This is a genomic window from Rhizobium esperanzae (assembly GCF_002204185.1).
Taxonomy (GTDB): Bacteria; Pseudomonadota; Alphaproteobacteria; order Rhizobiales; family Rhizobiaceae; genus Rhizobium; species Rhizobium esperanzae.
In genome coordinates this window covers 341331-397467 of sequence record NZ_MXPU01000004.1, presented here as the reverse complement: position 1 = coordinate 397467, position 56137 = coordinate 341331, and the positions used below count along the sequence as shown (strand labels likewise).

General features: G+C 60.8%; 55 protein-coding genes and 1 pseudogene (2 of these 56 only partly in view). 27 read left to right on the top strand and 29 right to left on the bottom strand.

All coding sequences use genetic code 11. The features are described 5' to 3' along the window. The 5 genes from B5E41_RS08355 to B5E41_RS08335 all read right to left on the bottom strand — a co-directional run. Positions 1-453 carry the 5' portion of an ABC transporter permease gene (locus tag B5E41_RS08355; RefSeq protein WP_088392628.1) on the bottom strand. 405 nt of this gene lie to the left of the window's left edge, so the window shows 453 of its 858 coding nt (coding positions 1-453); it begins with the start codon at positions 451-453; its stop codon lies off the left edge, out of view. Positions 454-456: 3 nt separating this feature from the next. Next, positions 457-1461, bottom strand: a complete 1005-nt coding sequence (locus B5E41_RS08350) for an ABC transporter permease (protein WP_088392626.1) — start codon at positions 1459-1461, stop codon at positions 457-459. A 106-nt stretch (positions 1462-1567) separates the two neighbouring features. Continuing rightward, a complete protein-coding gene (locus B5E41_RS08345; protein ID WP_088392624.1) occupies positions 1568-3472 on the bottom strand; it encodes an ABC transporter substrate-binding protein in 1905 nt (634 codons plus the stop codon). A gap of 177 nt (positions 3473-3649) precedes the next feature. Beyond that, positions 3650-5158, bottom strand: a complete 1509-nt coding sequence (gene arfA / locus B5E41_RS08340; protein WP_088392622.1) for an arabinosylfuranosidase ArfA — start codon at positions 5156-5158, stop codon at positions 3650-3652. Positions 5159-5369: 211 nt separating this feature from the next. Then, entirely contained in the window at positions 5370-6293 is a 924-nt protein-coding gene (locus tag B5E41_RS08335; RefSeq protein ID WP_064808837.1) for an ArsR/SmtB family transcription factor, read from the bottom strand. Between the two features lie 313 nt (positions 6294-6606). Between B5E41_RS08335 and B5E41_RS08330 the strand changes: the two genes are divergently transcribed. From B5E41_RS08330 to B5E41_RS08320, 3 genes are all read left to right on the top strand, one after another. Beyond that, positions 6607-7689 (top strand): polysaccharide pyruvyl transferase family protein, encoded by a 1083-nt coding sequence (locus B5E41_RS08330; protein WP_088392620.1) that lies wholly within the window; start codon positions 6607-6609, stop codon positions 7687-7689. Positions 7690-7708: 19 nt separating this feature from the next. Further along, positions 7709-9223 (top strand): lipopolysaccharide biosynthesis protein, encoded by a 1515-nt coding sequence (locus B5E41_RS08325; RefSeq protein ID WP_088392618.1) that lies wholly within the window; start codon positions 7709-7711, stop codon positions 9221-9223. An 86-nt stretch (positions 9224-9309) separates the two neighbouring features. After that, positions 9310-10407, top strand: a complete 1098-nt coding sequence (locus B5E41_RS08320; RefSeq protein WP_088392616.1) for an acyltransferase family protein — start codon at positions 9310-9312, stop codon at positions 10405-10407. Positions 10408-10495: 88 nt separating this feature from the next. On the opposite strand, the gene B5E41_RS08315 is transcribed toward B5E41_RS08320, so the two are convergent. Then, the gene (locus B5E41_RS08315; protein WP_088392614.1) at positions 10496-11254 is read right to left on the bottom strand and encodes an IclR family transcriptional regulator domain-containing protein; all 759 of its coding nucleotides are present in this window, start codon (positions 11252-11254) and stop codon (positions 10496-10498) included. Between the two features lie 147 nt (positions 11255-11401). Here B5E41_RS08315 and B5E41_RS08310 point away from each other — a divergent pair, with 147 nt between their 5' ends. Genes B5E41_RS08310 through pcaF form a run of 3 tightly spaced genes read left to right on the top strand, consistent with a single transcriptional unit; the run spans position 11402 to position 14011 of the window. Continuing rightward, positions 11402-12109, top strand: a complete 708-nt coding sequence (locus B5E41_RS08310) for a 3-oxoacid CoA-transferase subunit A (protein ID WP_088392612.1) — start codon at positions 11402-11404, stop codon at positions 12107-12109. Then, a complete protein-coding gene (locus B5E41_RS08305; RefSeq protein WP_088392610.1) occupies positions 12106-12795 on the top strand; it encodes a CoA transferase subunit B in 690 nt (229 codons plus the stop codon). The genes B5E41_RS08310 and B5E41_RS08305 overlap by 4 nt, the downstream gene beginning before the upstream one ends. A 10-nt stretch (positions 12796-12805) precedes the next feature. Next, on the top strand, positions 12806-14011 hold the full coding sequence (gene pcaF / locus B5E41_RS08300) for a 3-oxoadipyl-CoA thiolase (RefSeq protein ID WP_088392608.1): 1206 nt from the start codon (positions 12806-12808) through the stop codon (positions 14009-14011). 171 nt (positions 14012-14182) lie between these two features. Here pcaF and B5E41_RS08295 read toward each other — a convergent pair whose 3' ends face one another. Further along, on the bottom strand, positions 14183-15121 hold the full coding sequence (locus B5E41_RS08295) for a transglutaminase domain-containing protein (protein WP_088392607.1): 939 nt from the start codon (positions 15119-15121) through the stop codon (positions 14183-14185). A gap of 325 nt (positions 15122-15446) precedes the next feature. Between B5E41_RS08295 and B5E41_RS08290 the strand changes: the two genes are divergently transcribed. The 5 genes from B5E41_RS08290 to B5E41_RS08270 all read left to right on the top strand — a co-directional run bounded on the left by B5E41_RS08290 (position 15447) and on the right by B5E41_RS08270 (position 21568). After that, entirely contained in the window at positions 15447-15929 is a 483-nt protein-coding gene (locus B5E41_RS08290; protein ID WP_011428059.1) for a GNAT family N-acetyltransferase, read from the top strand. A 136-nt stretch (positions 15930-16065) separates the two neighbouring features. Continuing rightward, the gene (locus tag B5E41_RS08285) at positions 16066-17280 is read left to right on the top strand and encodes an MFS transporter (RefSeq protein ID WP_088392605.1); all 1215 of its coding nucleotides are present in this window, start codon (positions 16066-16068) and stop codon (positions 17278-17280) included. A 192-nt stretch (positions 17281-17472) separates the two neighbouring features. After that, a complete protein-coding gene (locus B5E41_RS08280) occupies positions 17473-18267 on the top strand; it encodes an SDR family NAD(P)-dependent oxidoreductase (protein WP_088392603.1) in 795 nt (264 codons plus the stop codon). Between the two features lie 100 nt (positions 18268-18367). Then, positions 18368-20524 carry a glycogen debranching protein GlgX gene (glgX, locus tag B5E41_RS08275; RefSeq protein ID WP_088392601.1) on the top strand — a complete coding sequence of 719 codons (2157 nt, stop codon included), beginning with the start codon at positions 18368-18370 and terminating at the stop codon, positions 20522-20524. 15 nt (positions 20525-20539) lie between these two features. Then, entirely contained in the window at positions 20540-21568 is a 1029-nt protein-coding gene (locus tag B5E41_RS08270) for a DNA topoisomerase IB (protein ID WP_088392599.1), read from the top strand. Here the strand turns inward: B5E41_RS08270 and B5E41_RS08265 are convergent. From B5E41_RS08265 to B5E41_RS08230, 8 genes are all read right to left on the bottom strand, one after another. Then, positions 21551-22276 (bottom strand): glutathione S-transferase, encoded by a 726-nt coding sequence (locus tag B5E41_RS08265; RefSeq protein ID WP_088392597.1) that lies wholly within the window; start codon positions 22274-22276, stop codon positions 21551-21553. The genes B5E41_RS08270 and B5E41_RS08265 overlap by 18 nt on opposite strands. Positions 22277-22278: 2 nt before the next feature. Beyond that, positions 22279-22569: a DUF3175 domain-containing protein gene (locus B5E41_RS08260; protein ID WP_088392595.1), complete on the bottom strand. Its 291-nt coding sequence runs from the start codon at positions 22567-22569 to the stop codon at positions 22279-22281. Between the two features lie 117 nt (positions 22570-22686). Continuing rightward, positions 22687-23001, bottom strand: a complete 315-nt coding sequence (locus B5E41_RS08255) for a plasmid stabilization protein (protein ID WP_085861563.1) — start codon at positions 22999-23001, stop codon at positions 22687-22689. A gap of 164 nt (positions 23002-23165) precedes the next feature. After that, positions 23166-25901, bottom strand: a complete 2736-nt coding sequence (locus B5E41_RS08250) for a hybrid sensor histidine kinase/response regulator (RefSeq protein ID WP_088392593.1) — start codon at positions 25899-25901, stop codon at positions 23166-23168. A 310-nt stretch (positions 25902-26211) separates the two neighbouring features. Beyond that, on the bottom strand, positions 26212-27045 hold the full coding sequence (locus B5E41_RS08245) for a hypothetical protein (protein WP_245303064.1): 834 nt from the start codon (positions 27043-27045) through the stop codon (positions 26212-26214). Positions 27046-27071: 26 nt separating this feature from the next. Continuing rightward, complete coding sequence (locus tag B5E41_RS08240; RefSeq protein ID WP_088392591.1) at positions 27072-27851, bottom strand: sulfite exporter TauE/SafE family protein; 780 nt, start codon at positions 27849-27851, stop codon at positions 27072-27074. Positions 27852-27915: 64 nt separating this feature from the next. Further along, complete coding sequence (locus B5E41_RS08235; protein ID WP_088392589.1) at positions 27916-28794, bottom strand: MBL fold metallo-hydrolase; 879 nt, start codon at positions 28792-28794, stop codon at positions 27916-27918. Continuing rightward, entirely contained in the window at positions 28787-30286 is a 1500-nt protein-coding gene (locus B5E41_RS08230; protein WP_088392587.1) for an aminotransferase class V-fold PLP-dependent enzyme, read from the bottom strand. Before B5E41_RS08230 ends, B5E41_RS08235 begins: the two co-directional genes overlap by 8 nt. Before the next feature lie 96 nt (positions 30287-30382). Here B5E41_RS08230 and B5E41_RS08225 point away from each other — a divergent pair, with 96 nt between their 5' ends. Further along, positions 30383-30865 carry an Lrp/AsnC family transcriptional regulator gene (locus B5E41_RS08225; protein ID WP_088392694.1) on the top strand — a complete coding sequence of 161 codons (483 nt, stop codon included), beginning with the start codon at positions 30383-30385 and terminating at the stop codon, positions 30863-30865. A gap of 47 nt (positions 30866-30912) precedes the next feature. On the opposite strand, the gene B5E41_RS08220 is transcribed toward B5E41_RS08225, so the two are convergent. Next, positions 30913-31488 carry a peroxidase-related enzyme gene (locus tag B5E41_RS08220; RefSeq protein WP_088392585.1) on the bottom strand — a complete coding sequence of 192 codons (576 nt, stop codon included), beginning with the start codon at positions 31486-31488 and terminating at the stop codon, positions 30913-30915. After that, entirely contained in the window at positions 31485-31967 is a 483-nt protein-coding gene (locus B5E41_RS08215) for a CMD domain-containing protein (RefSeq protein WP_088392583.1), read from the bottom strand. Before B5E41_RS08215 ends, B5E41_RS08220 begins: the two co-directional genes overlap by 4 nt. A 160-nt stretch (positions 31968-32127) precedes the next feature. Here B5E41_RS08215 and B5E41_RS08210 point away from each other — a divergent pair, with 160 nt between their 5' ends. Genes B5E41_RS08210 through B5E41_RS08185 form a run of 6 tightly spaced genes read left to right on the top strand, consistent with a single transcriptional unit; the run spans position 32128 to position 37644 of the window. Next, complete coding sequence (locus B5E41_RS08210) at positions 32128-33117, top strand: LysR family transcriptional regulator (RefSeq protein WP_088392581.1); 990 nt, start codon at positions 32128-32130, stop codon at positions 33115-33117. After that, on the top strand, positions 33114-34589 hold the full coding sequence (locus tag B5E41_RS08205; RefSeq protein ID WP_088392579.1) for an NAD(P)-binding domain-containing protein: 1476 nt from the start codon (positions 33114-33116) through the stop codon (positions 34587-34589). The genes B5E41_RS08210 and B5E41_RS08205 overlap by 4 nt, the downstream gene beginning before the upstream one ends. Before the next feature lie 8 nt (positions 34590-34597). Beyond that, positions 34598-35338, top strand: coding sequence for an amino acid ABC transporter ATP-binding protein (locus B5E41_RS08200; RefSeq protein WP_088392577.1), 741 nt, complete (start codon positions 34598-34600; stop codon positions 35336-35338). A gap of 15 nt (positions 35339-35353) precedes the next feature. Then, on the top strand, positions 35354-36172 hold the full coding sequence (locus B5E41_RS08195) for an amino acid ABC transporter substrate-binding protein (protein WP_064808395.1): 819 nt from the start codon (positions 35354-35356) through the stop codon (positions 36170-36172). Positions 36173-36224: 52 nt separating this feature from the next. Then, positions 36225-36932 carry an amino acid ABC transporter permease gene (locus tag B5E41_RS08190; protein WP_088392575.1) on the top strand — a complete coding sequence of 236 codons (708 nt, stop codon included), beginning with the start codon at positions 36225-36227 and terminating at the stop codon, positions 36930-36932. A 19-nt stretch (positions 36933-36951) separates the two neighbouring features. Then, positions 36952-37644, top strand: coding sequence for an amino acid ABC transporter permease (locus B5E41_RS08185; RefSeq protein ID WP_088392573.1), 693 nt, complete (start codon positions 36952-36954; stop codon positions 37642-37644). A 58-nt stretch (positions 37645-37702) separates the two neighbouring features. On the opposite strand, the gene B5E41_RS08180 is transcribed toward B5E41_RS08185, so the two are convergent. From B5E41_RS08180 to B5E41_RS08165, 4 genes are all read right to left on the bottom strand, one after another. Continuing rightward, complete coding sequence (locus B5E41_RS08180; protein WP_088392571.1) at positions 37703-38908, bottom strand: MFS transporter; 1206 nt, start codon at positions 38906-38908, stop codon at positions 37703-37705. Positions 38909-39091: 183 nt separating this feature from the next. After that, positions 39092-39271, bottom strand: a complete 180-nt coding sequence (locus B5E41_RS08175) for a hypothetical protein (protein WP_020923103.1) — start codon at positions 39269-39271, stop codon at positions 39092-39094. Between the two features lie 312 nt (positions 39272-39583). Next, positions 39584-39856, bottom strand: a complete 273-nt coding sequence (locus B5E41_RS08170; protein ID WP_088392569.1) for a DUF2934 domain-containing protein — start codon at positions 39854-39856, stop codon at positions 39584-39586. A gap of 142 nt (positions 39857-39998) precedes the next feature. Further along, positions 39999-40640: a UdgX family uracil-DNA binding protein gene (locus tag B5E41_RS08165; RefSeq protein WP_088392690.1), complete on the bottom strand. Its 642-nt coding sequence runs from the start codon at positions 40638-40640 to the stop codon at positions 39999-40001. Between the two features lie 162 nt (positions 40641-40802). Between B5E41_RS08165 and B5E41_RS08160 the strand changes: the two genes are divergently transcribed. Both B5E41_RS08160 and B5E41_RS08155 read left to right on the top strand, forming a co-directional pair. Further along, a complete protein-coding gene (locus B5E41_RS08160; protein WP_088392692.1) occupies positions 40803-42266 on the top strand; it encodes a phospholipase D-like domain-containing protein in 1464 nt (487 codons plus the stop codon). An 89-nt stretch (positions 42267-42355) separates the two neighbouring features. Then, positions 42356-43171: an endonuclease/exonuclease/phosphatase family protein gene (locus B5E41_RS08155; protein ID WP_088392567.1), complete on the top strand. Its 816-nt coding sequence runs from the start codon at positions 42356-42358 to the stop codon at positions 43169-43171. Positions 43172-43347: 176 nt separating this feature from the next. On the opposite strand, the gene copD is transcribed toward B5E41_RS08155, so the two are convergent. From copD to B5E41_RS08120, 7 genes are all read right to left on the bottom strand, one after another. After that, a complete protein-coding gene (gene copD / locus B5E41_RS08150) occupies positions 43348-44226 on the bottom strand; it encodes a copper homeostasis membrane protein CopD (protein WP_245303063.1) in 879 nt (292 codons plus the stop codon). Next, positions 44223-44588 carry a copper homeostasis periplasmic binding protein CopC gene (gene copC / locus B5E41_RS08145; RefSeq protein ID WP_088392565.1) on the bottom strand — a complete coding sequence of 122 codons (366 nt, stop codon included), beginning with the start codon at positions 44586-44588 and terminating at the stop codon, positions 44223-44225. Before copC ends, copD begins: the two co-directional genes overlap by 4 nt. A 147-nt stretch (positions 44589-44735) precedes the next feature. Further along, positions 44736-45338: an SCO family protein gene (locus B5E41_RS08140; protein WP_088392563.1), complete on the bottom strand. Its 603-nt coding sequence runs from the start codon at positions 45336-45338 to the stop codon at positions 44736-44738. Next, positions 45335-46243 carry a copper uptake system-associated protein gene (locus B5E41_RS32655; RefSeq protein ID WP_088392561.1) on the bottom strand — a complete coding sequence of 303 codons (909 nt, stop codon included), beginning with the start codon at positions 46241-46243 and terminating at the stop codon, positions 45335-45337. Before B5E41_RS32655 ends, B5E41_RS08140 begins: the two co-directional genes overlap by 4 nt. 11 nt (positions 46244-46254) lie before the next feature. Further along, positions 46255-47628: a PepSY-associated TM helix domain-containing protein gene (locus B5E41_RS08130; RefSeq protein WP_088392559.1), complete on the bottom strand. Its 1374-nt coding sequence runs from the start codon at positions 47626-47628 to the stop codon at positions 46255-46257. Between the two features lie 88 nt (positions 47629-47716). Next, a complete protein-coding gene (locus B5E41_RS08125) occupies positions 47717-48112 on the bottom strand; it encodes a hypothetical protein (protein WP_425350120.1) in 396 nt (131 codons plus the stop codon). A gap of 245 nt (positions 48113-48357) precedes the next feature. Beyond that, a complete protein-coding gene (locus B5E41_RS08120; protein ID WP_088392555.1) occupies positions 48358-48933 on the bottom strand; it encodes a hypothetical protein in 576 nt (191 codons plus the stop codon). 202 nt (positions 48934-49135) lie between these two features. Between B5E41_RS08120 and B5E41_RS08115 the strand changes: the two genes are divergently transcribed. Genes B5E41_RS08115 through B5E41_RS08105 form a run of 3 tightly spaced genes read left to right on the top strand, consistent with a single transcriptional unit; the run spans position 49136 to position 52320 of the window. Then, on the top strand, positions 49136-49858 hold the full coding sequence (locus tag B5E41_RS08115; protein ID WP_088392553.1) for a FadR/GntR family transcriptional regulator: 723 nt from the start codon (positions 49136-49138) through the stop codon (positions 49856-49858). Continuing rightward, a complete protein-coding gene (locus B5E41_RS08110; protein ID WP_088392551.1) occupies positions 49855-51027 on the top strand; it encodes a PLP-dependent transferase in 1173 nt (390 codons plus the stop codon). The genes B5E41_RS08115 and B5E41_RS08110 overlap by 4 nt, the downstream gene beginning before the upstream one ends. Positions 51028-51060: 33 nt before the next feature. Further along, entirely contained in the window at positions 51061-52320 is a 1260-nt protein-coding gene (locus tag B5E41_RS08105) for an ABC transporter substrate-binding protein (protein WP_088392549.1), read from the top strand. A 24-nt stretch (positions 52321-52344) separates the two neighbouring features. On the opposite strand, the pseudogene B5E41_RS32760 reads toward B5E41_RS08105, so the two are convergent. Then, positions 52345-52460: pseudogene (locus tag B5E41_RS32760) on the bottom strand (endonuclease domain-containing protein); the annotation flags it as partial. A 74-nt stretch (positions 52461-52534) separates the two neighbouring features. Here B5E41_RS32760 and B5E41_RS08100 point away from each other — a divergent pair. The 4 genes from B5E41_RS08100 to ku all read left to right on the top strand — a co-directional run. After that, entirely contained in the window at positions 52535-53470 is a 936-nt protein-coding gene (locus B5E41_RS08100) for a carbohydrate ABC transporter permease (protein ID WP_088392547.1), read from the top strand. 4 nt (positions 53471-53474) lie between these two features. After that, positions 53475-54305 (top strand): carbohydrate ABC transporter permease, encoded by an 831-nt coding sequence (locus B5E41_RS08095; RefSeq protein WP_011428101.1) that lies wholly within the window; start codon positions 53475-53477, stop codon positions 54303-54305. Between the two features lie 4 nt (positions 54306-54309). Beyond that, positions 54310-55368, top strand: coding sequence for an ABC transporter ATP-binding protein (locus B5E41_RS08090; protein WP_088392545.1), 1059 nt, complete (start codon positions 54310-54312; stop codon positions 55366-55368). Between the two features lie 228 nt (positions 55369-55596). Further along, a protein-coding gene (ku, locus tag B5E41_RS08085; protein ID WP_088392543.1) for a non-homologous end joining protein Ku crosses the window boundary here: on the top strand, positions 55597-56137 show its 5' portion. Its footprint extends 359 nt past the window's final position; the window shows 541 of its 900 coding nt (coding positions 1-541); the start codon lies at positions 55597-55599; its stop codon lies beyond the right edge, outside the window.

The window sequence follows — 56137 nt, the reverse complement described above, 5'->3', positions numbered from 1 at the left end:
CCAGCCGAGCGAGGCCATGATGACGATCAGCACGGCCCAGGTCATATTGTCCTTCAGCACGAAGTAAAACAGGATCAGCAGCGGAAATTGCGGGATGACCATGACGCTGTCGTTGATCGCCATCAGCACCCGGTCGACCGCCCCGCCGGCATAACCGGCCACCAGCCCGACAACAAGCGAGATGATGCGCGAGAGAAAGGCGACGCCGATGCCGAAGAACAGGGTGTTGCGAAGCGCAATCGTCAGCTGCCAGAACACGTCCTGGCCGCGCGAGGTGGTGCCGAGCCAGTATTCACTACCCGGCGGCATGTCGGGCGGCAGGAGATAGATGTCGGTCGCGCCATAGGGCGAGAAATAGGAGAGGATGACGGCGGCGACGATGACGGCAAAGAGCAGCAGGCCGCAGAGGAATTCCGTATTCTGGCGCGCGAGGTCGCGGATGATCGTAAACATGGCCTATTCCACCTTGATGCGCGGATCGATCAGCGGGCTGAGCACGTCGATGATGAAGACAGCGGCGGCAACGCCGACGATCGACAAGGCGCCGAGGCCGAGCACCAGGCTGTAGTCGCCGGCATGCACCGCCGAGATCAGAAGGTTGCCGATGCCGGGATAACCGAAGACGATTTCGGTGATGACGGTGCCGTTGAAGATCGCGCCGAGCGACATGGCAAGCCCGGTGAATTGCGGCACCATGGCGTTGCGGGCGATGTAGGAGCGCAGGATCTTTCCCTTCGGCACGCCGCCGAGCTCGGCGAAGACGACGTAATCGTCGGTGATGATGTTGGAAACCAGCGCCCGCATGCCGATCAGCCAGCTGCCGGCGCCGACCAGGATCAGCGACAAGGCGGGCAGGATCGAATGTTTGAGGATATCGAGGACCAGGGCGAAGGAAAGGTTGAGATTGGCGTTCATCTCGTAGCCGCCATTGATCGGCAGCACCGGCCAGATGTAGCCGAAGACGATGAGCAGCACGAAGGCGAGGATATAATAAGGAATGGGCAGCAGGGCGATGAAGACGAGGCTGACGGCCTTCAGCACCGTGGCCTTCCGGTAATAGCCGGCGAGCGCGCCGATCGCGTTGCCGAGCACGAAGGTGATCAGCGTCGACACCGTCATCAGCCCGATCGTCCAGGGCAGTGAGCGCAGAATGATGGTGGTGACAGGCGTCGGGAAGGCCGAAAGCGAGGGACCGAGATCGCCGGTCGCCAGCCGCAGCCAGAAATGCAGATATTGCTGCCAGATCGAACCCTGCATGCCGTAGAGCTCACGCAGCGACTGGCGCATCAGCTCGATCGCGTTCGGATCGGACTGACCCATCTGCGTGATGGCGCCTATGCTTTCTTCGACCGGATCGATCGGGGTCAGGTGGGTGACGAAGAAGGTGATCGTCACGCCGAGAAAAACGACGAGCAGAAACTGACCGAACCGTTTCAGGACAAAGATCAGATAGGGCGTCATAAGGCAGTGGTTCCTCTCTGGTTCCCTTTCACCGAAGGAAAGGATCGGCGGGCATCGCCCGCCGATAAGGGGCCGGCGCGATGGCTACGCGCCGGCGTTGGGAGGATTATTTCGCTTGGGCCGGCTTCAGCTTGACCATCATCAGCCTGGAGTTTGCCCAGTTCGGCACCGGATCGGTATAGGGATCCTTGATCGTCGGGTAGCCGGTCCAATAGGTCGTATCCATCGAGGTGAAGACGTTATAGGACATCAGCGGGATCGTCGGCATTTCACGGGCGACGAGCTTCAGATAATCCTTGCCGAGCTCGAGGCCCTTCGGATCGTCGGCGCTGATGCCGCGGATGCTCTCGATGATCTTGTCGAGCTCCGGATTGGACCAGCGCTGCCAGTTGCGCGGCGGCTGAACGTCGCCCTTCTTGGCCACGAACTGCGAGTGCCAGCTGTCCAGGAAGAACGACAGGTCGGGATCGCCGCCCCAGGTCTCGACGCTCCAGGCGATCGCCACCTGGAAATCGCCGGGCTGAAGCGCCACCTGCCACAGTTTCTCGGTGGGCACGGCTTTGGCGTCGATGCCGAAGGCGGCCCATTGCTGGGCGATCAGCGTGCCGGCCCGGGTGAAGACGGAGCGCGTGTCGCCCTCAACCGTCATCCGGATCTTGAACGGCTGACCGTCCGGGGTCATCCATTTGCCGCCGGATTTCTTGAAGCCGGCCTTCTCAAGCAGTTCACCGGCTGCTTTCGGATTCGGCTTCCACCAGCCATAGCCGAAGGCATTGCTGATTGCCTGCGGGTCGGACGGGATCTGGTCCTTGAACTTCGGCTGCTTGCGCAGGAGATCGGCGATTTGCTGTCCGACCGTCGGATCATAAGGCTTGATCTTGCTCTTGCCGGTATCGATCTCGAAATTCTTCAGCCAATCCTGCATCGGCTCCTGGTAATCCTTCATCGTCGCCGCCGTCGGCGGCACGCCGAGCGCGGAGAGCGTCGCCGTCCCGCGGTAGCTCGCCATGTCGACGGCCTTGATGTCGATCAGGAGGGCCAGTGCCCAGCGCACATCGGCATTGTCGAAGGGCGCTTCCTGGGTATTGAAGATCACCGCCGGCAGCGTCGGATCCGGATGGGCGAAGGGGAAGCCCGGGAACCAGGTATCGACGGTCTTCGACTTCTCCTTGAGGGTGAACATGCCCTCCGGGGTGTTGTCGTGGATGATATCGAGATTGTGCTCGAGCTGGGCGATGGTGCGTTTATCCGGCGGGCCGGGATCGGTATAGGTCACATATTTCGGGGCCGGCTCGCCGAAGCGGGCAAGCGAGGTGCGCTGCCAGTCGTCGCGCTTCTCCCAGGTATACCATTTGCCCTGCGGGTCGTAGGCCTTGAGTTTATAGGCGCCGAGCGAGACAGGGTTGGCGAAATCATAGCGCAGCGGATCGGCCACCTTCTCGAACACGTGCTTGGGCATGATCCAGGCGCCGTTCCAGCGCACGGTGAAGATGGAATGGAAACGCGCATTCGGCTTCTTCAGCTTGAACACCACCGTATAGGGATCAGTCGCCTCGACGCTTGCCACCTGCACCGAGAAGGCCGCACTCCAGATCATGCCGGGGTGGTCCATCTGGGTCTTGACGGTATAGACCACGTCGTCGGCGGTGAACTCGACGCCGTCGCTCCAGAAGAGCCCCTTGCGCAGTTTCACGGTCATCTCGGTGAAGTCGGCATTATATTGCGGCTTGTCGGCGGCGAGCGAATTGTCCCAGGTTGCGCCGCCAAGCCCTTGTTCGGGGTCGATATACCAGAGCGTATCCATGGTCAGCTGCTGCAGGCCGGTGGAAACACCGCCGCCGCCATTGACCCAGATGTTGAACCAGCCGGGATTTTTGATCGTCCCTTCCGGATTTTCAACGATGAGCGTCTCCTTGCGCGGCAAGGAGGTGTAGTCTTCGGCGGTGGCCAGACCGGTCAGACCGAGCGTGGCCAGCACGAAGCCGAATGCAAACCTCTTCCACTTTTGCATGAACTCCTCCCTTGTAAGCGACGATGCGGCGGCCGCTGAGGCACGCATGGGCATGTCGCGGTTGTCGGTTCGCAGAAGCGGGCTTGTGAGCCTTGCGCTTCGGAGAACCATCCTCCGGCTGCCTGCCTCCTCGCAGGGAGCCGATTTTCTAGCCGGGTCTTTACCCGGCGGCGACTGTCACACCGACAGCCGGATGACGTTGTAGGAGAGCGGCTTCAGCGCCGCCCGCACCCGTCCGTCTTCGATCTTGGCGCTGTCGACCTGCACCGGAGCGACCGTCTCCGGCCGCCGCGCTGTGTTGACGGCTTCGAGATCGCCATGGGTCATCTCCACCTGCTCGATCAGCCGGGCGCCGCCGAAACCTTCCAGCCGCACGTCGAGATCGAGCGCCGTATCGGGATGGCGGTTGACGGCAAAGAAGGTCAGCGACCGGCCATCCTCGGAATGCACGGCCGAGACGTCGAGATAGGGAACCTCGTTCTCCTCGTCGCTGTCATAGCTCGGGCCGTCGACGACGAGCTGCAGCGCCGATCCGCGGCCATATCGCGAGGCGTAGTAGAAGGGATAATAGATCGTCTGGCGCCAGGCCGCACCGCCATCCTCGGTCATGATCGGGGCAATGACGTTGACGAGCTGGGCGATGCAGGCGATGCGCACCCGGTCGGAGCGGCGGATAAAGGTGTTGAGGATGCCGCCGACCTGCAGCACGTCCTCGAAATTATAGACGTCTTCCAGCAGATGCGGCGCATCCGGCCACTCGTCGCGCGCCAGGATTTCCTTGTCCTGCTGGTTGGAATGATACCAGACGTTCCATTCGTCGAAGGAAATGCCGATCGTCTTCTTCGAGCGCTTCTTCGCCTTGATGTAATCGATCACGCCGCCGATCGTGGTGATGTAGCGGTCGAGCTTGGTGGCGCGGGCAAGGTAGTTCAGCGTGTTCTTTTCGCGGTTGGCGAAATACATATGCAGCGAGATGTAATCGGCGCTGTCATAGCACTGGTCGAGAACCTCGGCCTCCCATTGCGGATAGGTCTTCATGTCGGAATTCGACGAGCCGCAGACGACGAGCTCGAGCGACTTGTCGAAGCCGCGCATGGCCTTCGCTGTCTCGTCGGCCAGCCGGCCATATTCATAGGCCGATTTGTGGCCGACCTGCCAGGGGCCGTCCATCTCGTTGCCGAGGCACCAGAGTTTCACGTCATGCGGATTGGACCAGCCGTGTTTGCGGCGCAGGTCCGACCAGTAGGTGCCGCCGGGATGATTGCAATATTCCAGGAAATTGCGAGCGGCATCGAGGCCGCGCGAGCCGAGATTGACGGCGAGCATCGGCTTGGTATTGGCCTTCTTGCACCAGTCGACGAATTCGTTGACGCCGACCTGGTTGGCTTCGCGGGTGCGCCAGGCGAGGTCGAGGCGAACCGGGCGCTCCGAGCGCGGGCCGACCCCATCTTCCCAATTGTAGGCCGAGACGAAGTTGCCGCCGGGATAACGGCAGTAGGGCGTATCGAGCTCACGCACCAGATCGAGCACGTCGCGGCGGAAGCCGTCTTCATCGGCGGTGGGATGTCCGGGCTCATAGATGCCGCCGTAGATCGCTCTGCCGAGATGCTCGAGAAACGAGCTGTAGAGCCTGGCGTCAATGGTCGCGATGCGGAAATCGCGGTGGGCAACGACATTCGTCTTCAACGGATCCTCCCCGTTTATGTATCAGGAATTTTGTTTTCGTGCCTCTAACTTGATATCAGGAATGTCGTGATGTCAACCGAAAGGCGGATTTAATCATACTAATGCTAAAATCGAGAAAAAACATTTAATATCAAAGATTTGAATAAATTTAGCGACTGTTGATGTGCGAAATAAATGCGTTTTTTAAATCAGGATATCCGATATTATAAATTCACACATGCAGTCGCATGGTGATGTCGCGGCCGTGATTGCCGAAGCCGCGGCCGAAGATATTGACGCCGCCGGTGTGGCCGGCATTCTCGGCGATGCCGACGCGCAGGCGGATGGAGGAATGCTGGCCAAGCGCCAGATCGCTGAGCGTGATATTCGAGGCGGCGATACCGTCGATAAAGGTGCCGCGCGTCGAGATCCGCCAGGTTTTCATCGTCCCGTACTGTGAACCCTCGAGCTTCCACCACGCCGGCGTGAAGGCGCCGCGCTTGTCGCCGTAATCGCCGGGCGAGGTCCAGGTGCCGATTGCCATGCCGTTGACCCAGAGCGTGATGTCGGAGGGCCAGTCCGGATTGGTGCCCGGCACCTCCGACGACAGCTCCAGCGAAAATTCGATGGCGCGGATATCCTTGTTCAACACCTTGGCATTGTTGGGAAATTTGTATTCTACATAGCCGCGGCCGAACCAGACGAGCCCGGCCTGCATGCGCTGGGGATCGAGGAAATAATCGGGCACATCGAGCGGGCCGATGACGCTCTCGGTCGAGCAGAGACCGCAGGGTGCATGCACATCGCAGCTCGTATAAAGCCCGACCGGCATCTCGACCTCGATGATATTGTTCGCCCGTTGCGCCGCACTTTCCTCGAAACTGATCAGGATCTCGCTATAGACCGCCGAGCAGATCTTCTGGTTGCCCTTGCGCGCCTTGGCCAGCCTGGAATCGACCAGCCCGGCATCCTCGAGGATCTGGATCCCGGTCGCGACCGTGGATTGGGGGAGGGACAGCGTCTGCGCAATATCATTGATGTTGAGTGGCCCTTTGGCGCAAAGCAGCTTGAGTATCTCAATCCGCGCCGGCGCCGACAGGGCCCGTATGGCCTCGCTATTTTCGCCAGCCGCAATCGTTAAAAACGAACGTTCCATCACTTCCCCGTAATTTCCGGAGCACCTGATGTATATCAGAAATTATGATGCATCAAGTGGAGTAATTCCGAATGATGTGATCAACCGGAACGCCACGATGCAGCACACCACCTCAATTTGGTGAAGAGGGACCGAAGGCATCCCGGCGCAGCGAGCGATAGAAGCGCCGCCTCCCGAAACTACAGCGTGCCGAGTTAACCTTACCAAAATTTAATGTAAATTTGGTGCGCTTCTATGTCGCGCTCAAGTCGAATTGACTTCAAAACTGAGTTGTGCAAGTGGTATGAGATAGAGTCGTGATAAAGCTAAATATATGAATCATCTTGGTGAAATTGTTCTGCAAAGACAAAGACAAAAGTTGTTTGAGATAGTAAGGAAATTTGTAAAACGTGGACAGCCATACATAGTAGTTGACTTTCCATCAACAAAAGATCCTGGGCACCATGCAAGTTGGCTCGGTCTTCTAAAAGTATTGAAAAAAGTAACGGGCCGAATGCCTGTGCTTACGTGTAGCGCATCTCAGAATATAGACGAGATAAAGGCAACGCCAGGCGACGCTCCCATTTTCATTTGTGGCTGGAGCAATTTTGGAGATTTGCGGGCGGGCAGGGATGATATTCGTTGCCGTTTGATGTGGAAATATCCGGATCGGACGATCATCCAGATGCCGCAATCGATTCACTTCGCAAACGAGGCGCTCAAGGAGTACGCCAAACGCAGCATTGGAAGGCATCGCAACTTTTTTCTCATGACGCGCGATGACCAGAGCTTTGAGCTGGCAAGAGCAAACTTTGATTGCGAAGTTGAATCTGGCCCGGACACGGCATTCGGTATCGAGACGCTCAAACCCTTCGAAGCTGATCCCCTTAGAGTGTTGTATGTGATGCAGCCTCTTGAGGACGATGTCGATATCGCCGGGGCGCGAGCGATAGTTGACGGCCCCCTGACCAACTGGATCAACGGTCCAGGTCGTTTGTCGCGCATGCGCACGTCGAGTGTGGTCAGCTCAGCGCTGAGATATGGCTTCAGCCGCTCAGCGATGATGGTCCAGCATCGCGAGGAGGTCGCTGCCCGTTATGTAGATTATGGCGTGAGGATTCTGTCCGGCGCGCAACGGATAATTACCAACCATTTACACGGTCATATTCTCTGTCTCTTGCTCAATAAGCCGCATATCGCGGTCGCGAGAGACGGAAGCCGTCTGCACGCTTTCATCAGTAGCCAGACCGGCGACAGCCCCCTGGTCGAGAAAGCGACGAATGCGAGCGAGATTTTCGCAGCAATGTCTCGCCTGCCCTATGAGATCGGCGGAACCTGGTACAAGTCGAGCCGACCCATGAATCTGAGTCCCAGCATTCCCACCCCCGATCTAGTGCCTCAACCTTCCACAGTCTGATTATCGGTAGGAGCTCAGTTTGTCGGTTTTGCAAGACGACGATATTCTCTTCAGCCATGTCAGTGAGAACCGGTCCGCCGCAGCCGTCAAGGGTGCCTTCTGGTCGGCAGTAAGTACCCTTATTCCGACGGTCCTCACCTTCGCTGTTTTTGTGGTCACTTCCCGCGTTCTCCAGCCTCGGGACTTCGGTCTTGTCGCGCTGGCATTCAGCATCGTCTCGTTTGCAGCCAGTTTTGGACCGACTGCATTTGGCGAGGCGATCATCCAGAGAGCCGAGATAAGGCGGAGCCATCTCGACACGATATTCCTGCTTTCGCTGGTCTTTTCGTTTTTGGTCTACGGCGCTTTATGTCTAGCCGCTTCGTCGATCGCGGCCTACGTCGGGCATCAGGAAGTCACCTATCTCATATACATCATGGGATTGAAGGTATTCTTCGATTTCACGGCCGTCGTTCCGAACGCGATTGTGAACAGGAAGATGTCGTTCCATTTGGTTGCCGTCCGTACAGTTATCGCGACCATTACGTCTGCTTGCATCTGCCTTGTTCTGGTTCTCGCAGGTTTCGGCTTGTGGGGGCTTGCGATTGCACAGATCGCCGCGACGGCAGCATCGTGCGGCGCCGCATTCTGGGGTGCGGGTTGGTTTCCGGGATTGAACATAAAGAGAGCAAGCCTCGACGATCTGCTTCACTATGGTTTCTTTGCATCCGGCACCCGCTTCTTACAGACGATGAGCTTGGACAACTTGCTCATCGGCGTGCTCTTGAGCCCATCTGCGCTCGGGATCTACAACTTTTCGAAACGTCTGTTTGACATGATCAACAACGTCATCGCCGGCGGCCTGACGTCGGTGACGCATGTGCTGCTTTCTTCATTGCGGTCCGATCCGAAGAAGGTCCGGGAAGCATTCCTGATGGCGACGTTCGGTTGTGCTCTGGTTTCCTACCCCGTATTCATCGGCCTCGCGGCGGTTGCAGATGATGCGATCACGACCATTTTCGGTGCGCACTGGATCGAGGCCGTTTGGCCGGTGCGATTCTATTGCGTTATCGGGTTGATGGCTGGGATCGGCTACGTACAGGCATCCTTGATAAAGAGCCAGGGAGAGATGGATTGGTGGTTTTACTACCAGCTGGCACGCAATCTCCTCACGCTCGTGACCATCGCAGTTCTCTATCCTTATGGCGTGACGACGATCGTCTTTGCCATCATGGTGGAAGTTTTGTTGTTTTGGCCGATCACGAGCTGGAAGGTGTCGCAACATATAGAGCTGAGCATCCCGGCATATTTGGCGCAGTTCCTGCGGCCTACCGTGGCTAGTGCAGCGATGGTGGCTGTCGTTTTGCTCCTCCACGAACTGCTGCGTCATTGGTCGCCCTACCCACGTCTGGCCATAGAAGTCCTGGGAGGTGGCATCGCTTACTGCAGCTTGATATTCGTTCTGTGCAGAGCTCGTTTGGATGTCTTGATCGGCAGCATCAAGCAAGCTCGGCAAGGCAAGGCCGATAGAGGCGCAGTGGCGACCCCTGTGTGATTTCCTGGTCCACCGCGGCAAATTGTTCGCGGCCCGAATTTCATTCTCAAACGGCCTTCAGCCGCAAGCGTAGGATAATCGACAAGATGACTGATCTTGAGCGCGGTTACTCGTCACCGGCGATCCACAGTGCAGACACTTCGATCATTGGCCGCAGCCGCTACTATACTCTCGATGCGATGCGCGGGTTTGCCGCTATATGTGTTGTTGCCACACACTTCCAGGAGAGATACGCACCATCAGCTTATCTGGCGGTCGACTTTTTCTTCGTTCTCAGCGGGTTCATCATTGCCGACATTTACGGGAGACGGCTTTCGCACGGTCTGCCATTCCAGTCATTCATGAAAGCCCGCATTAAACGCCTTTATCCGCTCTATTTGATCGGCATCTTTGTCGGTCTCACACAGATCATTTTGCTGACGAGCTGGGGACTGCGGGCTCAAAGCGACATTGATCTTCTGGTGTCGACGGCGACGAACACGTTCTTTCTACCTAGTCCGATGTATTTCCTGCAAGCGCATCCGATGCAAGGGATGTTTCCGATCAACGGCCCGGCATGGTCGATGTTTTGGGAATTGCTGGTCAATATAGTTTTCGCACTGTGGCTTTTCCGGCTCCCTGTCCGTGCCCTCTGCGGAGTTGCCGTCGTCTCGGCTGCATTCTTGGTTTTGGTCGCTGCGAACTACGGTATGTTGAATATTGGCTGGGAGTGGCCATCAGCAGTAGGTGGACTGCCCAGGGTGATGTTTTCATTTACCGCAGGTGTTGTCATCTGCCGTCTATTCAACGGCGTATCGGCATGGAGGAGAGGCTGGGCGGCAATGGCGCCATGCCTCCTTTTGCTGATCTGCATCGCAGCCCCGGTTCCGTTCGCGTTGCGGCCATACTACGATCTGGTCTTCGCGATTGCCTTGGCGCCGCTCATCGTAACGCTCGGTCTCGTTCTGGAGATGCCTGCAAAAGCAGAAAGGCTAGCGACGTGGATCGGATATATCTCCTATCCCGTCTACATCTTGCATCGAGGTGTGATCGGTGTTTTCAAGCCGTTCGCCGGTTCGATTGGTTTGAACGGCCCTTTCGCATTCCTGGTCCTTCTCGGCGCGGTTACGTGTTTCGCTTATATGACCGCACGTCTCGTAGACAGAGCAACGGCTATACACGCGCGCCGAGCCGTATCGCGATGACATTCAGCCGTGAGCGCTACGATTATCGCGTGTTAAGGGCCCGATGCGAAAGCTAGCTGCTCTCTTCGGAGGTCAGCGACTGCTACCGTCAACGGCGCAGCAGCGGCCGCAAGGCTGCCTGCGTTTCCGTTAGCAGCTTGAGATAGCGCTCCTTCATCTCGGATGCCGGGACGAGGGCGGCCGGCGCGCCAATGTTGATCGCCGCCATCGTTTCGCCGCGGTCGTTTTCAACAGGCACGGCAATGGAGCAGAGACCGATTTCCAGCTCCTGATCGATGAGGGCGTAACCCTCAGCACGCACGCGGCGGAATTCGGCGATGAGTTCCTCTGGATCGGTCTTGGTATTCGCGGTGTTTTGCTTCAGCTCGCTGCGGGCAAGGACGGCGCGCGCCTCGCTCTCGGGAAGCGCCGCAAGCAGCACCCGGCCCATCGAGGCACAATAGGCGGGCAGGCGGCTGCCGGGGGTGAGATTGATCGACATGACCCGGCGTTGCGAGGCGCGGGCGATATAGACGATTTCGGTGCCGTCGAGCACCGACGCCGAGGCGCTCTGGCCGGCGCGTTCCGAGAGATGATCGAGATGCGGCTGCAACAGCGCCGGAAGCGGCGTCGCTGCGAGATAGGCATGGCCAAGCCTCAGGATCTTCGGGGTCAGCGTGAAGAACTTGCCGTCATAATCGGCATAGCCGAGCTCGGCGAGCGTCAATAGCGAGCGGCGCACCGTGGCGCGATCAAGCGCCGTCAGTTTCGAAGCCTCGGCGATCGAAAGCCGCTGGCGCGTTTCGCCGAAGGCTTCGATGACCTTCAGGCCGCGGGCAAAGCCGCTGACAAAATCAGTTTCACGCATGTCGATCTCCCTCGTCATGCTATGTGCGATATACGAACAAATGTCAAATAACGCACAAATTTACTTGCGGCGGCCTCCTGTTGCGCCTTATCTCTGAGGAGGAGGGCGGCACAAATATCTGCCTGATGGAGAATTGGGAGATCCCGCATGGACAAGACAATCGGGAGCACGGCGCAGGCCGTCTCCGAGATCGGTGACGGCGCGATCGTCATGATCGGTGGTTTCGGCGGTTCTGGCGCGCCGATCGAGCTGATCCATGCCCTGATCGACAAGGGCCCAAAAAACTTGACGGTGATCAACAACAATGCCGGCAACGGCCGCATCGGCATCGCCGCAATGATTGACGCCGGCCTGGTCCGGAAAATGATCTGCTCGTTCCCGCGCTCCTCCGATCCGCGCGCCTTCACCGAGAAATATCTCGCCGGGGAAATCGAGCTTGAGCTCGTGCCGCAGGGGACGCTTGCCGAGCGCATCCGCGCCGGCGGCGCCGGCATTCCGGCCTTCTACACCCCGACCGGCTACGGCACCGAACTGGCCGAGGGCAAGGTCATCGCCGAATTCGACGGCCGCCATTATGTGCAGGAGCGCTGGCTGAAAGCCGATTTTGCCATCGTCAAGGCTCAGGTCGGCGACGTCCACGGCAACCTCACCTACAACAAGGCCGGCCGCAATTTTAATCCGCTGATGTGCATGGCGGCCGCCAGGACGATTGCCCAGGTCTCCTCGATCGTGCCGGCCGGCGGCATCGATCCCGAGCATGTGGTGACACCCGGCATCTTCGTCGATCGCGTCGTCGCCGTTGCCGATCCCCAGCAGGAAGAAGAGCTCATTCGAGCCGGAGTGGCTTACGCATGACGGTCAACACTCGCGAAGACATCAAACTGTCGAATGCGCAGATCGCCTGGCGCGCTGCGCAGGATATCGCCGACGGCGCCTACGTGAACCTCGGCATCGGCTTTCCTGAAATGGTCGCCCGTTATCAGCCGCCCGGCCGCGAAGCGATCTTCCACACCGAAAACGGCATCCTGAACTTCGGCGAGCCGCCGGCCGAAGGCGAGGAGGATTGGGATCTCATCAATGCCGGCAAGAAGGCGGTGACGCTGAAGCCGGGTGCGGCCTTCTTCCATCACGCTGACAGCTTTGCCATGGTGCGCGGCGGCCATCTCGATGTCGCGATCCTCGGCGCCTATCAGGTCGCAGAGAATGGCGACCTCGCCAACTGGCGGGTGGGCAGCAAGGGCGTGCCGGCCGTCGGCGGCGCCATGGATCTCGTGCACGGCGCCAAGCAGGTCTGCGTCATCACCGAGCACGTCACCAAGACGGGCGAGCCGAAGCTCGTGGAAAAATGCACCTTTCCGCTGACGGGTGTCGCCTGCATCACCCGCGTCTATACGAGCCATGCCGTCATCGACATTGCCGGTGGGCGCTTCGTTCTACGGGAGAAGCTCGCCGCCATGTCGCTGGAGGAACTGCAGGCGATGACCGGTGCGCGGTTGCATGTCGAGGAGCCGGTCGGCGACCTCGTCGTGCCGAAACTCTGAAGGACAAGCCATGACCGAAGCCTTTATCTGCGACTATATCAGGACGCCGATCGGCCGCTTCGCCGGCTCGCTCTCAGGGGTGCGCGCCGACGATCTCGGCGCCATCCCGCTGAAGGCGCTGATGGAGCGCAACGGCGCCGTCGACTGGGACGCCGTCGACGACGTGATCTTCGGCTGTGCCAATCAGGCGGGCGAGGACAATCGCAACGTCGCGCGCATGTCGGCGCTCTTGGCCGGTCTGCCGGTCGCCGTCCCCGGCACGACGATCAACCGGCTCTGCGGCTCCGGCATGGATGCGGTGATCACGGCCGCACGCTCCATCCGCGCCGGCGAGGCGGAGCTGATGATCGCGGGCGGCGTCGAAAGCATGTCGCGCGCGCCCTTCGTCATGCCGAAGGCCGAAACGGCCTTTTCGCGGGCGGCCGAAATTCACGACACGACGATCGGCTGGCGCTTTATCAACCCGCTGATGAAGAAGCAGTATGGCGTCGATTCCATGCCGGAGACCGGCGAAAACGTCGCCGAGGATTATCATGTCAGCCGCGAGGATCAGGATGCCTTCGCGGTGCGCAGCCAGGCCAAGGCCGCCGCCGCCCAGGCGAGCGGACGATTGGCGAAGGAAATCACCCCGGTCACCATTCCGCAGCGCAAGGGCGATCCCGTCGTCGTCGACAGGGACGAACATCCGCGTGCGACGACGATGGAGGCGCTGGCGAAACTCGCGACCCCCTTCAAAAAGGAAGGCGGCACGGTCACCGCAGGCAATGCCTCCGGCGTCAATGACGGCGCGGCCGCGCTGATCGTCGCTTCGGAAGTGGCGGCGCGGAAATACGGCCTGACGCCGATCGCCCGTATCCTCGGCGGCGCCTCCGCCGCCGTTCCGCCTCGCGTCATGGGCGTCGGCCCGATTCCCGCCTCGCGCAAGCTGATGGCCCGGCTCGGCATGAACCAGGAACAATTCGAAGTCATCGAACTCAACGAGGCGTTTGCCAGCCAGGGCCTGGCGGTGCTGCGCGCGCTCGGCATTGCCGATGACGATCAGCGGGTCAACCGCAATGGCGGCGCTATTGCCCTCGGCCATCCCTTGGGCATGTCGGGCGCCCGCATTACCGGCACGGCAGCGCTGGAGCTTGCCGAAGCCCGCGGAAAATACTCGCTGTCGACGATGTGCATTGGCGTCGGGCAGGGGATCGCAATCGCACTGGAAAGGGTTTGAGGGCGCGCACGTCTGATCCCGAGAGACCGCCACATCCCCAACTCCCGGCGCTCCAGCGCCATACCCACCTATCACAGGCACAGATCCTGGGACCGGATGTCTCATTTGCCGATGCACCAGGGCAGAGTGGTCGCAGGAGAGCCAGGGTACTCGCCGGGGCAGCGCGGCGTCTCAGCCCTCTAACACTCTTTCTTGACGCTGGCGCAATGAGTTGAAGACACTTCCGGGCAGCCTTAATCTCGTATCTTCGAAAAAACGCCGGTTCAAGCCGTCGAAGTCTGCATCCGGATCGGCCGTAAGCAAGGCGATCTCGTCAAAGAAATCGAGTTCCGAGTCCGAAAGCGTTGAATTGGGTGCGGGTTGTGAACCCCAAACGTCCCAAGGCAGGACTTCGCGACCGTTGAGGGTGGCGAGGTCGCGGATCAGGTTTCCGGCGATGAACCACAGACCACGAAGCTGCGCGAACTCGATGCCGAACAAGTTCGGATCGAGTTCTCCGGTGCGGCATCTGCGCCAGGCGTCGGACGCGGTCAAGAATTGGTCGCGTGGAACGTCATGGATGTCGAAGCCAATTCCGAGCTTGCGGATGAAAACCTCGTCGAGCTGGCTGTCCAGCAGCGCCCAGCGTCCATCACTCGCGCTCCAGTATTCACAAACCCAGTGATCTTCGAATTTGCCGGGATTAAAGTAGGCGCCGAACCCTCCCCGGCCTCGAGCGGGAACGCCGTGGTGGCGAAGGATTGCGATGGACAGCAACATGTAGTGGCGGCAAATGCCGACCAGGCGCTTCCCGGGCGCCCGGGCACAGGAGAGCGGACGATCGTCAAGCGCCAGCAACGCATCAACCATCTTCTCGATAGGACGGATATGGCTTTCGGCGCGGCGCTCTTCGGGAACCTTGTAACCATAGAGTGGGTCTGCGGCGTGTTCGTAGATCAGCAGAGCCTGCACCGTGCGGGCGACCCCCGATGGATCGGACGGCAGCATATCGAGGAGTGCGGAATGGCGCCCGGGCGCGCTGAAGAGTGAATGCTTCGCATAATGTCGAAGATCGCGATGTTGAGCGCGGTCGTTGTGCTCGCAATGGTTGGAAAGGATTTCGACGTTCATATTACAATCTCCTCGGGCCAGATGCCGGTTCACTTGTCCTGCCACAGTGTTTAATCGGGTGTTTGATCCGCGTTGCGGAGATTTGAGCGCTGGTTCGTCCGCCGCCGGTGCATTCTCAGGCGAGCATCGCGGCATCACGGCACGGAGCTTTCGGGAGCCCGCGCGAAAGTCACGGGTGGCGTTGTGGATCTGTGCCAGGCAAGGCGATAGCAATTGCACTCGCGTATTCGAAAAAGGTCTGAGGCTGGTTACGCGTGGGATTCCGGCACGTGCCGGCAGATCCGGGTCGGTTGCGCGCCAGATCAGGCTTCTGTAGAAATCGGGCATGCTGATCCGACCTGCAAACAACGAGGACCGAAGTGCCATCTGGCGGATCATCGGCCCGACGATCCGTGCCGGCGAGACCTATGCGCTCGACCGCGATCTCTCGGAAGCCGATGCGCTCGCCTACTGGATGGGGCCGGACCGCGAGACCTTCGTCGCCGAAGAGGGCGGCGTCATCCTCGGCACCTATTATATCAAGGCCAATCAGGCCGGCGGCGGGCGCCATGTCTGCAATTGCGGCTACATGACCGATGCCGCCGCGGCTAGCCGCGGCGTCGCCCGCCGAATGCATGAGCATTCGCTGGCGCACGCCCGCGCGCGGGGCTTTCGCGCCATGCAGTTCAACTTCGTCGTCAGCAGCAATCGCCGCGCCGTCGAGCTGTGGCAATCCCTCGGCTTCGACATCGTCGGCCGGCTGCCTGGCGTTTTCCTTCATCCCACGCAGGGTTACGTCGACGCCTTGGTGATGTTCCGCAATCTCTGAACAGCGCAACGGAAAAAAGATAGGAGGGGCTGTCGAAATCTCAGCGGTTCGAACGTCTTTAGATCGCGAGGCGCAGAGCGCGGCAGGCCGGCCGCATGTGCCCGATCACTTTTTCGGCGCGGGAGGTTATAAAGCCATGAGTGTTTCCTATCGTTGGGTCATCGTCGCCGTCGGCGCTTTGATGTCGTGTGTTGCCATCGGCGCGATGTTCTCGCTGGCGATTTTCCAGGAACCGATTGCGACTGCGACCGGCTGGTCGCATGTCGGCATTGCCAGCGCGATGACGCTGAATTTCATCGTCATGGGCTTCGGCGGCTTTCTCTGGGGGGCGGCCAGCGACCGCTTCGGCCCCCGCATCGTCGTGCTGATCGGCTCCGCACTGCTTGGCTTGGCGCTGGTTCTGGCGAGCCGGGCCGGGACGCTGATAGAATTCCAGCTGACCTACGGCCTCCTCGTCGGACTGGCCGCCAGCGCTTTCTTCGCGCCGATTATCGCGGCGACGACTGCCTGGTTCGATGTGAACCGCGGGCTTGCCGTGTCGCTTGTCTCCGCCGGCATGGGGGTGGCGCCGATGACGATTTCGCCTTTCGCCCGCTGGCTGATCTCGGCCTATGAATGGCGCCCCGCCATGCTGATCATCGGCATTGCCGCCTGGGTGCTGCTGGTGCCTGCCGCCCTGCTGGTCCGGCGCCCGCCTGCCGAGAGCGTCGATGCCGGCACCGAGTTTGCCGCGGAGGGCGCCCGGCCGCAGCTGTCGAAAGTCTTCCGCTCGCCGCAATTCATCGTGCTCGGCCTCACCTTCTTTGCCTGCTGTGCGGCGCATTCCGGCCCGATCTTCCACATGGTAAATTATGCGACGATCTGCGGCGTCGCACCGATGGCGGCCGTCAGCATCTACAGTGTCGAAGGCCTGGCGGGCCTTGGCGGTCGGCTGCTCTATGGCAGCCTCGCCGACCGGATCGGCGTGAAGCCGGTGCTCGTTGCCGGTCTGCTGGTGCAGGCGGCGGCGCTCGCGACCTATCTCCTGGTCAGCGAATTGACGGAATTCTATGCGCTCGCCATCGTCTTCGGCAGTGCCTATGGCGGCGTGATGCCGCTCTATGCGGTGCTGGCGCGGGAATATTTCGGCCAGCGCATCATCGGCACTGTCCTTGGCGCCGCGACGATGCTCTCCAGCCTCGGCATGGCCTTCGGCCCTCTCATCGGCGGCTGGATATTCGATACTTTCGCCAATTATTCCTGGCTGTTCATCGGCTCGGCCATGGTCGGACTCGGCGCGGCGGCGATCGCGCTTGCTTTTCCGCCTCTTGCCAGGCGGGAGCCGCAGCCGGCTTTCGGTGTGTCTTCCTAACAATTTCTTTCAAGGTCCAGTGAACGTCCTCCGGCGGGCATCGGCGATGATGCCCGCTGAGAGAAATTCGAGGTGTCGCAAGGACCTCGGCTCTCGCCATTTCGTGCATTGCCCTTCTTAGATTTCGGCTGGTAGACTTCCCCTGCCTGTTTCATCACCTATGTCTCTGTTTTTCCGGGAGGCGTCATAGCCATGACAGAACTTGCTCAAATGCTCGCATCCATCAAATTGCCGGATCTATCAGGCAAGGCGGTGCTGATCACGGGCGCCTCGACTGGGATTGGGGCGGCGGTTGCCCGCGCCTTTGCGGCGCAAGGCGCCAAGGTGGGCGTGCATTACAACGCCAGCCGCGAGCCGGCGGAGAAGCTCGGCGAAGAGATCCGGGCTGCCGGCGGCACGGTGCATCTGATCCAGGGCGACGTGTCGCGGGAAGGGGAGACCGAGCGTGTCGTCGAGGAGACGGCCAAGACCTTCGGCCATCTCGATGGGCTGATCAACAATGCCGGCGGCATGCTGGGGCGCAAGCCGACCTCGGAATATACCGACGCCCATTATGCCGCCGTCATGGACCTCAATGCCCGCTCGGTGCTGGCGGCGACGCGTGCCGCCCATCCCTGGTTGAAGAAGCAGGGCGGCTTCATCATCAACACCACCTCGATCGCCGCACGCAACGGCGGCGGCAATGGCGCGGTCCTCTATGCCGCCTCCAAAGGCTTCGTCTCGACCATCACGCGAGGCCATGCCAAGGAGTTCGTCGCCGACAGGATCCGCGTTAACGCGGTGGCGCCGGGTGTGATCGCCACGCCCTTCCACGAGCGTTATACCAATGACGAGCAGATGGAGCTGCAACGCAGGTCGATCCCGATGGGCTTCGTCGGCACGTCGGAGGATTGCGTCGGCGCTTATCTCTTCCTCGCCTCGCCGACGCTGTCGGGCTATATCACGGGCCAGATCATCGAGGTTAATGGCGGCCAGCTGATGCCATAAGCCATACCTCCGGAGGCGCTCTCTTTCCTTTTGCCCGCCGGAGGGAACTTTCGAAACGCGGTCACGTTTCCCGCTTGGCCATAATTTCAAGCGGGGCACCATGAGCTTTTCATTTTCGGAACTCGACTTCCTCAAACCGGAGCTCGGGGCGGAATATATCGGCTCAGGCACCCACTTCGCCGTCTTCTCGGCCCATGCGGAACAGATCGAGCTTTGCCTCTTTTCCCCCGACGGACAGGAAGAGATCGCGCGGCTGCCTCTGCCGAAACGCGAGGGCGACATCTGGTCGGGCTATATTGCCGGCATCGGACCGGGAACCGTCTACGGCTATCGCGCCCACGGCCCCTACGACCCCGGCGCCGGCCACCGTTTCAATCCGAACAAGCTTCTGCTCGATCCCTATGCCAAGCAGGTAACGGGTGAGCTGAAATGGGATGACGCGCTGTTCGGCTACCGGATCGGCGAGGACGATCTTTCCTTCGACGATCGCGACAGCGCCCCCTTCATGGTCAAGAGCGTGGTGCAGGATCCGGACTTCGACTGGGCCGGTGAAGAAGCCATTCGTCGGCCCTGGACCGACACCATCATCTACGAGGCGCATGTGCGTGGCCTGACAATGACGCATCCGAAAGTGCCGGATCGGCTGCGCGGCACCTTTCTCGGCATGTGCAGCGATCCGATCATTGATCATCTCGTCAAGCTTGGCATTTCGGCGCTCGAGCTCCTGCCCATCCAGTATTTCCTGGACGATCGCTATCTTCTGGAAAAGAATCTCCGCAATTACTGGGGCTACCAGACCCTCGGTTTCTTCGCACCGCAATCGCGGTATCTGTCCGGCGACAAGATCACCGAAATCAAGACCATGGTGAAGCGGTTCCATGCCGCCGGCATCGAAGTCATCATGGATGTGGTCTACAACCACAGCGCCGAAGGCAGCGAGAAGGGGCCGACGCTTTCCTTCCGCGGGCTCGACAATGCGAGCTATTACATTCTTTCCCCCGATGATCCCCGCCACACCTTCGATACAACAGGCACCGGCAATACGCTGAATGTCGCCAATCCGATGGTGATGCGCATGGTGCTCGACAGCCTGCGCTACTGGGTGGGCGTCATGCATATAGACGGCTTCCGCTTCGACCTCGCCAGCACGCTCGGGCGGCAGGCGTTGGAATTCGACCGTCAGGGCCTGTTCTTCGGCGCTATCCGCCAGGATCCGATCCTCTCCGGCGTCAAGCTGATCGCCGAACCCTGGGATATCGGCGAAGGCGGATATCAGGTCGGCGGATTCCCGCACCCTTTCCGCGAGTGGAACGACAAGTTCCGCGACGACGTGCGCCGGTTCTGGAAGGGCGACGGTGGCATGGTGTCGGAACTGGCGGCGCGCATCACCGGCTCGGCGCTGCAATTCAACCATTCGGACCGGGGGGCGACCTCTTCGATCAATCTCCTGTCGGCCCATGACGGCTTCACGCTGATGGACACGGTTTCCTTCGACGGCAAGCACAATGAGGCGAACGGCGAGGATAACCGGGACGGCCATTCGGACAATCATTCCGACAATATGGGCGTGGAGGGCGCGACCGATAATGCCAACATCAATGCCGCGCGAGCGCGGCGTCGGCGCAACATGATGGCGACGCTGATGCTCTCGCAGGGTGTGCCGATGATCCTTGCCGGCGACGAGCTCGGCAACAGCCAGGGCGGCAACAACAACGCCTATTGTCAGGACAACGAGATCGGCTGGACGAGTTGGGACGGGCTCGACGATTCCTTTCTCGATTTCTGTCGGCAGGCCGTCGCCTTCCGCAAGGCGCATCCCGTCCTGCGGCAGGAGCGGTTTCTGACGGGCGAAACCAGCGAAGACGGACGTATCGAGATCGCCTGGTACAAGCCCGACGGCAGTTTCATGGACGACGGGGCGTGGAATGACGACGGACTACAGGTCCTCGGCGTTTATGTCTCGAAGAGCGTGCACGCGCTGGAAACCGAAAAGATGGACGATCTTTTCCTGGTCTTCAACGCTGGGGGCGACTGCGAAGTCCACCTGCCTGGCGTCAATGGCGTGAAACAATGGTCCAGACTTCTGGATACCGGAATGGAGACGAATGCCTTTCAGGTCCATGATCCGGAAAATCCGGTGATAGTTTATGCTCAGAGTGTCGCGGTCTTCGCACCGAGGGAGCAGGCTGAACCGCCGAAAGATGCGACCAAGGCCGAGCGCCGTCGCTGGTTCCAGTTTGGTTTCAGGACCCGGTAGTAGGTCATCGAAAGCATGAATGCCGAAGCCATCACCGAACTGGGTCTAATCTATGTCAGCGATACCGAGCCTGGCATCCGCAGGCGAAGGAAAGGCAAGGGCTTCAGCTATGTGATGCCTGATGGCACGACGCTTTCCGACGAGGTGCAGCGGGCGCGCATCAGTTCCCTTGGATTGCCGCCGGCCTATGAGAACGTCTGGATCTGCCTTTACGAGAACGGTCACCTTCAGGCAACCGGCATTGATGCTCGCGGGCGCAAGCAATACCGCTATCACAAGGACTGGCAATCCTTCCGCAGCGCCGGAAAATTCCACCAGCTGATCGAATTCGGGCGGGCATTGCCGAAGATCCGCCGCACAGTCCTGCGTCATCTCGACACCGGTACGGAAGATGTCAACGGTGTGCTGGCGGCTTTGACGATCCTGCTCGACGAGGCGCATCTGCGGGTCGGTAATCAGGCCTATGTCAGGGAGAACGGCACCTATGGCGCAACGACGCTGTTGAAGCGGCACCTGAAGATCGTCGACGGGCGGATCGAGCTCAAATTCCGCGCCAAGGGCGGCAAGCGCGTCCAGCGCAGCCTAAAGCATCCCAGGCTGCAGAAAATCCTGGAAGAAATTTCCGACCTGCCCGGACGCCAGCTCTTCGTCTGGAAGGATGAAAGCGGCTCGCTGAAACCGGTCGATTCCGGCCGGCTGAATGCCTATCTGGCCGAAATATCCGGCATTCCGATTTCCGCGAAGACCTTCCGCACCTGGGCCGGATCGCTGGCGGCCTTCGGTGTCGCCCGCGAAAGGATCGTCGGCGGCGGCCGGCCGACGGTGAAGGAAATGTCGGAGGCTGCGGCCGAGGCGCTGCACAATACGCCGGCGATCTCACGCTCGAGCTATATCCATCCGGCCATCATCGCGCTCGCCGGCAATGATCATCCTTTGACCGAAGGCGGCAACGAGCCGCTGCGGGGTCTGCGGGCTGAAGAAAACAGGCTGCTTGATTTCCTGACCCGCGAGGCCGAACTGAACTCTTCAGTTCCCTGCGTCTAGCTCCGGATAGTGTCTGAAAATCCCTTCCTCGTTGAAGGCGAGGCGGCGAGGGGAGGCGAGATAACGGGCGATGTTCGGGCGCTTCGCCACCGCATCATGCAGGGCAAGGAGAGCGGGGTATTCGGCCTTGCTCTTCTTCATCGCTTTGGGAAAGGCATAGGTGAGGCCCTCGATCACCTGAAAGAGAGAGAGGTCGACATAGGTGAGCGAATTGCCAATCATGTGATTGGGACCTTTCGGATTTCGCGTCAGCACGCGCTCGAAATAACCGAGGAATTTAGGAATGCGGTCCCGGATGAAGGCGACCGAGCGGGCTTTGGCTTCCTGCTTCTGGTCTTCGTAATAAAGCGACAGGTCGATCGGGTGGTGCGTATCGTGCGCTTCGGCGACGAAATCGGTAATGGTGAGCTGCAGACCATTGGCGACATAGCGAAGACTTTCGTCCTCCGGCGCAAGGCCGAGCTTCGGCCCGAGGTAAAACAGGATGTTGGCGACATGCGGGATGAGGAGGTCGCCGTCCTTCAGGAAGGGCGGAGCGAAGGGAATGTGCGGCTCGCCTTCGCTCTTCATGATCTCGAGCATGGCGCCCGTTCCTCGGCCGGGCTGACGCGTGACGTCGACATAGTCGGCGCCGGCTTCCTCCAGCGCCAAGCGCACGAATTCGCCGCGGCCTTGAATGCCGTCCCAATAATAAAGCTCATATGCCATGTTCAATGCCTCGGTTGACGACCGAAGTCTTTTCGCAGTTCGTTCTTGGCCTTTTCAAGTGTGTAGCGCCGCTTTTTCGACAGCTGCTCGCCGGCGCGGTTGATGTAGAAGGTCAGCATCGACATGGCGGCGCGAAACGGGCTCGACTTGCGGCGATCGCTCTCCTCGGCGGAGTGCTTGATCGACCGGGCAATTTTCTTCGGATCGTCCGATTTGAACACGCCTTCCTTGAGGTCCATCGCGTTGCTGTGTTCGGTAACGTCCTGCGACCATTTCTTCTTCGATTTGGCCATGGCGAAAATCCCTTTGCCGGATGGGCAGGCGATAGACTGACGCCTGCCGTCCTCTTCTCGATGACAGAATTGAAACATGATGTCTCCCGAGACCGCTTACACCCTTTGGGCACATGCCTAGTGATGACTATGGTGCTCGTGGCGCTTGCGTGTCGCGGCCGCCTTCTTGGCGGAAGCGGAACGTTCCTCCTTCGAGCGTGCCGCGGATGCAGCGCCGCCGGCCCGACCGCCCTTTTTGGAGGATTCATGCGTATCCTTCTTGCCGCGGCCGGAACCGGATTTGTTGCCGCCGCCGCTTTCCTTGTTGACTGTCGCCCAGGCGCGCCGTTCGGCCTCCTTCTCGGAGACGCCACGCTCCTCGTAGCTCTCCTCGATGTGTTCGGCCTTGCGTTTCTGCTTGTCGGTATAGTCGGATTTGTCTCCTCGCGGCATCTTCGCCTCCTGTGGTTTGCAAAGCGCTCGAACGCGGTTTGTAAGAGAATCCAACCGGTGCCGAGGGGAAAAGTTCCTATAGCATCGGCCCGAACGAGATCGATTTTCGGTAGTCCGGTGCGTAGATTTAAAGAGTTAGATGTGGAGCCTCACGGGGGGCGGCGTTAGAGCGGTTCAGCTTGGGATAGCTCGACGGCTCTCTTGACCGCCCGGTCGAGCGCAGCGTTGTCGTAGGGTTTCGACAGCAGCACCGAGCCGGAGAAGCGAGCGGCGTCCGGCGGGTCGCTGTCGCCCGTCGCGAAGACCAGGCCGACGGACGGAAGGGCGTCCCGCGCCTTGGCGGCAAAGGCCGAGCCCGACATGCCGGGCAGGCCGACATCGACGACGATGACGTCGATGAGCGTGTGGCCAAGGATATCAACGCCCTGTTCGCCGCTGCCCGCCTCGATGACGTCGTAGCCGAGATCCTGCAGGATTTCGGCGGTATCCATCCGGATGAATGCATCGTCTTCGACGAGCAGCAGCCTCAGCTTTCCAGCCGTGCCGGGAACCTGTGGATCAGGTCGCCTTGCATTGGACACCCGCTGATTGGCCTCCGCCTGGTGGCGTTGCGGCCGGTTGGCGAGCACCTGGCGGATCTTGCGGGCGAGCTCCTCGCGCGTATAGGGCTTGGAGAGCAGCTCCAGGCCCGGATCGAGCCTGCCGCCATGGACGATCGAGTTTTCGGTATAGCCCGAGGTGTAGAGCACGGCGATGTCGGGCAGGCGCTGTCGCGCCATGCGCGCAAGCTCCGGGCTCCGCAGGGGGCCGGGCATGACGACATCGGTAAAGAGCAGGTCGATATGGGCGCCGCTCTCGATCACGGTGAGGGCGCTGTGCGCATCCTTCGCCTTCAGCACGTAATAGCCGAGATCCGAGAGCATCTCGACGACCGTGGCGCGAACGCCCTCGTCGTCCTCGGCGACAAGGATGGTTTCGGTTCCACCGGTCGCCGGCATGGTGTCGGCCGCCGTGGCGCGATCCTCGCTGCGGAACGAGCGGGCGAGGTAGAGTTTGACGGTCGTGCCTTCGCCGATCTCGCTGTAGATCTTCACGTGGCCGCCGGACTGTTTGACGAAGCCGTAGACCATCGACAGGCCGAGACCGGTGCCCTTGCCTTCCGGTTTCGTCGAGAAGAACGGCTCGAAGGCCTGCTCCATCACCTCTTGCGTCATGCCGGAGCCGGTATCGGTGACGGCGAGCACGACATATTGGCCGGCCTTCACCTCGGGATGGGTGCGGTTGTAGGAATCGTCGAGGAAGGCGTTGCCGACCTCGATCGTCAGCTTGCCGACGCCATCCATAGCGTCGCGCGAGTTGATCGCGAGGTTGAGCAGGGCGTTCTCGATCTGGGCCGGATCGGCGAAGGCGTTCCAGAGGCCGCCGGAGACGATGGTCTCGACTTCGATTTCCTCTCCGAGCGCGCGACGCAGCATGTCGTCCATGCCGGTGACCAGGCGGCCGATATTGACGACCTTCGGTTCCAGCGCCTGGCGGCGGCCGAAGGCGAGCAACTGGCTTGCCAGTCGCGAGCCGCGTTCGACGGCGGCAAGCGCATTCGAAATACGCTCTCTTGCCCGGCCATTATCGGCCACGTCCTTGCCGAGAAGCTGCAGATTGCCTGAGATCACCTGCAGCAGATTGTTGAAGTCATGGGCAACGCCGCCGGTGAGCTTGCCGATCGATTCCATCTTCTGCGACTGCTGGAGCGCTGCTTCGGCCTGCTGGCGATCGGCGATCTCGGCCGCGACCCGGACCTCGAGCATTTCGTTGAGTTTGCGCAGCTGATCTTCCATGTGGCGGCGCTGGTCGATTTCGATTTTGGCGGCACGGAACAGCCGGATATTGTCGATCGCGACGGCCGATTGGCCGGCGAGGCCGACGAGGCTCGCCTCAGCCGCTTGAGAGAAGCGGCCGGGTTCGCCGTGGCCGAAGAACAAGCCGCCGATAACACTGCCGTCGCGCGATTTGACCGGCACGGCAAGATAGCTCCTGACCGGGAGATGCCCCGTCGGCATGCCGGAATGCGGCGGATTCTGGCCGTAGCGCGGGTCGAGCAGGATGTCGTCGGAGCGCACGATGCCTTCGCCGCTGAAGGTCGGCTCGAAGACCTTTGTATTGCGTGGCATCGGGAATTTCTCGAAGTTCTTCCGGTCGACGCCGGAGAGCGCGTAAAGCATGTAGCTGCCGCCCTCGCCATCATCGACATTGTAGAAGAAGGCGCCGAATTCGGCGCCCGTCAGTGTCACACCGGCATCGACGACAATCTGGGTGAGACGTTCGACATCGGGCTCGATGGTAATAGCGGCGCCCGCCTGGTTGACGACTGCAAGCGCCTCCGATTTGGCGCGCAGTTCTTCCAGCGCCAGCTTCTCGCCGCGCTTGGCGGCGACCTGTTCGGTGACGTCGAGGGTCGCGCAGAGGATGCCGGCGATGGCGCCGTCATCGTCGCGCAGCGGCGTGTAGGAGAAGGTGAACCAGGTATCCTCGGTGCGGCCGTCCCGGCGCATCGGGATGAGCAGCTCTTTAAACAGCTGCGGCCTGCCTTCAAGCGTGCTGGCGACGATCGGCGAGAACTGTTCCCAGATATCAGCCCAAACCTCGCGAAAGGGTCTCCCGAGTGCGCCAGGATGCCGGTCGGGGAAAACAGGCACGTAGGCATCATTGTAGAGAAAGGCGAGATCCGGACCCCAGGCGACGAATTTCGGCTGGCGCGAATTCAACACCATTTCGGCGATATGCTTGAGAGAAGCAGGCCAGCTTTCGACCGGTCCGAGACCGACGGCGTCAAAGGCCGGATGCCGCAACAATTCGCCGATTTTGCCGCCGCCTCTCGGCCAGCTGTTGCCGACGCTTCCCATTCAAAACCGCTTCCCTATCGCCCGCCGCGCCGGTGTGAATGGCAGCAATTCAACGTTCTACAGCATTTCTTGCGCGCCTGAAAAGATGCGCGCCGTAGGGGTTTAGCTCGTCCAACCGTCAACATAGAGGTTTGAAATGGCAGGGAAAGGGTTCGGTCGAAATATCGTTACCGTCCCGTGTTCAGCGCTTTAGCCGCAAGCGGACGCTGGCAAGAACTGCTAGTTCGGCAATTTTTGCGATGCTGCGAAGGCGCGGCCGATGCGGCATGGCGGGACAGAATGCATTGATCGCTTTGTCATCGGGACAAATTCAGTGCTCGGTTTGTTGCTCGGCGACGACGCTCGCGACCACCTCGTCGCTGCCGTTCGGGTAGATGGGAAGATCGAGCGTCACTGCCTCTTTCAACCCATCGCGCTCGATCGTGAAGAATTTCCGGATACGTCCTTCACCGTTCTGCTCTCCGGACGGCCTTGCCGCTGTTGTTGAAACAAGGCTGCGCTCGAAGCCTGCGGCGTCGGTCCCCGCGAAGGCCATCGTGCAGCTCTCGACAGCCTTCTCTCCGACCATAGCCCGTCCAACGACCAGGGCTTCCAATGGCGCCGTGCTGCCCGCCCCGGTGATCCAGCCGTCGAATGCCACGGGTTCCGAAAGAGGAAGAATGCTCAACACCATGTCGGAAGCAAGCGACGGCCACTTGTTTCGGTGGGCGAGTGCGGCCGCGCGATCGTACTGCGGCCCGCGGTCCAGGCAGCGATCGGCGAAGTGGTCGAACGACGGCAGACCATCGTCCGCAAGGGCGGTGGTGAGAGGCACGAAAGCAATTGCTGCCGAAGCGAGTATAGTCTGCAGTCTTAGCATCGCTCTGATCCTCATCGCGCGTTCAACCAGTTCGCTATCTCGATCGCGGCGATAGCGACAAGCACGAGGCCAGCCAAGACTGGCGATCGCGCGCGAGACGGAGGCAAGCAATTGCGAATGCCTTCTCATCAGATAGGAGATGCGGTCCCGGAAGACCACCGCGAGCACGGCGACCGCCGATGGCTTCTCTAATTGCTCTGGTTCGAAAAGCCCTTCCTCCTTGTCGGCGACATTACTCCATCTCGAGCCGTTGCTCGGCAATCTGAAGAGGATGTGGAAGCACAAGCAAATCGACCGGGGCTAACAGCGAGCTATCCGAGGAGGGTGCTCCACGCCATGGCGATGCCGAAGGTGAGAATGGCGCCCGCAAAAACACTATTGAGCGCAGATTGACAGGGCCTAAGGCGGTGCACAAGCTTGCAGCCGAGGACGGCGCCGAACGCGCCTCCCGCGATGAAGACCGCGGCGAGCGGCCAGTCGACGAGACCTGAGATGGAATAGGTGGCAGCCGTAGTCGAACCGAACGCCACGATCGCGACCAAAGAGGTCGACACCGCATTGATCGTCGGCATTCCGGTGGAAAACACCAGGCCGGGGACGATCAGGAAGCCACCGCCTATTCCGAAAAAGCCGGAGACGACGCCGCTCCCGCCACCGATCGCAAGAACCTTGGTGGTGTTCCGACGTTCGAAGATACAGGTATCTTCGCTGGCGACGCTTATTCGACGCAGCATCAAGATGGCGATGGCGATCATCAGCCCCGAGAAATACAAAAGCAGATGCTTCCCATCGAGCATCTTTCCGATCGACGCGCCGAGCAGCGCCCCGACGGTGCCAGTCGCGCAGTAAAGTCCCGCATACCGCCATATCACCGTTCCTCGGCGCGCGTGCATGACTAGGCTGATCAACGCATTCGAAGCAACGGCAACGGCGCTGGTGGCAATGGCGGTATGGGCGTCGGTCAGTCCTACGGCGTGAACAAGAAGCGGGACGGCAAGGATGGAGCCGCCACCGCCCAGAAGGGCGAGGGTGAAGCCAACCAAGGCGCCGCTGAGGGTCCCCATGCCATATTGGAAAAGATCTAGCGCCATTTTTCAGGATCCTGCGTGAGCACAGAATGTTCAGTCAGCGGACGAGGTGCCGTAATCGGGTTGCTCAGGACCAGACGGAACCTTGAAAGGCACCCATCGGGAACTTGAGATAGCGAAGGCCGTTCCCTTCGGGTTCCGGTAGCCGGCCGCCGTTGATGTTGACCTGCAGCGCGTGAAGTATGAGCTTCGGCATCGGCAGCGTGCGATCACGCGCCTCCCGAAGGGTGACGAACGCGTCGGCGCAAGCACATCGCGCAACGTGGATGTTTTCCGCCCTCTGACGTTCCACTGTGCTTTCCCAGAGCGGCTGCCGGCCGCCGGGCTGATAATCGTGTCCCACAAAGAGGCGCGTATCGCCTGGTAACGACAGGATGTTCTGAATGCTCAACCAGAGTGACCTGGCGCTACCGCCTGGAAAATCCGCACGGGCAGTGCCACTGTCAGGCATGAAGACAGTGTCATGAACGAACACGGCGTCGCCCGCCGTGTAGGTGATCGAGGCAAGGGTATGGCCAGGCGAATACATGACGCCGACCTCGATGTTCCCAATAGAGAAGGTCTCTCCATCGAAGAAGAGCCGATCCCACTGGCTGCGGTCGACGGGAAGATCAGGCCAGTTGTAGATCTTCGACCAGATTTTCTGAACATCCGTGACGCGGCTCCCGATCGCCGTTGGCGCGCCGGTCCGCTCCTTCAGATAGGCGGCGGCCGAAAGGTGATCGGCATGCGGATGAGTGTCGAGGATCCAGTGCAGGCGCAGGTCCTGGTCCCGAATGTGGTCCAACAGCATTTCGGCGTTGTGGGTCGTTGTCGATCCTGACTTCTCGTCGAAATCGAGAACCGGGTCGATGATCGCACAGGCCCTGGTTTGCGGATCGCTGACCACGTATTGAATCGAAAAGGTACGCGCGTCGAAGAAGGCGGCGACATCAGGTCTACGCACAGATCGCCTCCTGTCGACCGGACGCGACCGGTGAGAAGATCGCGCGCGCCGGATCGAAGGTGTAGAGCGCGACATACGACGATGCGTCCCGCGCGAGTTGCGCGACCGAATCCAGGATGAAGGCAACTGTTTCGTCCGATGCCAGGACGCTCAAGTTGAGCCGCGTGAATCCGGGTTTCTCGATTTCGTTGCCAGCCAAGATCGCCTGCCGCATGCGCTCCGACGTCCGGGTGTCTATCGAAAGCAGCCGATGCACGTAGGGTCCAGCGCAGGCGCAGCCGCCACGGGCCTGAATGCCAAACCGATCGCTGAGCATGCGGGTGACCAATTGCTGGTGGATGTAGCCACCCTTTCCATCGCGCACGCGAAACGAAAAGATCGGCAAGCGTGCGATCGAGGTGGAGCCAAGCAGTTCGATCTCCGAAACGTCCTTCCAGGCGGTGAAGGCGCGCCGCGTGTACTCGTCGTTCAGCCGCTTGATTGCATCAAGTCCGATCGCGTCCTTGACCAGAAAGGCAAGCGCCGCACGGATGTCGCCGATGACGTTGGGTGTTCCCGCTTCCTCCCGAGACTCCAGGCTGTCGCTGTAATCGTGCCCCGTGGGTGACACGAATTTCACCGTGCCGCCCCCGGGCCAGGATGGCTTGCTCGTCACTACCGCGTCCTGCCGCACGACCAATATGCCGGAGGCCCCTGGGCCGCCCAGGAACTTGTGAGGAGACACGACGATTGCGTCGATTTCGGCGCCAAGCTCGGGCGTCATCGCAATCGGCACGTATGGTCCGGCCCCCGCATAGTCCCAGACGACTTTGGCGCCTGCGGCCTTTGCAATCTTTGTGAAAGCCACGACGTCGGTCAGGATGCCGGTGACGTTCGATGCGGCAGAGAACGAGCAAATGGTCAAATCTGCGGGCGCGTTCTCAAGTGCCTTCTGCAACATGACCGGATCGGGACCACCGTCGTTGCCCTCGGCAATTTCGATGACCTCCGCTCCGCTCTCGCGCCAAGGCAGGATGTTGGAGTGGTGTTCATATGGGCCGAGGACGACGCGCACGCTTTTGCCGGCCGCGATCGCATCGGCGACGCCCAGCAGCTTCACCAGGCGATTGAGGCCCGCCGTCGCGCCGGATCCGGCAAAGATAACGGCATGCTGTCGATCGGCTCCGCAGAGCTCTCCAATGATCGAGCGGGCTTCCCGTCGAAGGCGGGTCATCATCCCTCCGCAGTAGGACGCCTCGGTATGGCTGTTCGCGTAGTAGGGAAGGACCTCTTCGAGGATGAATTCTTCGATCTGTCTGAGCGCGCGTCCCGAAGCCACATAGTCGGCATAGACGAGGTCCTTGGGGCCGAACGGGCCGTCGACCTTCGCCTTTGAGCCTATCAGCCCCGCCCTGAACCTGCCGGTGGGGTCATCTCGGTTGAGATCACTCTTGAACTTGCCGAGAACAGTGGAGGGCTCTTTTGATGGATAGCGCGCAGCCAGTTCGTGCATCGTCATTCTCCGCGAAGGATTTGACAACGATTCTAATCTGCATCACCGTCGAAAACTTCACCGATTTTTTGGACGAATACGACAAGATTGGGTCATATGATCGATAACAGTTTAAAAATCGACGAAATTGATCTGAGAATTCTGACGTGCATGCAGCAGGATTCTTCGCTTTCTCAACGTGACTTGGCCGAGCAAGTCGGACTGTCGCAGAATGCTTGCTGGCGCCGGCTTCAGCGCCTTTATGCGACAGGTGTCATCAAAGGATCGCGCGCCTCCATCGATTTCGAAGCGCTCGGTTATGATCTCACGGTGATCGTCATGATCCGAACTCGCCATCATTCAAAGGAATGGTCGGAAGATTTTCGCAAGCACGTCGAACGGATGCCGGAAGTCGTCGATTTCTACCGAATAGGCGGCGACTGGGACTACCTGATCAAGGTCATCACCAAAGGAATGTCGGGCTATGACGCTTTCTACCAGAAGCTGATAACGAACTTCAATCTTGCGACAGTGACCGGCTATTTTTCGATGGAAGCAATCATCAGCAATCGCGCTGTGGACCTGATGCGCATGCGGTGACGCCTACGCCGAATCCAACAGAATGCTTCAAGCTAACCCGGAAATGTCTAGTCCTTTACTGGTTCGCCGAGCGTATGCATCAGGCGGTTCGCCCAGCCGAATATGGCGGACGATAACACGAGGTCCAGGGCTTCAAGCTCGGAAAGACCGACGTCCGTCAGCGCCTGCGCGTCAGCTTGCGTTGCTTCCGGCGGTGTCGTCGACAGATGGACTGAGAAATCGAAGATGGTTTGAAGGCGCTCATCGAGTTCGGCGTCGAGCCCATCGGCGAAAATGGCGTCGATCACATCAGTCCGCTTGGTATGGCTGATGAACCGGGAGGCATGGACGGCGGCGCAGTAGACGCAGCGATTGACGACGGAAGCAGCAGTGGCGCCCAGCTCGCGTTCTCCCGGTGAAAGCCCATCCTTACCGTACATAATCAGGTTGAACAGGGGTGAGCGGACGGCGAGGGATTCCGGGTCATGCGCAAGCGTCAGGACGTAGGGGGAGATGCCCTTGTTGGAGGGCGTGACCTGCATTGCCGCCCGCTGCTCGGCGGTCGCAGTTTCAAGATCGACCGGAATGACGTAAGGCTGCCAGCGCGGAACTTGGGTGGTGAAGGTATGGACGACTTCGCTCATTGTCTTCCTCCGATCAGCGCCAGCCCTGCAATGACGCGAGCCTGATAATTTACGAAGGCGGCAAGCTCCGACAGCCGGACGATGTCTGCGTCGGTCATTCCCGCACTGCGCAATCTTTCTATGTGGTCGCGGGTCGCTTCCCGAGGCGCGACCGTCAGTCGGTCCGCATGGCGGACGATCTCTGCGATGCGCCCATCGGTTGCGCTAGTACCTGGCTTGGCGAGCGGCGCTGTCGATGCCTCGGCGGCACGTTGCACCAGTTCATCGTAGTGCTTCGCCAGTTTTTCGCTGTGGTTGTGACGGGCCATACGGGCGGCAAGCGCCGCCCTGAGGCCATGCGACAGCCCACCGGGATCACGCGGAAGAAGGACTGCGTCGTGGGCGGCTTCGCTGAGGCGCAGGATCTCCGCCCGTTTTTCCATGGCCTCGGCAAGGGCTGAGCCGGGTGTCACGGCGGCAAGAGTTTCGATGAGCGTCAAGGCAGGCTCCTTTGCATCTCGCGGTTTAGATAGGGTGGAGGTCCATTATGTCAAAACCACATGGAGACTTGCAATCCATGCGAAATAATTATCTAGTATCTGCTCAAATCATAGGAAGCGAATGCTTCCAAAGCATGGATAGCGGTGGTTCATGTTGACTATGAATAAAAGCCCGTTCGACATCCGGCAGCTCGAAGCCTTCGCGGCGGTGATGTCGGCCGGCAGCGTCACCGGCGCAGCCCGGCTGCTCGGCCGTTCGCAGCCGGCCGTGACGCGGCAGATTCAGGACCTGGAAGCCGATCTGGGCTATGCGCTCCTCCACCGAAGCGGTCCGCGCATCCAGCCGACGTCGCGCGGACTGCGCTTCCATGCCGAGGTCGAACGTCATCTCGCCAGCCTGACCCACATCCGCGAACGGGCCGAGGCAATCGGTCTCGACGAGCCCGCGACCTTGACCATCGCGGCAACGCCGTCTCTTGCCGCAGGAATCCTGCCGCAGGCTTTGGCGGCCGTCTCGCCCGACCTGATCCCGCGTCATCTCCACGTCCAGGCGCTCGCCGCCGAAAATGTCGTGCAGGCGGTTCTCGCCCGGTCGGCCGATCTTGGCATATCGAGCCTGCCGCTCGAACATCCCGGTCTCGACATCCACTGGATCGCGGAAGCACCTTGCGTGATCGCCATCGGCGCCGACGATCCTCTCGCTGCGAACGACGTCGTTCGCCTGGCCGATCTCGCGGAGCGTCGCATCATCACGCTCGCGAACCCCTATCGGCTTCGTCGCCGCGTTGACGAGGCACTGGAACGAGCAGGGGTGGCGCCGGATCGCATGATCGACGTCAACGCCTCGCTGACTGCGCTCTCGTTGGTGCGCGCAGGACTTGGCATTGCCATCGTCGAGCCCGCGACTGTCTGCGGCGTGCCCCTCGATGGCATCGTTATGCGCGTGCTCGACCAGGCCATCCCGTTCCTGTTCGGTGCGATCTCGGCGGCGGCGTTGCCGCTAGCGCCAACCGTCGCCGCCGTAATCGATGCCGCGCGGCTCGAAGCGTTGAAGATGCCTGGCTGCCGCCTGCTGGAGGCGAATGGCATCGAAACCTTGGCGGACACCGTCTACGGGCAGGCTGCGATCTCCGAAGGAGCGCCGGCATGAGCGACCTTTCCACACATCCTCACAATCTCGACGCCCTCGAAGCGCGTCTTCGTCAGGACCTCTCCTGGCTGGAACTGCCCGCCAAGGCGTGGGTTCCCGCCCGCGAAATTGATGGCCAGCCTGTCATCGACGTCGTCATCATCGGCGGCGGCATGGCAGGCCTCGTCGCTTCCGGAATGCTGAAGCGTCTTGGCGTCGCCAACCATGTCATCCTCGACAAGGCACCTGCCGGGCAGGAAGGGCCGTGGGTCACTTTCGCCCGGATGCGCACCCTTCGATCTCCGAAACAGCTTACAGGCCCCGCCATGGGACTGCCGGCGCTCACCTTCCGGGCCTATTATGAAGCGCGCTTCGGCAGCGCAGCGTGGATGGCGCTCGACCGAGCGCCACGCGAGACGTGGATGGACTACCTGATCTGGTATCGGAAGGTGCTCGAGCTGCCGGTGCGCAACGGCGTCTCGGTCGATGCGATCCTGCCGCGCGACGATGGTATGCTCGACCTCGCCTGCAGCGAGAATGGCCGCACGGAGACGATTATCGCCCGCCACGTTGTTCTCGCAACCGGCCGCGACGGTCTCGGCGGCCCCTTCGTGCCCGACATCGCCGAAAATATCGATCGCAGGTTCTGGGCGCACACCGCCGATGCGATCGACTTCGCAGCGCTGCGCGGCAAGCGGGTAGGGGTGATCGGTGCGGGTGCGTCGGCGATGGACAATGCCGCGACCGCGCTCGAAGCAGGTGTCGCCCGCCTCGACATGTTCGTCCGCCGCAAGGAACTGCCGCGGATCAACAAGTTCACCGGCATCGGCAGCCAGGGCGTCGTCCATGGCTTCGCCGGACTGCCCGACGAATGGAAGTGGCGCTTCCTCGACTACGCCATGAGCCAGCAGACGCCGCCGCCGCGTCCGAGCGTGCTGCGCGTCAGTTCCTTCGAGCGGGCCCACCTTCATCTCCAAAGCCCGATCACCGGCCTGCAGCAGGACGGCGACCAGCTCGTCGTGACGACGTCGAAGGCCAGCTACCCCCTCGACTTCTTGATCTTCGGGACGGGCTTCAAGATCGATCTGACCAATCGGCCGGAACTGGCGGTCTTCGAACCCCACATCCGACTTTGGCGCGACCGCTTCCCGACGCCGGCCGGGATGGCGAATGCGGAGCTTGAAGGATCGCCTGATCTTGGCGAGGCTTTCGAATTCCTTGAGAGGGAACCGGGTTCCTGCCCGGTTCTTTCGAAGATTCATTGCTTCAACTTCCCGGCGACCCTCAGCCACGGCAAGCTCACAGGCGACATCCCTGCAATCAGCGAGGGCGCCGACCGCCTGGCGCGCGGCGTCGTCCGATCGCTCTTCGTCGAAGACCGCGAGAAGCACTTTGCAAACCTCCAGGCCTTCGACACGCCGGAACTTCTCGGCGACGAGTGGTTCGATGCCGAGACCGAAGCGCTTCCCGAACTGTCTTCCGAAAGGACCTGAGATCCGAAATGCTTGAGATCAAGAACCTGAAGCTGTCCTACGGTCGCACCCAGATCCTGAATGGCGTCGATCTCTCCGTGAAACGAGGTGACGTGGTTTCGATCATCGGTCCCAGCGGAACCGGCAAGACGACGCTGTTGAAGTGCATCAACCACCTGGCGAAGCCCGCATCCGGAACGATTGCCTTCGACGATATCAGGATGGACTTCGCGCGGCCGGACAAGACCGCCGTTCGGGCGATTCGTCTACGCACCGCGATGGTGTTCCAGCAGTTCAACGTCTTCAAGAGCATGACGGTCATCCAGAACGTCATGGATCCGCTGGTTGTCGTGCAGGGCAAGTCGAAGGACGAAGCCCGCGCCATTGCGCTGCAGGAGCTTGAGCGGGTGGGGCTTTCCGACAAGCTCGACAACTATCCGTCGCAGCTTTCGGGCGGGCAGCTCCAGAGAACGGGCATCGCCAGAGCGCTCGCGGTCAAACCGGATGTGATGCTCTTCGACGAGCCGACCTCGTCGCTCGATCCCGAACTCGTGAACGAGGTCCTCAAGGTGATCAAGGATGTCACGTCGTCGGGCATCACCTCGCTTCTCGTCACGCACGAGATGCAGTTCGCCAAGAACATCTCGAACCGCATCGTCTTCATGGACCGAGGTGTCGTCGCAGCCGACGGCAGTCCGTCCGAAATCTTCGATACGCCCTCCAACCCGCGCCTCGCTCAGTTTCTCAATTCCGAACGCGCGATCCAGTAAGAAAGGATGCCTGAAATGACTTCCATGAGTTCAATCTCGCGCCGTGGTCTCGGTCTCGCCGTAGCAGGCGTCGCGATCGCATTCGCAACCGCGTCCTTCGCCGAAGACGTTCGGACGATCAAGATCGCCACCGCGGCGGAATCGAAGCCGCTCTCCTGGGGCGCGATCGGCGTCGAACCGCAGGGCTACGAGCCCGATGTCCTGAAGGCGATCAACGCCAAGCTGCCGCAGTACAAGTTCGTGATGGAAGGTGCTGCCGACATCGCTCAGGAGACGGGCCTTGCGACCGGCAAGTACGATATCGCAACCGGCGGCTACTATCGTGCGCCAGCCCGCGAAAAACAGTTCCTCATCCCGGAAGCGCCGATCGGCGCCAGCCTGATCAAGATCTACAGCCGCAAGGACAGCGGCATCAAGGAGATGAAGGATCTGGTCGGCAAGAAGATCGTGCCGGTGACGGCGGGCGGCGGCATCTACAAGTTCGCTACGGCGTGGCAGGAAAAGAATCCCGACTACAAGATCGAAATCACCGCTTCGAGTGCCGGCATTCCCTATCCGGATCGCCTGAAGGAGGTCGAGAACGGCAAGTATGACGCGCTCGTCCTGCCGTCGAATCTCGGCGAGCAGACCGTGATCGACCAGCAGAAGCTGAACGTCCAGGCAAGCGAGCCGGTCGCGATCAACAACACCTTCGTGCTCATCCATCGCTCGGAAGAGAACAAGGCGCTCGCCGACGGGATCGACAAGGCTTTGAAGGAGCTCAAGGCCGACGGCACGCTTGCCAAGCTCTCGCAGAAATGGTTCGGCGAGGACATCACCACCTACATGAAGTAACGGCTTCGAAGCCGGCGACCAGGCCCCTGACTGACAGAAGGAGTGTTCCCAAGTGGACCTATCCATCATGATCCCCGAGCTGCTCTCGGCGCTGCCGCTGACGCTTGCGATCACGTTCACGGCCATGGTCGCCGGCTTCGTGCTGGCTTTGATGACGACGACGTTCCGCGTGCGCAGGATTGCGGTGGTCAGCCAGCTGGCCGACCTCTACGTGTCCTACGCGCGAAGCGTTCCGGTGGTTCTGCAGCTGTTCGTGGCTTTTTATGGTCTTCCGGTGCTTGTCGGCGTTTTCGGCATCGACGACTTCGTCTCGCCGACGATCGCCGCCATGCTGGGCCTCAGCCTCTATCACGGCGGCTATCTGTCGGAAGTCATGCGTCCGGCCTTTCTTGCCGTCGAGCGCGGACAGCATGACGCGGCCGACAGCCTCGGTTATACGTTCCGGCAGAAGCTGGTGCGCGTCGTCGCGCCGCAGGCGGTGCATATCGCGCTGCCGGGCTACGGAAACTCGATCATCTACCTCATCCATAATGTGGCTCTGGTCATGTACATCGGCGCCGCCGACGTGATGGCGACCGCCCACCTCGTCATGGAGCGCGACTACAACCAGTATCAGTTCGAAACCTACCTCGTATTGGCGGTGCTCTATTCGGTCCTCTGTCTGGCCGCCTGGCTGATCGTCCGTTTCTTCGAGCTTCGTTCCGCGAAGTTCGCTCCGAGTGCTGCGCCCGCCCGGCCCGCGCTGATGGCAAGCGTCTGATCGAAGGAAGGAGCACACTATGTTCGATGTCGAAGTTCTTCTTCCCGACCTCCGGGACATCCTGGGCGCAGTGCCCCTGACGCTTGCCATGGCGCTCGCAATCTTCGTGCTTTCGACGATCATCGGCAGCCTCTTCGCCATGGTCGAGTACCGTCGGGTCCCCGTCCTTCGCCAGCTCGTCGTCGCCTACAAGGTGGCGTTCAAGGGGGTCCCGATGGTGGTGGTGATCTTCCTTGCCTATTATGGACTTCCATCGACGCTGCAGTTCCTGACCTCGCTCGTCGGCGTGGAGTACAATGGTCACTCGACGCCGAACTGGGTAACGCTCATCGTCGCCCTGACGGCATGTGTCGCGGCCTTCCAGGCGGAGGTGGTCAAGGGCGCGCTGAACTCGTTCGATACGGGGCAGGCGGACGCCGCCTATTCGCTCGGCTACAAGAAGAGCCAGCTCTTCCGCCGGGTCATGCTGCCGCAGGTGATTGTGGCAGCGATCCCGGATCTTGCCAACTCCTTCATGGTGATCATGAAGGCGCTGTCGCTAGGCTTCGCTATCGAAGTAGTCGACATCTTCGCACAGTCGCAGCTGACCGCGGCGCTGAACTTCTACTATCTCGAAGCCTTCCTGGTCGCCGTGGTGATCTACATGGTGATCGCCTATGCCGTGACCCAGATCGCCGACAGAACGGAGCGAGCTCTGAGAGTACGGACCTGATGGGGCATGCGCCGCTGCAGCGGACGATGTACTTCCCACCCGCGGTAGGCAGTGCACCTCAGGATTCCTCAGGCGGCTTGAGGTGACGGAACTGCAGCAACAGCAGGAGGTCGTATATGATCTTTAGGCCGGCACAGATGACAAGCGGCCAAGCCCGATAAGAGGCGGCGAAAAGAGCACCGGCCAGCGCAGGGCTGGCCGCCGATGCGAGGCTGCGCGGCACCGATGTGAAGCTAGCGGCAGCGGCTCGCTCCGCCTCGGTGACAACCGCCATCACGTAGGAAGAACGGGTTGGCACGTCCATCTGCGAAAGCGCCGCCCGAACCAGCAGCAAGGCAAGCACCAACGGCAAGGTGGGTGCGAATGCGGCAAGGCCGAGAGCTATGCTTGATGGAATGTGGGTGAACACCATGGTGTTCACGAGTCCGATTTGCTTCGATAGCCGGGCGGCGACAGGAAACGAAAACGCCGACAGCACGCCCGTCCAAAAGAAAAACACTCCAGCTTCGGACAGCGAAAGATCGAATCGTTCGAACAGCCACAGCGCGAGCAAGGATTGGACAACAAAACCTCCAGCGAAGGCATCGAGACTGAAGAGGGCTGCGAGCTTCAGGACGATGGCGCGCGAAGGTCCGAGCGCCGCCGGCTTGTGGTCTTCGTGCGTCACCGGACGAGGCGGTATGCGGGCATAAAGAAGGCCGCCCAGAATGCCAACGAGCGCGTAGAGAACGAACATCAGTCTGATCGAACTCAGTTGCGTCATCCCGAGCCGCGTCATGACGTCAGGCAGCGCCGCAGCAAGCGCGCCGCCGGCGCTTGCGAGCGCCCCGACCAGGCTGTAGCGCGCGAACATTCTCGTTCGATCGGCGTTGGTCACCTCCCGGGCAAGGACCGCATGTTCAAGCGGCACGAAGATGCTCACGCTGCCTGCCGACGGATTGATCGTGCCGACAAAGGCGACGGCGAGCAGCAGCGCATAGTCGCTGATCATGGGCATGGTGACACCGGTGGCGACCATCAGGCCGGCGGCTGCCAAAAGCAGGCGGCGGAGATCATGATGCCCGCCGAGAAATCCGATGATGATCGTCAAAAGTGCGGATCCGAAGAGGGATGCCGTCGCAATGACGCCGACCTGCAGGGGCGAAAATCCAAGAGCAAGGAGATAGACCGGCAACAGGATGGCCACGAAGCCGTCGCCGAAGTCTCGCAAGGAGCGCGCCGCAAAAAGCCATGTCGCCGGCTGAACGCTTCGCTCCTGTCCCATTGTCCTCGATCTCATCCTGCTTCGAGCCCTTGCCTCTAAAGTGCCGTAGGTCCCTCGGAGGCAGAAAGGACGTTCCAACACTCTGAAAAACTAAGCATCGTGCTTCCGAAAATCGATTCCGATTTTCAGGCGATACGCTATCCATCCGCCTTTCTAGCGCATGCCGGGGGCGGCTCAGTGCCGTTATTTCCGGTAGAATTTCTGCGACGCTGCGAGCGCGCGGCCGATGTCGAAGGAAGGAAGTTGCAGCGGCGTTCGGGGGTCACGGAAAACCAGACCGACGAGGTTGTCTACGATGAGGACGAAGCCGAGCGCCAGACCGAGATAAAGCAGGGCGGCAATGAGCAGGAGCGATATTTCCATGGCTCACACGGCCACGTTGGAAGCGCGGGTTGCAAGAGGCGTGATCAAGAGCATTTTGATGCGTTCGTTCATGGCTGCTTGCCTCGTGTTGCCATAAACAGATTTTGTATGGTCTTGTTCCCGCGTTGCGGGCGAAGGCTCAATTTTTTGGGAAGCGTCATAGTTTGCAGCGTCATCCGACCCTTGTCAGCCCCCGCGCGGAAAACCCGCTTGCAAGCTTCCATATAACACAACTAATTCAAACATATGACAAAGAGAGGCCGAAGGGCGCCACGGTGACGCCCTTTCAACGATGTCATCGGTTTTCAATATTCAGGTCGCAGTCTTGCGGCTTGCAGTCCGCTTGGGCGCCGGCGTGACGCCGCCATTCGTCTTAGCGCCTGGGGCGGCCTTCGTGGTCGTTGCGGCGCGCTTGGCCCTGGGTTTGGCCTCTTTGCCGTTGGAAGAGGCAGCAGAGCCGTCGAGCGCGTCGCGCTCGTGGCGTGCCTGTTCCCAATGGACGGAATCTCGCCCCGTCGGATAGCCCTCTTCTTCCCAGAGGGCGTATGCACGTTTTTTGATCCACTCTTCCCGAGTTTCTGCCATCGCTGATCTCCAGTCACATAATGCCGTCGTTCGAACGCGATACTGCCGGGATGGTTCCAGAGGAGGAGCGCCGTTTCAAGCGAAATCGAACTGCAACCGTAAATATTTCGCGTTGCAGCATATCAAGGTTGAGAATCGGCATTCACCGAGACTGAAATTCCGCCGCGCTGTGCAGATCTGACACGAATGCCTGGCGCTGCCTGTCCTGCTCGGCCTCATCGCGGATTCTCAGGAGATAGGAGGGGTGGATGGTCACCAGAACCGGCGGATGATTTGCAGGCTGCAGGATGTGACCGCGCTCGGGCGTCAGTTTTGCCTTCGGCCCCAGCAGCGCATAGAGAGCGCTTGCGCCCATCGCCACCACGAGTTTCGGTTGCAGTATGTTGAGCTCCGCGCCGAGCCACCAGGCACAACGCCTTATCTCGCCGGCATTGGGTTTCGCATGCAGGCGTCGTTTGCCGCGCGGAGTAAACTTGAAGTGCTTGACGGCATTGGTGACGTAGCAGCGTTGACGGTCCAGGCCGGCCTCATCGAGACAGAGGTCGAGCAGATGGCCTGCCGGGCCGACAAAGGGCCTGCCGGTGATATCCTCCCGGTCACCCGGCTGCTCACCGACAAGGACGATCTCGGCCCTTCCCGGACCTTCACCGAAGACGATTTGCGTCGCATTCCGATAGAGGTCACAGCGGGTGCAGTCCTCGGCCTGATGCCGGAGTTCGGCAATGCTGTCTGCATCCGCGACTTCGAGCGCCAAGGCAGGACCGACGCTTGCGGCGATGTTCATGATGGCGATCCTCATCTTCTGAAAAGGAATCGATCTCAACCGGGATTGTTCCCGCGATCGAACGGACCACTCCCGGCAAAACAATCCCGAGGAGAAATTTCGCGCCATGGGGGAGCGGCTGCATAATTGAACGCGGCCGTTTCGTGGCTATATTGGCCAGCGATGTTCTATCTCCTGTCGACCTACTGGCCGCATATCCTCTTTGTCGTTTCGATCGCCATGGGAGCCGCGGCGGCGATCCATGCCGCCATGACCAAGGAGGAGGTGCGCGCGGCAATCGGCTGGGTTGGCGTCATCATCCTCTCGCCGATCGTCGGTGCGCTGCTTTATGCGATTGCCGGCATCAATCGCATCCGCCGCAAATCGCTGAGCATTCGCCGCGACGCCCTGCTGCTCGCTCCCGGGACCGACGAGCTGGAGACGTTCGACGCCGACGCCGAGACCGTGATCAGCCAGTTCGGCCGCCGCTTTGCGGCGCTGCAGACGCTTGGCGATCGCGTGACGCGCAACCCGCTGACGTCAGGCAATACGATCGACATGCTGGAGACCGGCGACGAGGCTTATGCCGCGATGAAATCAGCCATCGATGAAGCGAGGCGCAGCATCCTGCTCGAAACCTACATCTTCGACCGTGATGTCATCGGCCTGCGCATCGCCGATGCGCTGATTGCCGCGGTGAAGCGGGGTGTGACGGTCCGGGTGCTGATCGATGCCGTCGGCGCGCGTTATTCGGTGCCGAGCATTCTCGGCCATCTCAAGGAGGGCGGCGTCACCGTCGCCGTCTTCAACGGCAACGTCATCATGGGTTTGCGGCTGCCCTATGCCAATCTGCGCACCCACCGCAAGATCCTGATCGTCGACGGACGCATTGCGCTGACTGGCGGCATGAATATCAGGGCGGGTTTCAGCGAGGAGGCGACGGGCGAGACCTTTGCCCGTGATACGCATTTCAGCGTCACCGGCCCCGTCGTCGCCGACCTCTTCGATCTTGCCGCCGAAGACTGGCGGTTCACCACCGACGAACTGTTGAACGACGAGGCCTGGCGCATCGAGCCGCCGCAGCGCAGCCCCGGCGACCCCATCCTGATGCGCATCGTCGCCTCAGGGCCGGACCGCAGCGTCGAAACCAACCATAAGATGCTGATGGGTGCCTTTTCCGTTGCGCGTCAATCGATCCGCATCATGTCGCCCTATTTCCTGCCGGACCGCGAACTCATCAGCGCCCTGGTGACGGCGGCGCGACGCGGCGTCGAAGTCGATATCGTCGTGCCGGCTCTCAACAATCTCATGCTGGTCGACCGGGCGATGACGGCGCAATTCGATCAGATCCTCAAAAACTATTGCCGCATCTGGCGCTCGACCGGCAGCTTCAGCCATTCGAAGCTTTTGACGATCGACGGCACCTGGGCCTATGTCGGCTCTTCCAATCTCGATCCACGCTCGCTCAGGCTGAACTTCGAGGTCGATCTCGAAGTGCTGAATGAAGGCTTTGCCGCCGAGATCGATGAGCACATCGAGGAAACCCTGAAATCGGCAACGCTGGTGACGCTTGAGGGCTTGCGCGCCCGGCCCTTTCCTGTGCGGCTGCTCGAAAAGATGCTGTGGTTGGGTTCGCCCTATCTTTGATTTTTTGTGCCCGGACATGGCAAGTTCAGCCTGCCTGCCTATACTGGCGAGAGAGAGCCTTTCGATCAACGAAACAAGTGCGCCCTCCGATGCACGCTAAAAAAGAAAATCTTCCGGCCAGTATTCTCGCCTCGATCAGGAACAGGAAAAAGCGGCTTGATCCGGCCTATACAGAGACACGGCCGCGCAGCGCTGGAACGTTGATCGCCTCCTACAATGTGCACAAATGCGTCGGCACCGACCGCCGCTTCGATCCTGAACGGACCAGTCGGGTGATCCATGAAATCGGCGCCGATGTCATCGCACTGCAGGAGGCCGATACGCGTTTTGGCGAGCGCACCGGCATTCTCGATCTCGGCCGACTCGAGCGAGAGACGGGGCTAATCCCGGTGCCGGTCGCCGGCATGGCCAAGGCGCATGGCTGGCACGGCAATGTCGTGCTCTTCAAGAAGGGGCTGGTGCATGACGTGCACCAGGTCAAGCTGCCGGGGCTGGAGCCGCGCGGCGCGCTCGTCGCCGAAATCGAGCTGGAAGAGGGCGGTGTGCTGCGCGTCATCGCCGCGCATTTTGGCCTGCTGCGCCATAACAGAGCCCAGCAGGCCCGCACACTGGTCGAACTCATCAACAACAGGCACGAGATGCCGACCATCCTGCTCGGCGACCTCAACGAATGGCGGCTGGGCGACCGCTCCTCGCTCAATACCTTCCAATCCGCCTTCGGAGAGCTGCCGCCTGCAGTCCCCAGCTTTCCCGCCGGCTTGCCGCTGCTCGCCCTCGACCGCATCATCGCCAACCGCAAGGGGATTATCTCCGAGGTGGAAGCGCATGACACGCCGCTCGCCCGCACCGCTTCGGATCATTTGCCGATCAAGGCGCTTGTCAACTTGAAACAGGCTGGGAAATAGGGACGCGCCGCGCATGTCGCTGGCATTGCGGCAGGGCAAGCGAGCGACGTGGGCGCATCGTCATGCAGTCCTCCGGCGGAATTGCAGCAATTGTTGGCATCGGGCTTCTCACCGGTCTTCTCTGACCGTCTCCGATTGCCGGCCGTAGAAGTCGCGTCTTCGTGCACTATCGGAGGCTATCCAGCCGGTTCCAACATGCCGAACCAAGCGACGAGGGCGATGATGGCGATCGCGAGGACAATCTCCGTCATGGTTCCGATGACCAGAGATTGGTGTCGCCGCCGTAACCGGGGCACGAAGACATAGCGGTTGGCGACGGCGATCAGCGTCATAGCAGCGACGAGTCCGATCTTGATCGTCAGCAGTCGCTGATAAGCGAATGTCCAGTCCAACGGTAAGCCGCCGAGGATGAACAGCATGTTGGCGATACCGGACAGAATGACGACGGCCACCGCGACATGTCCTGTCGTCGAAAAGCGGATCAGCGCCGCTATCGCCTGATCGCGAGTGTGGGCTTCCTTTAGCCGGGGCAGGATCAAAAAGACAGGAAAGAGCGCGCCGACCCAGGCGCCACCAGCAAGCAGGTGCACGACGTCGTTTGCCCGGTGCAGGATACCGAGCCAGCCGCCGTTCATCGCCGCATGTCCGGTGATCGGAAGGCTGGCGAGGAGAAAGGCGCTCGCCAACGCTGTCGCGCCGATCCTCAAGCCGTGCGGAAGGAGCGATGTGCATAGAAGCAGGATGGCCGCGGCCGCCTGACACAGCCAAGCCGTGCCGATGGTCGTATCGAAAGCGACGCCAAGCAGCGTGTCCAGATTTAATGCATCCAGCCAACCGTCACCGATGATGGCGGCGCGCAGCGGCAGCATGACGATGGCGGTCGCGACCACGCAGGCGAGTCCGATCCGCCGAAGGAGGCCAAGCTGTGCCCAAATTTCGAATTGCAGCTCCCGCGGCACCAAGGTGCATAGATAAGCGGCGGCGCCCCACAGGAAGAGGGCGCCGCCGTCGAAGAGAAAGCGGCAGACGACGAGCGCCGGCTCGGGACCGATCACGGCGTCACGGTGAAGCTGTAGCTGCCGTTGGTCTTATGCCCGTCGGTCGAAAGGACATGCCACTCCACCGTATATTGACCGGCCGCCAGCTTGCCGGAGATCGGGACCATCAGCGTCTTGTCGCTGTCCATCAGCATACCGTCGCCGAGCTTCACGCTCTTGTTGTCCGGTCCGGTGACCTTTACGCCGCTGAACTTCAGGTTCACTTCCTCGCTGAAGCTGAGGTCGAGTTCACCCGGGGATGCGATGGATGCCTTGTCTGCCGGGACGGAGCTCTTGAGATGGGCGTGAGCGAGGGCCTCGCCGGCGACGGCAATCGTGGCAATCGCAGTAAAGAAAAGGATGCGGGTCAGTCGCGACATGGGTGTGTCTCTTAATTAAGGTTGGCGTTGAGAGATGCGATGAGCGCTCTTTTGCCAGGGCGCCGGAAATTCCGGCGACCACGGATATGGCTGTCGGAAATGTCGGACATGGTGCGGATGGTATGGATCCGCGCCACATGGTCAATCCTACCCGCCTCCGGACTGTTTTAGGAGGACATCGCGGATCTTGGCGAGCGCCACTTCGCGGTCCGTGCCGTAGGGGATCAGTCCTTTCAGGCGGCCGTCGGCGCCAATCAGCAGCAGGGAGACCGTGTGGCTCATGTGGTAGTCGCCGTTCTCGCTCGGGAGCTTTGCCGCATGGATGAGCCAGCCGTCGACGACTTTCTTCATCTCCTGCGGATCGCCGGTGATGCCGGTGATGCGGCTGCTGAAAGCGTTGACGTAGTCGTGCATGACCTCCTGGCTATCGCGCTCGGGATCGACGGAGAAGAAATAGGCTTTGAGGTTCTGCGCCTGGCCGCCGAGGGCATTGATCCAGTCGGCCACCTCGTAGAGGGTCGTCGGGCAGACTTCCGGGCAATGCGTGTACCCGAAATACACCAGCGCCGGGTGACCCTTGAAGATCGACTGGTCGACGGGCCGCCCTTGATCGTCGATCAGCGCGAAGCTGGCCTCGAACGGGCGAGCCCTGGGTTCCGCCAGATAAAGCGACCACATGAGGGCGACGAGAGCCGCCACGAAGGCGGCGCTCAGGGATAATGCCGTGATGGCGAGGGTTCTCGACTTCATTGGGCATGGCCCTCATGACCGCCATGGCCGGCGTCGTTCGCCGCCGCGTGCATCATGACCGTCCCTTCGAAGCTTGCAAACAGCGCAAGCACCCTTGGATCGAGGCCGGTCTCGGCTTGCTTGAGCTTGGCGGCGAGTCCCGTGGCGACATCCTTCGAAAGCCCAATCTTCTCCAGCGCCGCGGCGTCCCGGAGGCTGTCACCGCTGCACAGATGCACGCTCCATCCGGCATGCCCCTTCTTCAGGAGCGCTCGACCGCCGCGACCGTCCTGCTGCCATCCGGCGATGGCCCAATCGCCCTCTACAACGACCGGCATGACGGTCAGCGGCTTGTCCGGCGTCTCGAACATCGTCTTCAGCCCGGCCGGAATGGCTTGCTCATCTTTCTGCGCCGTCGCATCACCCATATCCATGCCCGGCATGGTCATAGCGTCATGACCATCGTGGCCGCCGGCATTCAGTGGGCCGGCAGCAGCGCCGACGGCGAAATCGACGTCCACCGATCCGGCCTTCTCGAAGGTGAGGGTCGCTTTGATCGTCTCGCCCTGCTTGAACGGCTTGTCGACATCCATGAACATCAGGTGGTAGCCGCCGGGCTTCAGCTCGACGGTCTGGCCGGCGGGCAGCTCGATGCCGCCCTTGAGCTCGCGCATGACCATGACGCCGTTGTCGACGCGCATCTCGTGCAACTGCACCGAGCTTGCGCGGTCGGAGCGTGCCGAGATGAGCTTGTCGGCGTCCGAACCCGTGTTGGTGAGAGCCAGATAGCCGCCGCCGACCTTTGCGCCCGGCACCATGGCGCGGGCAGCCGGATGGACGATTGCGATTTTGCCGGCCGGATAATCCTGGGCCGAGGCCAGGGACGCGAACAGTGCCCCGGCAAGAACAATGATCTTTCTCTTCATGGCAGATCTCCTCAGGCGAATACGCGCTTCAGCGGCGGCACAAAGCGCACGACCACCTGGTCGAAGGCGATCATGGCGACGATGGCGAGCCCGCTCATCGGAAAGGCGACCGCGAAGATCGCGGCGATGATCCAGAGCCCGAGATAGACCGAACGCCGCGGCGGCATCGGCGGCACGCCGAGGCGACCCGCTGGACGTCGTTTCCACCACATGACGACGGCGGTCACGCAGGAGAGCATGATCATCAGGCAGGTTTCCAGCATCAGGAACTGGTTGAAACGCCCCCATTCCTGACCTTGATGGACATTGATGCCCCACTCGATCGCCTTTCCGAAGAAAGGATATTGGCCGAAACTCAGATCGACGAGCGGCTTGCCGGAATACTGGTCGATGTGGATGGTCCGCTCATTGGCGAGGTCGTCGGGGTAGATCGCAGCCGTATAGACACCCGTCTCATCAGACGGGACCGCAAGCTCAAAGCCCGGCGCCATCCCCAGCTCCTTGGCGATGGCAACGGCCCTGTCGAGGCCGATCGGCTGCTTGGATTGGGCGGCGGCGATATCGGACAGCGGTACCGGCGCCTTCTCGACGATCCAACCGGCTTTCGGCAGGATGTCTTCCGTCACCTTCTGCGATTTGGGCACGTCGTCCCAGAGCTGGACCGGATAACCGAGATCATGGCTGGTCAGCCAGGCATTGGCATTGGCGCCCCAATAGCCCGACCACGGCATGCCTGAAATCGCCAGAAAGAAGATCAGGATTCCGGCGAAGGCGCCGGTGACGGCATGCAGATCCCGCCAGAAGATGCGGCGTGCCGGCGTGCCGCGCACGCTCACCACACCGCCGGTCTGACGTCGCGGCCACCAGAGATAGATGCCGGTGACGACCAGCACCATGGCGAAGCCACCGGTGATCTCGACCAGCTTGTTCGTGGTATTGCCAAAATAGGCGAGGCTGTGGATGCGCTTGACGACATAGTTGAACTCGTCGGTCGATCCGACCGTATCGAGCACCTTGCCGTCATAGGGATTGACGTAGACGAGCGTCGAGCCGCTATCGGTGGAGACGGTGACGATCGCAGATCTGCCTGAGGTCGCCGGGTCCTTGTAGGAGGTCGCCGTCGAGCCCGGCACGGCCGAGGACGCAATCTCCACAATCCGCTGTGGCGACAAAGGCGTGCCTGTCGGCTGGACGAGATAGCGGTAGCCGAAGATCGTGTCGTTGATCTCGTCCTTGAAGAGATAGAGCGACCCGGTGATCGCCAGATTGAGCATGAAGGGAATGACGAGAAGCCCGGCAAAGAAATGCCAGCGCCAGATGGCGCGATAGAGCGAAACGTCGCCTGCGGCGCTCTCCGCCGGTTCGGCGGCAGTGATGGTCGACATGAGAATGGTTCCGAATCCGCGGCCGATTGCCAAAAAGCAGTGCGGCCAACGTTACAAGGCGCGTCACGGCGCCGGCCGCAACGCGGGTTCAGGCAAGAATCGGATCGGAAGGAGGCGCTCTCGGACCGGTATTCGGCGGGAAGAGTTGGCGATGAAAGGCTTCGGCGCGCCGCGGCAGTTCGGCGCTCACCACGAAACCGGCATGCACGCCGATGGCATCGGCTGGCGCAGGCATCATGACCGAAGCGCCGATGCGGCAGGCTTCGCAGCCATGGAGATGCGCGAGCTTGCCCTGCGTCTTGCCGGACGCATCGGTGACGGTGACGCAGAGCGTCGGCAGCGTACCATCGGGGAGGGTATATTGAGCAAGCTCGGCTTGGCCGAGTTCGCCATCGGAAATGGCCGGAACCTGATGGGAGAACCCGACGAACACCAAGGCGAGCGCGCAGAGAATACGCACCGTCCATCGTTCGATCTGGTTCATTCGCCGTGCCACTCGATCCCCCGCCAGAAAGGCGCCTGCTGTCTGATAGCTGCAATCAAGACCGATCTCAATGCGGCAATCTGGTCCATGTCCAATACTCAGCCGGCGATTTCGCCAGACGAGCGCGTGATCGCACGACCTGCCATGCGCAGTTCAGGATGGAGCGCTGACGCGAGGCGTTTTCGCGCAGTAGGGGGCACTGCACTCGTTTTCCGGCGGTCGAAGAGGTGGGTTGAACGTCGGACTCATCTCCAGCGAAACAGACCCGTAAGGCGGTTGAACCGCTTGGTCCACGCCAGCGGAGCGATAATTTCGGGCGTGGACGGCCGGATCAGCCGCTCGATACGGGGCAGAAGAAACGCGGCCCAGTCGTCGAGATCACTTTTGCTGAAGTAGGGCAGCCAGACGTCGGAGGGACCATCCCATTGTCTTGGATTTGCTTTCGCCAGATCACCGAGTTTCACCATGACAGGTCCGCCGTCATCTCCGATGACCTCGACGTCCGGATCGGGAACCGGCCGGGGAAGGCGCGCGATGATGCGCTCTTCTAAACCCTTGCCGATGGCTCGGTCAGCCTCGTCCAGATGGCGCAATATTCTCGTGTCGCCAGCGGCGCCCACACCTTCCGAAAGGTTGAGCGTAAACTTGCCGCCGGTAAGGCTGTTTGAATATTGCGATACCTGTAGCCAGAAAACTCGCCTGCCTCGGACAAAGCTGCACTTGCCAGCCGCTTGCGATTGCCAGCCGAGCTCCTGAAATCTCGCGACCAGCAGCGAGCGCATATGTCGGTGAAAATCTTTGCTTTTCACATAGTCGCGCATGCTTCGGAGCCTCCGCTTTCGGCCGCAACATCCTGGAACATCTCACGGCAGAATCGACGCCGCAATGTCTGAACTTGGCGATGAGGTTCGTTGCGATGGACTCCCTGAGTGCAAACAGCGCTTGACGCCCTCCCAACTTTGCGAAATGCTAAGATGTCAGACCAATTTTAATTCTGGCTGCCTGATAAGAAACTGGGGAACTATGAAGGCAAACAGCAGCGACAGGCCGGTCATCCGGCCGCTTCCCGTCATCGACCGCGCGCGTCAGGTGACCGATGCGCTGGCGGATTATGTCGAGGACGCGCGTCTGCAGGCCGGGGATCGATTGCCGGCGGAGCGGGAGCTGATGGCGGCCCTTGCCGTCGGGCGTTCGACCATTCGCGAGGCGATCCGCCATTTTCAGGCGCTCGGCGTCATCGAGACGCGCAAGGGCAGCGGCACCTATCTGCTGAAGCGGGTTTCCAGGGCAACGATCCATATGCCACTGTCGTTCGATGCGGCGCATCTGCGCGACGCGCTGCTGCAGACGCTCGAAGTGCGCCGCGGCATCGAATGCGAGGCGGGCATGGTCGCGGCGCGGCGGCGCACCGCCAAAGACCTCGTCCTCATCGAGGAGAGACTGAACGAGATGGAGCGGGTGCATCTGGAAAAGGGCACTTCAGGGCCGGAGGATCTGGCCTTCCATCTCGCCGTTTACGACGCCACCCACAATCCGCTGTTTCGCCAGCTGCTCGAACAGATGCGCGAGACCTTCGAGCGCTTCTGGGAGCATCCCTTCGACCGGCAGGATTTCGCCCGTCGGTCCTTTCCCTTTCACCGCACCCTTTTCAACGCGATCGCCGCCGGAGATGCCGAGGCGGCGCGCGCCGAAACATTGAAAATTCTCGACATCGTCGAGGAAGACATCAAGGAAATGTCGAAATGAGCAGCGGCGCAGACCCGTTCGATCTTGCCTCCATCATCACCGCTCACGACGACGGCAACTTCGCCGACGCCGTCGTGCCGCCGATCTTCCAGACCTCGCTTTTCACCTTTTCCGATTATGACGAGATGATCACTGTCTATCGCGGCGAGAAGGTGCGGCCGACCTATACGCGCGGGCTGAACCCGACGGTGCGGGCCTTCGAGGACATGCTGGCCAAGCTCGAAGGCGGCGAGGATGCGCTGGGTTTTGCCAGCGGCATGGCGGCGATCTCGTCGAGTGTTTTGAGCTTCGTCGAGCCGGGCGACCGCATCGTCGCCGTCAAACACGTCTATCCCGACGCCTTCCGCCTGTTCGGCACCATCCTGAAACGGATGAAGATCGAAGTGACCTATGTCGACGGGCGTGACGAGGAAGCCGTCGCCAGAGCGTTGCCCGGCGCCAAGCTCCTCTACCTCGAAAGCCCGACGAGCTGGGTGATGGAGGCGCATGATGTCGGCGCGCTCGCCGCCCTTGCCAAGCGCCACGGCGTCGTCTCGATGATCGACAACAGTTGGGCAAGCCCGTTCTTCCAGCGGCCGCTGACACTCGGCGTCGATCTCGTCATCCATTCGGCCTCGAAATATCTTGGCGGCCACAGCGATGTGGTGGCGGGTGTCGTCGCCGGCTCGAAGGAGATGATCGCCCGCATCAAGGCAGAAGCCTATCCCTATCTCGGCGGCAAGCTTTCGCCGTTCGACGCATGGTTGCTGATCCGCGGCCTGCGCACCCTGCCGCTGCGCATGAAGGCGCATGAGGCCTCGGCTCTGGAAATCGCCAGGCGCCTGCAGCGGCTGGAGGTGGTGGAAACCGTCTGCCATCCGGGCCTCGCCAACCGTCTGCCGGCCGGGCTCAACGGCACGTCGGGCCTGTTTTCCTTCATCTTCCGCGAAGGGGTCGATATCCGCGCCTTCGCCGATCACCTCAAGCTCTTCAAACTGGGTGTGAGCTGGGGTGGGCACGAAAGCCTGATCGTACCGGGCGAGGTGGTGCTGCAGCAGAAGGCACAGCCGAATTCCGCGCAAACCTTTGGCATCCATGCGCGATCCGTACGTCTCCATGTCGGTCTCGAAGGAACCGAGGCGCTGTGGAGCGACATCGAGGAGGCGCTCGCCGCCGCCTCGCAATCCTGAAACCCGAGAGAAACCGAAAAGGGGGAACTGAGCATGAAAAAGCTAATAATCTCGACGCTCTTTGCTTCGATGATGGCGGGCACGGCCTTTGCCGATACGACGCTGAAGCTTGTGGAAGTCATCACCAGCCCGGAGCGCACCGAAACGCTGAAATCGATTGTCGGCAAGTTCGAGGCCGCCAACCCCGGCACCAAGGTCGACATCATCTCGCTGCCCTGGAACGAAGCCTTCCAGAAGTTTGCGACCATGGTGTCGGCCGGCGACGTGCCCGATGTGATGGAAATGCCCGATACCTGGCTGTCGCTTTATGCCAATAACGGCATGCTCGAAAGCCTCGAGCCCTATCTCGCAAAGTGGGAGCACACCAAGGAGCTGACGCCGCGCGCCCTCGAACTCGGCCGCGATGTCAAGGACACCGCCTATATGCTGCCCTACGGCTTCTATTTGAGGGCGATGTTCTACAACAAGAAGCTGCTTTCGGAAGCCGGCGTCGCCGCGCCGCCGAAGACGCTGGAGGAGTTTACCGCCGCCTCGGAAAAGGTCTCCAAGCTGCCCGGCAAATACGGCTACTGCATGCGCGGCGGACCGGGCGGCCTCAACGGCTGGATGATCTTTGCCGCCACGATGGCCGGCGACAACAAGTACTTCAAGGAAGACGGCACCTCGACCATGAACAGCGAAGGCTGGGCCAAGGGCATCGAATGGATGGTCGATCTCTACAAGAAGGGCTATGCGCCGAAGGACAGCGTCAACTGGGGCTTCAACGAAGTCGTCGCCGGCTTCTATTCCGGCACCTGCGCCTTCCTCGACCAGGATCCGGACGCGCTGATCGCCATCGCCGAGCGCATGAAGAAGGACGATTTCGGCGTTGCGCCGCTGCCGAAGGGTCCTGACGGCAAGTCCTTCCCGACCATCGGTTACGGCGGCTGGTCGATGTTTGCGACCAGCGGCAATAAGGATCTCTCCTGGAAGCTGATCGCCACCCTCGAAGGGCCGGAAGGCAATATCGAATGGAACAAGCGCATCGGTGCCCTGCCGGCCTATACCGCGGCCGAAAAGGATCCCTTCTATGCCGGCGACCAGTTCAAGGGCTGGTTCGAGGAACTGGCGGATCCGAACACGGTGCCGACCGTCATGCCGACCTACCTCGAGGAATTCGCCTTCTTCAAGGATTCGCTGGCGATCAAGACCTCGCAGCAGGCCTTGCTCGGCGATATCTCGGCAAAGGATCTGGCTGATCAGTGGGCGGACTATCTGACCAAGGCGCAGCAGAAGTTTCTGAGCAAGAAATAAAGGTGAAGGGGGCTTCGAGACAGAAGCCCCCTCATCCGCCCTACGGGCACCTTCTCCCCGAGGGGAGAAGAGGGAGTCGAGACGTTGCGGCATATCCCTTCTCCCCTGGGGAGAAGGTGGCCCGAAGGGTCGGATGAGGGGCCTCAGCCACCCAATTCGAAGACATCACCAGCGCAAGGCCTCACCGGATAAAAATAATGGAAACTGCAAACCGATGACCATTTCCGCCGATATGCTCGACATGCGTCGCGACCGCAGGCCGTGGCTGCGTCGTCTTGCCGATGCTTCGGAGCCCTATCTCTACAGCGCCCCGTCGCTGATCCTGATCATCGCCGTGATGTTGGTGCCGCTGACACTCGGGCTGTCCTATGCCTTCCGAGATATCCAACTGCTCAATCCCTTTTCGGGCGGCTTCGCCGGACTCGATCACTTCCGCGAGCTTGCGGGCGATGCGGCCTTCTATGGTGCGCTGAGGAATACGCTCTGGTGGACCGGCGCCTCGGTCGTCTTGCAATTCACCTTCGGCCTCATCCTGGCGTTACTGCTCGACAAGCCATTCCCGGGCCGGGCGATCGCGCAGGCGCTGGTCTTCCTGCCTTGGGCCGTACCGTCCTTTCTCGCCGGCCTCAACTGGGCCTGGCTGTTCAATCCTGTCATCGGGCCGATCCCGCACTGGCTCTTTGCGCTCGGGCTGATGCATGAGCCGGGCAATATCCTTTCCGATCCCAATTATGCGATGTGGGGTCCGATCGTCGCCAATGTCTGGTGGGGCATTCCCTTCTTTGCCATCACGCTGCTGGCGGCCCTGCAGGCGATCCCGCGTGATCTCTACGAGGCGGCGTCGATCGACGGCGCCGGCTGGTTCCAGCGTTTCCGCTCGATCACCCTGCCGTTTCTCGCGCCGACGATCGCCATCACCGTGCTCTTGCGCACCGTCTGGATCTCCAATTTCGCCGATCTCATCGTCGTCATGACCAATGGCGGACCCGCCGACCGCACGCAGATCGTCGCGAGCTACATCTTCACCACGGCGTTCAAGCGGCTCGATTTCGGTTATGCCTCGGCGATTGCACTGGTGCTGCTCGCGCTGCTGCTTGCCTATTCGATGCTGATCATCCTGCTGCGGCAGACGCTGCTGAACAAGGATTGAGACCATGAGACGATCAATCCTTCCCACCATCGCGCATCGCTTAGCAATCCTCTGCTACATTGCCTTTGCGCTCTTCCCACTGTTCTGGCTTCTCAAGGTCTCGGTGACGCCGAACGACCTGCTCTACACCGAAGGCGTGCGCATGTGGCCGTCGCGCACCAGCTGGGATCATTATGCCTTCGTGCTGCAGCACAGCGCCTTCCCGACCTTCTTCAAGAACAGCCTGATCGTTTCGGCTTCGACGGCGGTGACCGTGACGATCTGCGCCTCGCTCTCGGGCTACGCGCTGTCGCGCTTCAATTTTCGGGCGAAATACTGGATTGTCGCCCTGATGCTGCTGACCCAGATGTTTCCGCTCGTCATGCTGGTGGCGCCGATCTTCAAGATCCTGTCGCCCCTGCATCTGACCAACAGCTTGACCGGCCTCGTCATCGTCTACACCGCTTTCAACGTGCCCTTCGCCACTTTCCTGATGCAGTCCTTCTTCGACGGCATTCCCAAGGATCTCGAAGAGGCGGCGATGATCGACGGGGCGACGCAATTCACCGCGTTTCGCCAGATCATCCTGCCGCTGACGCTGCCCGGCATCGCGGCGACGCTCGGCTTCGTCTTCACCGCCGCCTGGAGCGAACTGCTCTTCGCGCTGATGCTGATCAACGGCAATGACGCGGCGACCTTCCCGGTCGGGCTTCTCACCTTCGTTTCGAAATTCTCGGTGGATTTCGGGCAGATGATGGCGGCGGGCGTGATGGCGCTCATTCCGGCCGGCCTCTTCTTCCTGCTCATCCAGCGTTATCTCGTCCAGGGCCTGACGGCCGGCGCGGTCAAGGGTTAAACAAATGGCATCGATCGACATCCAGAACATCCGCAAAGCCTATGGCCACGTGCAGGTGCTGCACGGCGTCGACCTCGAAATCCGGGATGGCGAATTCGTCGTGCTCGTCGGCCCTTCCGGCTGCGGCAAGTCCACGCTCTTGCGGATGATTGCCGGGCTGGAGGATGTCACATCGGGCGAAATCCGGATTGCCGGCGCCAGGGTGAATGAGCGGCATCCGAAGGACCGTGACATTGCCATGGTGTTCCAGTCCTATGCGCTCTATCCGCACATGAACGTCGCCGGCAATATGAGCTACAGCCTCAGACTGCGAAAGACGACCAAGGAGAAGATTACGAGCGCGGTGGCGGCGGCTGCCGCCAAGCTAGGCCTCGACCCGCTGCTCGAACGTCGGCCGAAGGCGCTTTCCGGCGGCCAGCGCCAGCGCGTCGCCATGGGCCGCGCCATCGTGCGCCAGCCGAAAGCCTTCCTGTTCGACGAACCGCTGTCCAATCTTGATGCGCGCCTGCGCGAACAGATGCGCGCCGAAATCAAGAAACTGCACGGCGAGCTGAAGGCGACCTCGATCTACGTCACCCACGATCAGATCGAAGCGATGACGCTGGCCGATCGGATCGTCGCCATGCATGGCGGCGTCGTCCAGCAGGTCGGCAGTCCGCTGGAACTCTACGACCGGCCGGCCAACCTGTTCGTCGCCGGCTTCATCGGTTCGCCGGGGATGAATTTCCTCGAGGCGAATTATGATGCGGGTGGCGTGCGGCTGAAAGACGGAACGATCGTGCCGCTGGCAAAGCCGCTGCCGCTTGAAGACGGCGCGAAGGTGACGCTAGGCATCCGGCCCGAGCATGTGCTGATGACGAATGATGGAACCGGGCTTGCCACCGATGTGGAGCTCGTCGAGCCCACCGGATTCGGCATCATCCTCCACCTCGCGCTTCACGGCCTGCCGTTCAAGATCTTCACGCTCGACCGCGAAGCGCTGAAGGCGGGGCCGAAGGTCAATGTCGCCTTCCCGCCGCAATATTTGCATGTGTTCGATGGCGAAGGCCAACGCGTCGATTGAGCGGTGGAGGTTCAAAGCCATTCCTCAGGCGGCCCTATCTGCTGGTTGTTCCCATCGCAGAAAGCACCCGGCGTGAAAAAGATCGATCAGATTCAAGGGGATGATCCAGACTCGGAAAACGCGTGAATCATTTTCACTAAGCTATTGAAATTTGATTCGTTTTGATTCGGAACCAATCGTAAAGTGATTCGGTTGACTCGCACTGGTTGCGGCAGGAGCGCGTGCGAAATGGTTGCCCCGAGAGCGAATTGGAAAGGCTTTATCAAGTTCGGGGAAGTCGCTTTCCCGGTGGCGCTCTACACCGCCGCCTCCACATCCGAGCGGATTGCGTTTCACACGCTGAACAGGAAGACCGGCAACCGTGTGCGCCGAGAATTCGTGGACGGCGAGACCGGCGATCCGGTCGAGCGCGAGGACCAGGTCAAGGGTTTTGAGATCGAGGACGGTCGCTACGTCGTGCTCGAGCCCGAGGAAGTCGCGGCTGCCATTCCGGAAAGCGACAAAACGCTGAAGGTGGAGGCCTTTATTCCTTTTGAGGAGGTCGACGACGTCTATTTCGACAAGCCTTATTATCTGGCTCCCGACAAGATGGGCAGCGACGCCTTCAAACTCCTGCGGGATGGTATGGAGAAAGCCAAGGTCGCGGCCATTGCCCGGACGGTGCTGTTCCGGCGCCTGCGAACGCTTCTCATCCGCCCCCATGGAAAGGGGCTGGTTGGCTCAACCTTGAACTTCGATTATGAGGTTCGCTCCTCGGAAAAGGCATTCG

What these genes read in the sequence shown, in the direction of transcription:
- B5E41_RS08260 (WP_088392595.1), bottom strand. Translation starts at nt 22,569, where the DNA reads ATGGCCAAATCGAAGAAGAAATGGTCGCAGGACGTTACCGAACACAGC.
- B5E41_RS08330 (WP_088392620.1), top strand. Translation starts at nt 6,607, where the DNA reads ATGAATCATCTTGGTGAAATTGTTCTGCAAAGACAAAGACAAAAGTTG.
- copC (WP_088392565.1), bottom strand. Translation starts at nt 44,588, where the DNA reads ATGTCGCGACTGACCCGCATCCTTTTCTTTACTGCGATTGCCACGATT.
- B5E41_RS08205 (WP_088392579.1), top strand. Translation starts at nt 33,114, where the DNA reads ATGAGCGACCTTTCCACACATCCTCACAATCTCGACGCCCTCGAAGCG.
- B5E41_RS08265 (WP_088392597.1), bottom strand. Translation starts at nt 22,276, where the DNA reads ATGGCATATGAGCTTTATTATTGGGACGGCATTCAAGGCCGCGGCGAA.
- B5E41_RS08295 (WP_088392607.1), bottom strand. Translation starts at nt 15,121, where the DNA reads ATGAACGTCGAAATCCTTTCCAACCATTGCGAGCACAACGACCGCGCT.
- B5E41_RS08090 (WP_088392545.1), top strand. Translation starts at nt 54,310, where the DNA reads ATGGCATCGATCGACATCCAGAACATCCGCAAAGCCTATGGCCACGTG.
- B5E41_RS08155 (WP_088392567.1), top strand. Translation starts at nt 42,356, where the DNA reads ATGCACGCTAAAAAAGAAAATCTTCCGGCCAGTATTCTCGCCTCGATC.
- B5E41_RS08110 (WP_088392551.1), top strand. Translation starts at nt 49,855, where the DNA reads ATGAGCAGCGGCGCAGACCCGTTCGATCTTGCCTCCATCATCACCGCT.
- B5E41_RS08120 (WP_088392555.1), bottom strand. Translation starts at nt 48,933, where the DNA reads ATGCGCGACTATGTGAAAAGCAAAGATTTTCACCGACATATGCGCTCG.
- B5E41_RS08095 (WP_011428101.1), top strand. Translation starts at nt 53,475, where the DNA reads ATGAGACGATCAATCCTTCCCACCATCGCGCATCGCTTAGCAATCCTC.
- B5E41_RS08160 (WP_088392692.1), top strand. Translation starts at nt 40,803, where the DNA reads ATGTTCTATCTCCTGTCGACCTACTGGCCGCATATCCTCTTTGTCGTT.
- B5E41_RS32655 (WP_088392561.1), bottom strand. Translation starts at nt 46,243, where the DNA reads ATGAAGAGAAAGATCATTGTTCTTGCCGGGGCACTGTTCGCGTCCCTG.
- B5E41_RS08170 (WP_088392569.1), bottom strand. Translation starts at nt 39,856, where the DNA reads ATGGCAGAAACTCGGGAAGAGTGGATCAAAAAACGTGCATACGCCCTC.
- B5E41_RS08100 (WP_088392547.1), top strand. Translation starts at nt 52,535, where the DNA reads ATGACCATTTCCGCCGATATGCTCGACATGCGTCGCGACCGCAGGCCG.
- B5E41_RS08290 (WP_011428059.1), top strand. Translation starts at nt 15,447, where the DNA reads ATGCTGATCCGACCTGCAAACAACGAGGACCGAAGTGCCATCTGGCGG.
- B5E41_RS08280 (WP_088392603.1), top strand. Translation starts at nt 17,473, where the DNA reads ATGACAGAACTTGCTCAAATGCTCGCATCCATCAAATTGCCGGATCTA.
- pcaF (WP_088392608.1), top strand. Translation starts at nt 12,806, where the DNA reads ATGACCGAAGCCTTTATCTGCGACTATATCAGGACGCCGATCGGCCGC.
- B5E41_RS08180 (WP_088392571.1), bottom strand. Translation starts at nt 38,908, where the DNA reads ATGGGACAGGAGCGAAGCGTTCAGCCGGCGACATGGCTTTTTGCGGCG.
- B5E41_RS08105 (WP_088392549.1), top strand. Translation starts at nt 51,061, where the DNA reads ATGAAAAAGCTAATAATCTCGACGCTCTTTGCTTCGATGATGGCGGGC.
- B5E41_RS08175 (WP_020923103.1), bottom strand. Translation starts at nt 39,271, where the DNA reads ATGGAAATATCGCTCCTGCTCATTGCCGCCCTGCTTTATCTCGGTCTG.
- B5E41_RS08345 (WP_088392624.1), bottom strand. Translation starts at nt 3,472, where the DNA reads ATGCAAAAGTGGAAGAGGTTTGCATTCGGCTTCGTGCTGGCCACGCTC.
- B5E41_RS08305 (WP_088392610.1), top strand. Translation starts at nt 12,106, where the DNA reads ATGACGGTCAACACTCGCGAAGACATCAAACTGTCGAATGCGCAGATC.
- B5E41_RS08250 (WP_088392593.1), bottom strand. Translation starts at nt 25,901, where the DNA reads ATGGGAAGCGTCGGCAACAGCTGGCCGAGAGGCGGCGGCAAAATCGGC.
- B5E41_RS08350 (WP_088392626.1), bottom strand. Translation starts at nt 1,461, where the DNA reads ATGACGCCCTATCTGATCTTTGTCCTGAAACGGTTCGGTCAGTTTCTG.
- B5E41_RS08165 (WP_088392690.1), bottom strand. Translation starts at nt 40,640, where the DNA reads ATGAACATCGCCGCAAGCGTCGGTCCTGCCTTGGCGCTCGAAGTCGCG.
- B5E41_RS08225 (WP_088392694.1), top strand. Translation starts at nt 30,383, where the DNA reads ATGATCGATAACAGTTTAAAAATCGACGAAATTGATCTGAGAATTCTG.
- B5E41_RS08255 (WP_085861563.1), bottom strand. Translation starts at nt 23,001, where the DNA reads ATGCCGCGAGGAGACAAATCCGACTATACCGACAAGCAGAAACGCAAG.
- B5E41_RS08320 (WP_088392616.1), top strand. Translation starts at nt 9,310, where the DNA reads ATGACTGATCTTGAGCGCGGTTACTCGTCACCGGCGATCCACAGTGCA.
- glgX (WP_088392601.1), top strand. Translation starts at nt 18,368, where the DNA reads ATGAGCTTTTCATTTTCGGAACTCGACTTCCTCAAACCGGAGCTCGGG.
- B5E41_RS08185 (WP_088392573.1), top strand. Translation starts at nt 36,952, where the DNA reads ATGTTCGATGTCGAAGTTCTTCTTCCCGACCTCCGGGACATCCTGGGC.
- B5E41_RS08315 (WP_088392614.1), bottom strand. Translation starts at nt 11,254, where the DNA reads ATGCGTGAAACTGATTTTGTCAGCGGCTTTGCCCGCGGCCTGAAGGTC.
- B5E41_RS08285 (WP_088392605.1), top strand. Translation starts at nt 16,066, where the DNA reads ATGAGTGTTTCCTATCGTTGGGTCATCGTCGCCGTCGGCGCTTTGATG.
- B5E41_RS08270 (WP_088392599.1), top strand. Translation starts at nt 20,540, where the DNA reads ATGAATGCCGAAGCCATCACCGAACTGGGTCTAATCTATGTCAGCGAT.
- B5E41_RS08240 (WP_088392591.1), bottom strand. Translation starts at nt 27,851, where the DNA reads ATGGCGCTAGATCTTTTCCAATATGGCATGGGGACCCTCAGCGGCGCC.
- B5E41_RS08335 (WP_064808837.1), bottom strand. Translation starts at nt 6,293, where the DNA reads ATGGAACGTTCGTTTTTAACGATTGCGGCTGGCGAAAATAGCGAGGCC.
- B5E41_RS08210 (WP_088392581.1), top strand. Translation starts at nt 32,128, where the DNA reads ATGAATAAAAGCCCGTTCGACATCCGGCAGCTCGAAGCCTTCGCGGCG.
- B5E41_RS08220 (WP_088392585.1), bottom strand. Translation starts at nt 31,488, where the DNA reads ATGAGCGAAGTCGTCCATACCTTCACCACCCAAGTTCCGCGCTGGCAG.
- B5E41_RS08115 (WP_088392553.1), top strand. Translation starts at nt 49,136, where the DNA reads ATGAAGGCAAACAGCAGCGACAGGCCGGTCATCCGGCCGCTTCCCGTC.
- B5E41_RS08125 (WP_425350120.1), bottom strand. Translation starts at nt 48,112, where the DNA reads ATGAACCAGATCGAACGATGGACGGTGCGTATTCTCTGCGCGCTCGCC.
- B5E41_RS08200 (WP_088392577.1), top strand. Translation starts at nt 34,598, where the DNA reads ATGCTTGAGATCAAGAACCTGAAGCTGTCCTACGGTCGCACCCAGATC.
- B5E41_RS08195 (WP_064808395.1), top strand. Translation starts at nt 35,354, where the DNA reads ATGACTTCCATGAGTTCAATCTCGCGCCGTGGTCTCGGTCTCGCCGTA.
- B5E41_RS08130 (WP_088392559.1), bottom strand. Translation starts at nt 47,628, where the DNA reads ATGTCGACCATCACTGCCGCCGAACCGGCGGAGAGCGCCGCAGGCGAC.
- B5E41_RS08310 (WP_088392612.1), top strand. Translation starts at nt 11,402, where the DNA reads ATGGACAAGACAATCGGGAGCACGGCGCAGGCCGTCTCCGAGATCGGT.
- B5E41_RS08140 (WP_088392563.1), bottom strand. Translation starts at nt 45,338, where the DNA reads ATGAAGTCGAGAACCCTCGCCATCACGGCATTATCCCTGAGCGCCGCC.
- B5E41_RS08230 (WP_088392587.1), bottom strand. Translation starts at nt 30,286, where the DNA reads ATGCACGAACTGGCTGCGCGCTATCCATCAAAAGAGCCCTCCACTGTT.